Raw genomic sequence first — 52,078 nt, 5'->3', positions numbered from 1 at the left:
CCGGATCTGCACCATAGCGCCGCCGGTGGGGCGGGGGCGTCCACATCATCAAGCTTGGGATGTGGACCCGAGCGAGCCGTGGCCGGATGGCTGGATTTGAGAAACGCGCGAAGCGCTAACGCCACAGCCGGCACTGCCGGCTCTTGACGTGGACCTGCGGGAACCAGCCCGTCCACATGATCTGCGCTAGGGCGCGGGCGCCTCGATAGGTGCACAGGTGTGAAAAATTTAACTTAATTTATTTTGACCTGATATAATTCGATTTGATGCGATATGATGTTATATGTGAGAGCATGCCTATGGGCGTGGTTTGTTGCAATCGGCGGGGATGAAGGCAGGGGAATGGCGAAGCGGTCGGTGATCAGTGATGTGAATCTGCTGCAAGGAGCAGAAGCGATCGCGGCCGATATGCAGGGACCGGACGGGCAGCGCCTGAAGCTGGCGAGGGTCATCGACGTCCATCTCGGCTGGTTCGAGCAGGCTCGTCGCCGCGGCCTGGAATGGAACGACATCGTCGCGCTGCTGTTCCGTGCGGGTGCGACCCGAAGCGATGGACGCCCGCTGTCGCGGGGACATCTGCAATCGCTGGTCTGGCGCAAGCAACCTGCTGAGCGGCAGGCGGCGGGCCAGACGGCGGAGCACCAATATTTAGTGCCTGCATCCCCGAAACAGCCAGCCCGGCTGGAGCCATCGCGCAGGAACTCCGAGCCCGCCCTCGGTCGAGGCAAACGGCAACCCGCGAAGCCAACGAACGCCAGTCCCGCCACTTTGCGCGAGCAGCCGGAACGCGTGACCGACGTCGCCGAAAAGAGCGACGCGCAGCCGGAGGGGGATGCGCTGCTCGCCTATATGAAACGTGCCGCCCGGCTCCGGCGGGACGAATAACTGCCGGAGCGGCAGCGCCGCCCGGCTCATTCCACTCTTGCGGCCTGAATGACGACGCCCCGCCGGAAGCGTCCGGCGGGGCGTCGTCGGTGGTCTCATTCGCCGTTGCGGCGGCTGGGGCGGGACCAGATCAGGCTGTAGCTCTCGCCGTCCTCGTCGTCGAAGAGGTTGGCGAAGATCGGGGCGGTGAAGCTGGGATCGTCGAGCTTGAGCCCGAGATAATCGCGGCCTTCGCTGGAGCGCTTGGACCAGGCGGCACCGATTTCGGCGCGGCCGACGAAGACGCGGTGGCTGGGAGCGTTCTCCCCGGTGACGCGGGTCTCCGGGACGATGCGGACACCTTTGGCCTGGACGCTGAGGGTGACAATGTCGCCGGCGAACTCGTTGGTGGCGGTCTGTTTGAAGGTGCCGATGGTGGCCATGGTGGTTCTCCTTGATGTCTGCTTCGAGCCCGCACCGTTGCGGCCTCGATGGCGATCGGCAGGCCGAAGGCGAGCGCCGGCGCACCCCCGACAGGGGGCCTGACAGCAGAGGAGGAAGTTTCTTGTTTCGCGAGGAATGAGGGGTTCGGGGTCCCCGCGCGACCTGTCGCGTGGGGTGGCCCCTCAGGGGAAGAAAGTTTCGACGGAGCTGTTGCGCCTGAGGCGGTCGAGGCGCCAGCCGTCCTTCGGCCAGATCAGCCCATTGGAGAGGCCGTTTCGGAGCGCGCGACTGGCGGGTCAAGGAGAAGCTGGCCGGGCCCGGCGGGTTCGGGTGACCGGCACCGGGGCTCGCCGGCTGCCGGTTCGCCCTTATCACGTCGGGGCTGTGAAGCGCGATCATCGTGAGGCGTTCCGACGGGAATGCTCCCGCTTCGCCTGCCTCAGTCCGACCGGGGTGATGATGACGCCCGGCGCCAAACGCTCTGCGCGGCCTGGGTGAGCGGCAGTCGTCGATCCGGTTTTCCGGCCGACCTGCCCGTCTTCGACGATGAGGTGACGGGATCGGCTGTTCCGCGTTCGCCTGACGGAGCCAAGGCGGGCAGCACGCCTGCCCAACCGAACATCTCCGGCGGGGAATCGCCATTGTCGGCTGAACAGGACGACGCCGGCCGCGGCGGTGCGACCGGCCGCAAGACAGGAGGGAGCTTACGCTTCCTCCTCCTTCTGGAGTCGCGCGACCTCTGCAAGCAAGGCTTCGAGGCGTTGCAGGGTCGCAGCGCGCTCCCGGCGGGTGAGGATGCACTCGGCGAGTTCCGCGCGCAGCTCGGCGATGTCGGCGTGGATGTCGAAGAAATTGGTCATGGTGAACCTCCGTTGTCTCGATGACGCAGGTCGCCGACCAGGTGTTGGAGGATCGGGTCAGGGATCGCGCAGCGACCGGCCTGCCGGCGGGCGGGGGAGCCGATTTTGGTCCGGCTTCGCCGGATCGCAAAATTGGGGGGACCGCTCGTCCTTGACGCGAGCCGCCTGCCGGTAAGATCGCGGTAACAGAGAGAAGGACGGCCTAGCTCGGCGCTGGGGCCGGGCTCCATACGCTCGTCTCAGTCGCCGCCAAATCTCCAGACGGGGATACCGAGCTTCTTCGCCTTGTCGGCGAGATTGTCCTGGATGCCGGTGCCGGGGAAGATCAGGACGCCCACGGGCAGGATGTCCAGCATGGCGTCGTTGCGCCGGAAAGGCGCTGCCCGGCCATGCCGCGTCCAGTCGGGCGCGAAGCCGATCTGCGGCACCTTGCGATGGTCGGCCCAGCAGGCGGCGATCCGCTCCGCGCCCTTGGCCGATTTGCCGTGCAGCAGCACCATGTCGGGATATTTGGCATGGACGCGATCGAGCGCATCCCAGATCAGGTGGTGATCGTTGCAATCGAGCCCGCCCGTGAAGGCGATTTTTGGCCCGGCGGGCAGGAGCACTTCCCGTTCGGCACGCTTTCGCGCCATCAGGAAGTCGCGGCTGTCGATCATCGCCGCGGTCAGGGTCTTGTGGTTGACCATCGAACCGGTACGCGGGCGCCAGGGCGTGCCGATATGGCGCTCGTAGTGAGCAGCGGCCTCGTTCCGCATGGTCTCGAAGGCGTCGCGACGCTCGATCAAGTTCTGCGCGTCGACGAGCAGGCGTTCGAGGATGACGGATTGCACTTCGCTGCCGTCCTGTTCTGCCTGGGTGCGACGCTGCGTCTGCTCGTTGCGGTCGAGCTCGCGCTCGATCCGACCGGTGGCCCTGTGGAAGAGCTGGACCGCCGACCAGAGCAGATCGTCGAGTTCCGGTTCGAGGCGGCTGTCGCCGAGTGTGCCGGCGAGCGCATCGAAGATCTCGGTGACGGCACCAGTGAGGTCGGCCTCGTCCGGCAGCGGGCGCGGATCGGGCTCGTCGGGACGCGGATGGTAGCCGTAGAGTTGCAGGCCGGTCAGGACCTGTGCGGTCGGGGATGAGGCGTGCGGTTCGTGGTGATGGTCCGGATCGCGGGGCATCGGCGTGGTCTCCTTCGTCGGGCTGGCCGCGCCCTTGCGGCCTTCGCGGCGACGGATAAGCCCACGGGACGGGCGGGCCGGCAGCCCTCGCCTTGCGAGGGCCTCGATGGCCAAGGCCGGCGATTTTGCTTCGCGATGGAACGCGCGGGCCTGCCCGCGCGCCGGAAAATCGTCGGCCGCGGCCATTGCCTGGCCGACCGACTTGTGGGCCGATCGCCCTCCCGAAGGCCGGGCGCGGCCTCATCGACGTGAGACAACGTGGGGCGTGACGGCCACACCGCCGCCCGTCTTCCTCCCTTTCCGGATTAGCCTGCCGGGATCAGGAACCGGCTGACATCCTAAGGCGCGAGTTGAAGGCGCAGCCATGCCCTGAGCGCGGCCTGGCCGAACTGCAGCAAATCCTCGTTGAAATCCCGCTGCCGCGGCGAGAGCACCACGGTCTCGAGGCCGGCGCTCGTCGCCCGCCCGCTCAGTCGGTCGCAGGCTGCGCTGCCGGCCGGATCGCGATCGCGCAGGATATAAAGACGGCGCAGTCCCTGCGGAAACAGGATGGCGGCGAGATGCGCGGCCGAGCCGGCGGCCAGCATCGGCATGCGCGGCAGAACGGAGCGCGCCGAGAGCACCGTCTCGATACCTTCACCGGCTGCGAGCACGTCGCTGGCAACGCCGAAACGGACGGCATGGGCGAGCAGATCACCCATGGCCCGTCGCGGCGTGCCGACCGACGCCTTGCCGAAACCGTCGCGTGCCAGCCACGTGCGATGCAGGCCGGTGATCCGGCCGTCCAGATCGATGACGGCGGCGATCAGCGCCGGCCAGGTCTCGGTCGGCGCGCTCGCATCGGGGCGATAGTAGCAGCGCGGATGGAAGCGCAGGCTCGGCAGATCGGTCTGATCGGCGATCCCGCGCCGATGCAGATAGGTTTGTGCCAACGTGCCGGCGATCGGTTGCGACATGGCGAAGAGCCGCCGGGCCGCCGCGGGCGAGCCAGGCTGGGCGGCGCGATCGGCATGCCGCTCCGGTTCCGGATGGGGCAGGCTGAGGAAACGTCGCGCCTCCTCGGCAACGTCGCGGAAGTCGATGAGCCCGTGCGCCTCGCGGATCAGGTCGAGCAGGTCACCATGTTCGCCAGTGGCGGCATCGCTCCAGCGGCCTGCGGCACCGCGACCGGTTTCGGAACCGACGAGACGGACGAAGAGCGAGCGACCCGGCGTATTGCGGATATCGCCGACGAGCCAGTAGCGACCGCAGCATCGGCCGCTGGAGAGATAATGGCGGCAGACCGCCTCGGCGCGCTGGCCGAGGCGGCGCGCCAGATCCTGCGGGGATTGCGCCATGACGACACCTCGACGAGGAAAAGGCCCGCCGTTGCCGGCGGGCCGATCGGATGTTCGGGACGGTCATTCGGCGGCGATGAGCGTTGTCGAAACCCGGTCGTCATCGGAAACGCGCGTGTCGCATGCTCCGGTTTCGTCCGCGCCGTCAGCAGAATCCGGTGTGCGCAACGGCTCCGGCAACCAGCCGGTTTCGGCCAGCAGAGTCTCGGCCTCGGCGGCCATGTCGCCCTTCTTCAGATGCGCTATACGGTCGGCCGCGCGCTGGCCCTTCGCCTCGCCCACCGCCTGCAGGATGCGAGCTTTGGTGACGCGGCCGAGGAAGTTCTCCACGGTCGGTCGCCAGCCCGCTGTCGCCATGTCGAGAGCGACGGCGCCGGCCAGACTGTCGGCATGAGCGAGCGCCCGCGGCCGGCGGTTCCACGGCTCGTGCACGGCGTTGACCGAGAGGCTGACGATATGGGCGAAAAGGCCGGCCTGACTATCACCATCCCACGACTGCAAGGCGTCCCAAAGGTCGCTTGCGTCCTTCGGAAGCGCATTGGCCCAGTTGTCGTGCCGCACGCGGATCGCTTCCGCCGAGGCGCTGTCGTTCAGGCCCGGCGCCTGGGAGCTGAAGGCGACGCTCTTCAGGTCGAGCTCCAGGCAACTCTCCGAGGCGTAACGGTAGAACACCTTGAGCGTCAGAGCGTGCAACGCCGCGATGAAGGCGACGTCCGGGCGATCGCCGAGCGCCTGGCGCAAGGCGAGCGTGCGATGCGAGGTCAGTTCTGTCAGGAGCCGATCCCAGATCGGTGAAAGGCCCTCGTCTTCTTCCGGGTCCGTTTCCTCGACCTCGACGGCGACAGTGGCGTCGCCGCCGCGCTGAGCGGCGGCAGCCCGAACGGCGTTCGCCTCGGTGTCGTCGGCGTCAGGCTCGATCGGCACCTCATCCTCAGGACGAACATAGCCGCGCTCGACCTGCAGCCGCCCGTCATGGGCGATGCTGATGAAGGCGCCGGCGCGGGCGATCTCGACCGGATCGAAGACGAGCGGCCGGCTCTCGAACGCTTCGAGCGCCGTTTCCAGTTCGCTCAGACGCTCGTCGACTTCGCCGGGCAACTCGTCTGCGCTCGAATACGCGCCCGAGAGGCTGCCATATTCGGTCTGGAGGGCGTTGCGGGTCGCTTCCTCCTCGGCCGTGAGCGCAACGGTCTCGCCGCGCAGCCGGCGCAGGCCGAAATTATGGCCGTAGGCGAATTCCGGCGCGACCTCGATCCATCTCCAGCCCTCGGCGGCGATCGTCCCGGTCTCGGCCTTCAGCTTCTCGGCGACCATGCGATCGACCAGCGCGACATCCTGCAGCCAGCCGCCATCATCGCCCTGGAACAGGTCGCGCAGCACGGTGCCACCCGCGGCCTCGTAAGCCTCCACGCCGATGAACTGCGCTCGCTTGTCCGAAGCGCGGACCGCGCCTTCCGTCAACATCCTGCGGATGACATAGGGCTGCCTGCCATGGCCATGCTGGAGCCGCTCGAACACCTGCTCCTGACGCTCAGGATCGCCGGAGACGGTGAAAGCCATGAGCTGGTCGAGCGTCATGCCGTCTTCGGCATAGATATCGAGCAGCACCGGCGAGACCGAGGCCAACTTCAGGCGCTGCTTCACCACGTTGACCGAGACGAAAAAGGCGGCAGCGATCTCCTCCTCGGACTGGCCTTTCTCGCGCAGCGTCAGGAAGGCCCGGAACTGGTCGAGCGGATGGAGCGGCGCGCGCTGGACGTTCTCCGCCAGCGAATCCTCCTCGGCGATGCCGCCCTCGCGGACGATGCAGGGGATGGGTGCGGTCTTGGCGAGGCGCTTCTGCTTCACCAGAAGTTCCAGCGCCCGGTAACGCCGGCCGCCGGCCGGGATCTCGAACAGTCCGGTCTCGATGCCGGCCGCGTCGAGGACGGGCCGGACGCTGAGACCCTGAAGCAGGCCGCGCCGGGCGATATCTTCGGCCAGTTCCTCGATCGAGACGCCGGCCTTGATGCGCCGGACATTCGCCTGGCTCAGCACCAGCCTGTCGAAGGGGATGTCGCGCGAGGGTGAGAGCGTAATCTTCTTCACAGCAGCCATCGAGTTTACTCCGCGACGGGCGGCCTGGTGTCTCTCTCCCGACCTGCGGACCCGTCACGAAGCGAAACGCCGCCCTCTCACTGGAGGGCAGCGCCGCAAACCGACGATCAAGAGAAGCGCGAGCGCGGGAATCCAGGCACAATGCCCAGGGGTCAGCGCGCCTGATCCAGCAGCTTCTTGGCCCGCCCCTCCAGGTTGAGCCGGGCATCCTGATGGGTCTTGTCGCGTGCGACCGCGGTGATCCCTTGCACGAAATCGAACACGCTCTCCGGCGGGCGCCCCTCATCGGCCAGGACCGTTTCGATGATTTTCCCCGTCTCGGCCTTGGAGAAGCCGCGCTTGCGCAGGAAATCGCTGCGATCCTCATCGGTCTTCGCCACGATCTTCTCCCGCGCCGCCTTGATGCCGTTGACGAAGGGAACGGCAGAGGAGTTGGCGAAACGGGTCAGTGCCGGCGCCGCCTCATGGGCAAACCGATTGGCGGCGTATTTGGAGTGGCGGATTGTGATCTCCTGAAAATCCTCGACGCCCCAGAGATTGCGGTTCTGGCAGACGGCGCGCAGATAGAAGCTCGCCATGCCCAGCGTCTTGGCGCCGACCTCCGAGTTCCAGCAATAGAAGCCGCGGAAATAGAGGTCCGGAGAACCGTCGGGCAGCCGGCCGGCCTCAATCGGGTTCATGTCGTCGACCAGGAAGACGAAGACGTCCCGATCGGAGGCGTAGAGCGTCGTGGTGTCCTTGGAGATATCGACACTGGGATGGTAGATGCCGGTCGACCAGTCGAGCACGCCCGGCACCTTCCAGCGCGTGTCGCCGGTGCCGTTACCGGCGATGCGCTGCACGGCCGCGACCAGCTCATGGTCGAAGATTCGGCCGTAATCGGGGCCGGTGGCGGCGCGCAGCTCGACGCGGCCGTCCGCGATCTCCAGCGTCTTGACCTGCTCGGCGCGGTGCGAGGTCAGGCCGTATTGCAGATTGATGGCCGCGAGTGGCGCCGGGAGCTGGCGCAGATAGGACGCCGGCGCGCCGACCAGGCTCGCAAGCTGGCCAAAGCTCCAATGTGTCGGCGCCACCGGCGCATTGGCACCCGGCAGCATCAGCGTCAGCCGCTCCGGATCGTTGCGGCTCGCTTCGACCCGGATCGCGGCGCTCTCGACCGTCCGAGTACGGCTGCGTTCGGTACGCTCGCGCACCGAGGCATGGAGCTCCGTGAGCGACAGATAGCGCTGGTCCGCCGGCCTCGAAAACCACTCTGACGACACCCGGCCGATCCGCTCGCCGCGGCTGGCATCCACCCTGTAGCCGCCGCTCGCGTCGCGGCGGGCGTCGAGCACCTGCATGGTCATGGCACAAACCTCTGACGGGCGCCGGGAGCCTCTCTCCCTGTCTGAAACCCGTCATGGAACGTCCGTCCGACCTCTCACTTTGTCCGGCTCATGCTGCGCGGCACATCGCGGATGAAAGACGCCATCGGCAATGCCGGCCCTGCCATCCTGCTGAAGCCGGTTGACCATGTCCGAGGTCACGCAGGAGGCAAAAAGGTATTCCATTGGCGATAGGCGCGCAACAGATCGCAGATGATCGGACGGATCGATTTGCGCGTTCTGGTTGACCTGTTGTTATCCATTCGGAAAACAGGGCATCCGAGACGCTTGACGTCGTCGATGCCTCGGATCATCTTGGCGAGGTCTGACCGTGCTTTAGGCACCACCAGCGCGAATGACGGCGTCACCCGACGCCGGCTTCGCGGCGGCGCCGGGAGCCGCATTGCAACCCCGGACCAACGGCCAACGATGGCCGTCGCGGGCCAGACCAGCGACCGATAACCAACCGGTCGTGACTGCACTGTGAGTCGGATGTCGTCGACATCCGTTTGAGCCCGGCGGGGCTCCATGGCGGCAGCGGAAACCTCCTCGCGGAGGCCGCTATGCCGCGCGCCCGTCAATCTTCCGTATCGATCGTCTCGTCGCCTGCGCCCATCCGGCCGCCGGCTTCGTACGCGGCCGGCCTTGCGCTCGTCGAGCCGGTCGGTTGCGAGCGCCGGCTGTTCGCAGCCAGCGGCGTCCCGCCATAGCTCGCAAAACCGCGCTTCTGGTGCGCGCGCGACCTCCGCGCCAGCCCCCAAACATCGTCGTGATGCCGATTTTCATCAGGCCAGCGACATGCCTCCAAATAAATCCAGAAGGTGAAACATGAATAACAGGAATAATCTGTTCTCCACCACCAAGATCCCGCTCCCCGAGTCGGTCTCCCAGTCGTTCGAACAGCACACGATCGGGGCTTTCGCTGTTCCCGAGTTGCCTGATGCCCTGCGTGACAGCTTCTCCGCCTGCGAAATGCAGGTGACGGTCGCCGGCGCGATGGGGCGCGATCTCGCCGAGAACCATCTCGGCGATATTCTCGCCCCCCAGCTCCTCGACCAAGGGTCCGTCCTGCGCCGGGTGATGCGCTTCACGGAGCTGACGGTCGATGCCGATGTCTTGCGCGACAAGCTGAACGCTCTTTCTCCGGAAGCTCTTGCTATTCTGCAGAGCAGGATCGGAGCCATGTTCAAAGAATACAGCCCGGTCGAACTCTTCGCCAGCGGCTACCTTCCCGCGATCGACATGCTGCGCGTCGCGGGTCTGGTCGCACCGGTGGGCAAGGCCGCGTGGGGCCTGTGCATTGTCGTGATCGAGGGCGAAAATCCGCTCATCTACGAGATTGATCTGAGCGATCCGCGAGGCTTGCCGGAACCGCCCGAGACGGCCGGTCGGATCGCTGAAGCGCTGGCTTTCGCCGTGCGACGGTGGATGGAACGGGCCAATGCCGGTACGGCTCGCATCATCCTCGATCTGGCTCATTGCCTGGCGCGGTCGACGGGCGAGCGTTACCTGCGCGTTCATCAGAACGATAGCGCCACTCTACTCGTGGATATCCCCATTCAGGCTCTCTGGGGAGATGCCGCTCTCGGCGAATTTGACGGATTGGCGCTCGAAGGCGTCAACGCGCCAATCGCGCCATTTCCGCCGCGCAGGCCCTGAGCGACCGCGACGACGGGTGCGGATGGGGTGGTCGCCGCCGATGGGAGCGCTGGATATTCCACATCCCATCCATGGCAGCGGGGTTAAAGGACCCCGCTGCTCGCGCATTCGGCCGCGACGCCCGTGCGCGTTGCGGCGATGGCCGGACCGAGCGCCCCCACCGGGCAAATCGAGTTAATCCCAAAGTTTTCCCCGCCGACCGCACCATGATTTCGGCATGGCAATCACCCCAGACGATATCGGCACCAACATCGTGCCCACCGATCAACCGGCGCGACCCGGCAATGGCGACCGGATGATGATCTCGGAACTTACGTCGTACGATGCAAAGTCCGGATCCGCCTCGCGCCATGATCCTACGGTTTTGGCTTATGGGCATCTGGTCGCGGCGTATGGATTTTTCAACGAGCATCTCTTTGCCGGTTCGCTACCGGGCTGCCTGATCACGATGCAGCGCAAGAAAGGTGCCCGCGGCTTTTTTCACGGCAGCCGCTTCGGCTCGCGCGATCAGACCGAAATCACGGACGAGATCGCGCTCAATCCAGCAACATTCGCGATGCGGGACGACAAAGGCATCCTGTCGACGCTCGTCCACGAGATGGCCCACCTCTGGCAGCACCATTTCGGAAAACCGCCGAGCACCAGCTATCACAATCGCGAATGGGCAGCGAAGATGGTCGAACTCGGCCTAACCCCCTCGCATACCGGCAAGTCCGGCGGTCGACAGACCGGGCGGCGAGTGACGCACTTCATCCAGCCCGGGGGGCCTTTTGACCGCGTTTGCGAAGCATTGCTGCGCTCCGGCATCCTCGTCGCCTATGTCCAGCGGGGCGACGACGAGAGGGGCGAGACGGTCCGCGCCAAAAAGACCGCCAGCAAGACCCGTTACACCTGCACCGGCTGCGGACTGAACATCTGGGGCAAGCCCGCGATCCGCGTGATTTGCGAAAGCTGCCGCCGGCCGCTGCTTCCTTCGTCATCGCACGTCTGAGGTCCATCATGCCCGATCACAATAAGCCCAAAGACGCCCCAGATCACATCGAAGTCCTGCTACGGATTCAGCTCTGGCTCCTCGGGTCTCGCGGAGAGCCCTTCGCGATCTTCGATCCAGCACTGATCGATGAAGCGGGCGAAAGCGAGGTGCGCGATCTTATCCGGCTGATGCCGACTGAAGAATTCGTCTTACTGGCGGTATCGACGAAGTCGCTGCCGGCGCTATTGCCGTTCCTGGCTCCGGACCACCGCGCGATGTTTCAGGCCGGGCGCCCGCTGGTGATCGCGCCGGTCGCGGTGGAGGACCGCGAGGCGAACGCCGCGCACCGTCCTCCCGATACCGAGCCCGTCAAGGCCGCCAAGGCCGCACTCGAGACGCAAGCCTTCCGGCTTGTTACGGCTCAGAAGGCCGCCGAACTCGCCCGAAACAACCAGGCCCGCCTGCTGACCGCCGCAGAAGCAAACGAACGGGCGAAAGAGGCGATCGGCGAAGCTGTCTGGCGTGAAGGTTCCGACCCGAACGGCAGCCGCAAGATCGGTCGCGTGGAGGGATTGATCGACCGTGGGCGGCGTTTGGCGGCAGAGTTCTTCGGCGTCGACAATGCCCGCGATGTCGGCAAGGCCGAGACCGTTCGTGTTGCCAACCGGTTGGGGGAGAGCCTGCCGGGCTCCGCAGAGCGCAGGGAGATTGTTGCGACGCTCGAACGCGATCATCGCGAGCAGGCTGGCGGGCTGGCCGATCACGAACTCCGTGCAAGGGCGCATGAGGGGGCGATGGGGCGCTGGTCGGGCTCAGTGCGCGAAGGTGCGCCGATCGAATTCGCGGACGGCCTCGACGTGGCGAACGGTATCGCGACGCGGCAGTCGGCTCCCACGCTGATGCGCGTCGCGATCGACGGCGATCTCAATCCGGGCGAGGTGCACCGGAATCTCGAAACGATGAGCGAATCCTTCGAGGTCGGCCGGCTGATCGGGCGCTTGAGCCGCGGGCGCTCGATCGAACTGAAGCCGGAACAGGCCAAAATCCTGGTGCAGTCGCTGGATGTTTTCGCCAGTCAGGTTCATGGCTCGGGCGAGCCGGAGACGGAAGCCGATGGATGCGCCTGGTATCTCGCCGATGCGGCGCTGCGCTGCCACGATCTCGGGTTCTGGAACAGGACGATCGCGCGCATCCTCGAGACCGGCGCCGCCGAGACGATCGAGCCCTCCGCTCAAAGGTGAGACCATCCAGCTGAAACCGTTCGCAACTGTGCGACGCAGTTGCCCCGGGGCACGTAAGCTTTTGGGAGCGCCATAAGGGACATCACGGCGGCCGGTTGAAATCGGGCGATTGCGTCATTTGATCTTGAGCACAATCAATGGCCTCAGCGCCTTGCGATGTCGATCGGCGCCGAGGCGCGCGCAGAGAGTGCCCGGCGCGCCTTCAGCATGTTGATCTTCTTGAACTCGGGGCGGTCCGTGATTTCTTCGCCTGCCCATTCCGGAATTGCGAAGACTTGTTCGCCGTGATCGAGCTCAACCTCGGCGATAATCACGCCCGCAAGCAAACCCTCGTAGACATCGACTTCCCAATCAAAGCCTCCAAACGGTACGTGATGGCGGGTTTTTTCGATTGTATCGGCGCCGCAGTGGAGCGCGAGCATTTCCAGGGCATGCTCAATGGGGATCTCGTACTCGAACTCGGCGCGGCGCCCGCGCTCCTGCCGGGATTTCACCGTCAGGGTGGCGCGGTCCTCATAAAGCCGAACCCGGACTTTTCGCCCGTCGCTGGCGGCCACAATCCCATCACGCAGGCGCGCACTTCTAACGACGGCGCGACGCCAGGCGTCGTTCCTGGTCAGAAATCTGCGCTCGATCTCTACAGGCACCCGCACCTCCATTTCGATCGCTCAGCTGAGAAGATACATTCTGGCTCTTCGAGAAGCAGCACCGAAACGGACCGACATGACCTCCCAGTTCCGGAAGGGGTAGGAGTTTATAGCAGTTCGAAACGTTGAGGCGCCCCAGATGTCCTCGTCGATGACGAGGCGTGTGAAATTCGACACCGCGCGCGTTCTCCCGCGAGTTAATCCCAAAGCCGGGAATTCTGCGGCTGCGATGATCCTCCCTGTCGACGTCATCCCGACCCGACAGGAAGGATCAATATGGCTCGCTCGAAACAGGAACTCATCAGCGGCATGGCGATGCCGCATCTCATCATCGTCGCGAACGAGAAGGGCGGCCAGGGCAAGAGCCTGGCCGCGCTCGCGGTTGCCGATCATGCCTACCTGCACGAAGCCCCACTCGGGGTCGCGCAGGTGGATGCGCAGCACCGGCTCGCCCATGCGCTCGGGCGCAACGTCTTGACGATCGCGCCGGTTGCGAAGGACGCGCGGCGCGATCCCGCCGCCGAGGCGCGATCGTTCACCCCGCTCTATACCATGATCGAAAAGGCCGCTGGACGCGGCGCCAGCGTGCTGATCGACACCGGAGCCAACCAGGCGACGCGGTTGGCGCACTGGAGCGGCCTGGTCGATCTCGCAGAAGATCTGGCGCAATGGAAAGTCAAGACCACGCTGATCGTGCCCTATGTCGCCGAAGCGGAGGGCATGCGGCAGGCGGCCCAGACGGCCACCCTTCTGCTGGACCGGATCCCGCAGGCCCGGCTCGTGCTGGTTGAGAACGAACGGGACGGATTGTTCACCAACCTCCATCCGGCATCGGATGCCGCCGGTGTGCATCGTACGATGATCGCGCCCCTGAAAGCGCAGGCGACGACCTTGCGGATGCCGGCGATCGAGGCCGGCTCCTGGAGGCCCTTCGAAGCGGCGCGTTGCCGGTTCGTTCAGGTTGCTCAGATGCCCGTCGAGAAGGTGATGACCGTGACCGGCTTGCCCCGCCCGGAAGCGAAGATCGTGCGCGGCGACGTTGCCGGCTGGACCGCGACCGTCTTCGAAGAGCTCGATCGCGTGCTGCCCTGGAGCAAGCGCGGAGGCGGGCATGGTTGAGCGGCGCGGAGCCTTCGAGCGGGCAGCGAAACTCGCCTCGACCGAGAGACGCGAGGGGGAGCAGGACCTGGTGCAGCGTCTCGCCGACGATTTCCGGCAGGACCCGGGCGCGTTCGATCCGCGCCGGCTGTCCTATCTCAGCACGCTGGGCTGGGTCGACCTCCTGAAGACGCTGGAGATTTCTCCGGCCGGGGGCAAGAGGCCCTTCCTGGGCGGCTTGGCCGATAACCCGCAGTCGGATCAGTGGCCGGCTTCCGGATGGGCGAGCCTGCGCCGGCCGGAACGGTCGGCCTGGCTCGCCGGTGTCGCGTCCGGCACCGGGTTCGGAATTGTCGTCCTCTTCTTCGCCTTCCTCGTGAGCCTCGCGTTCGGCTGACAGCCGTCCCGCCACAACGGAGACAGCAATGTCTACTGGCAACCCTTTCGTCGAAGTCCGCTCGTATGCTCCGGCCGTTCTCGGCGCGGTCTCGACGGCCGCGATCGTCCTCGCTATTGGATTGCTTCTGCTGTTCGAAATCCGCCCGCCGCAGGTTGTCGGAGCGCGCGGGACCGTCGATCTCGATCTGGCCAGCCTCGCCTGGATCGGCGCCGTGATGCTCACCAGCGATGGCTGCCTGCCTGTCGTGCCGCATTGGATCGGGCTCGAGTGCCAGCCTGGCGTGAGTTCCCGCCTGATCGGCGTGATCATGCAGTCGCATTCGGCGAAGTTTCAGCTGAGCATGCTCGCGGCAGCTGTTCTCTCGGCCGCTGCGATCGCCTTCGTGAGCATCGTTTCGGCCACGCCGAAGCGGGAGCAAACAAAGACCCTGAAGGGTAAGCGACCGGTTTTCGATGGCGACGCCCGCGCATCGTTGCGCAGCGCCATCGCCAAAACAGGCCGCGTGCTGAAGCGCGGCCTCTGGCTGGTGCCGCATGTGCAGCTGACGCCGACCGTTGAAGGTTACAACATCCTGGCGTTGGGCACGCAGGGCTCGGGCAAATCGTCGACGCTGCGCGCAGTGATCGAACAGCTCGTCCTCCGCGGCGACAAGACGCTCATTCACGACTTCAAGGGCGACATGACCGCCGGCCTTCCGTCCGACGATTTCATCCTGGTGGCCCCGCACGATGCCCGCTCCTGGGTCTACGACATCGCCGCAGACATCCGGAACCCTCAACACGCACGCGAGTTCGCAGCCCACGCGGTCCCGACATCGGCCGGCGAAACCATGTGGGGTGACGGCTCGCGAGCGGTCTGGGCCGATCTCGTGATCGCATTGGCGGCCAACACACAAGGCCGCTGGGGCTGGGTCGATCTCAGGGACGCGCTGCTCTCGCCCGGTGCCACCATCAAGGCTGTGCTCGAGCGTCGCGGCGCAGCGAGCGCGAGCCGGCTGATTTTCGGCAGCGACGACCCGGAGGAGAATCGCACGACCATGTCGGTTCTCATCACCTTGTGGATCGCGGCGCTGACCGTCGTCCATCCCCTCGCGGAAGCCTGGGCCGAAACGCCCGCGGATCGACGGTTCAGTCTGCGCCGCTGGCTCGATGGCGATGGTCATCTGCCGCGTGTGCTCGTTTTGCAGAAATCCAGCGAGTATCCGGAGCTGACACAACAGCTCAATGCGTTCCTGGTCGACCGCCTGGTCGGGCTCGCGCTGCGGCCGGGACGGGAACGGAATCCGGCGGCGAAACTGGCTCTTTGCCTCGACGAGCTTCCCGAATGCGGCCGGCTGCATCGGCTGCCGAACCTGCTGAATATCGGTCGCGAATTCGGCATCGTGACCGTGGCGGCGGTCCAGGACATCGCGCATCTCATCGAACTCTATGGCGAGAATCTGAGCCGAATTCTCGTCGCCCGGTTTCGGATCAAGTTGGTGCATCAGATCGACCCGGGCGATACCGCCGACCGCGTTACAGGCTGGCTGGGGGAACGGACGATCGAGTTCGACGGACCTGAGAGGTATGATCCGGCGGCGAAGCGGACCATTCGCGACACGGTTCGCGAAACCGCTCCTGTCCTCGCCGAAGATCGCTTCGACACCGAACTCGGCGTGCGAAAGGAGTACGGGCAGCCCATTGTTCGGGCGATGATCCTGGGCTTGGGCAATCCCGCGATTGTCGATATTCCGGCGACGGGTTGGCCCGATCGCCGCCCCGGCCATGAGCCGGCGCCCTGGCTCAACCCGTAGCCTCACCTCTTCGCAAATCGAGTTCGCGAGACGGACGATTTCGGATCGCCTCCTGTCGGATAGCGATCCGATACCATCAGAGCAGGTGGACGGCGCTACGCGAGTTAATCCCAAACTTTGAAGGCGCCCTGCCGGCTAATTCGAAGGCCTCCTGTCATTGGAGGCCGTCTTGGTCGCTACCTGGAATCCTGCTGCTGCCAGCTCCTATTACCTCCGCGGTGCAGAGTACTATCTCGGCACCGTCGAGCCGGCTGGCCGTTGGTATGCTCCCGCCGGCGATTTCGGGCTCGTGGACGGCGCCGAGGTCGAGCGCGCCGCATTCGAGCGTCTCTATGCTGGCCTCGGTGTCGATGGCAAAGCCCTGCTCAGGCAGGGCGGCAGGACAGACCGCGTTCCGGCTTTCGACATCACGTTCAGCGCACCGCGCTCCGTCGCCCTAGTCTGGGCCTTCGCCGGGCCGGAACTCAAGACCGCCATCGAAGCCGCGCAGGAACGCGCAGCCCGCTCTGCTCTTCGCGTCGTCGAACGCGAGGCAATTTGGGCCCGGCGCGGAAAGGGCGGCCTGACGCTCGAGCCGGTCGCGCTCTCAGCGGGGCTTTTCCAGCATGGCGAAAGCCGCCCGGCTGAACATAAAGACGGACGCATTTTCGGCGATCCGAACCTGCACACTCACGCGGTCGTCCTCAACCTCGCCACTCGCGCGGATGGCTCCGTTGGAGCCATCCATTCCAAGATCCTGCGCGACTGGAAGATGGCCGCCGGCGCGCAGTATCACGCTGCGCTCGCGCATGAGGTCGAAGCCCTCGGCTTCGTGCTCGATCGTCTCGATTACAATGGCGTTTTCGAGATCGCCGGTGTCGAAGACGCGCTGATCCGGTATTTCAGCGCACGGCGAAGGGAGATCGAAGACGAGCTCGCCGAGCACCAGACGACCAGCCGCTCGGCTGCGGCGCTCGCCTCCGCGATCACCCGGGCGACGCGCGAGGCGAAGAGCGAAACCGGCCCCCGCTCACGCGAAGATATCTGGGCCGAGGCCGCTGCCGCGCAAGGCGTCGTCGTCGAGACCTTCGCGGAGAACCTTCGCCGGCAGGGCCGCCAGCCCGAATTGGAGCGCGGCGAGCGACTGCTGGCCGAGCGGCTGGTCGCTCTGCCACGCGAACTCACCGAAACCCGCAGCGTCTTCGAACGGCGCGACCTGTTCCGGGCGGTCTCAGCCGCACTTGTCGGCACCGGTCTTCCGGCTGAACGCGCAAGCGGTGAAGTCGAGCGCCTGTTGCAGGATGGAGCGGTCGTCGAGATCGGCCGCGATTCGATCGGGCTTCCCCGCCACTCGACTGCCGAAATGGTCGCGATCGAGCGTCAGGTCGTCGAGATCGCGCGCGACCTCGCCTCGGATACGCGCAAGGGCGTCGACCAGACCGCGTTGATCGTACGATGCAAGGAGGCCGGTCTCAGTCTCGAGCAGCAGGATGCTGCCTTAGCCGCGGCCGGCTCCCAGGCCGTCGCGATCATCGAGGGCGCGCCGGGTAGCGGCAAGACCACGACCCTCGCTCCGATCGTCAGCGCCTATCGGGGAGCAGGCTATCGGGTTCTCGGCGCGGCCTCGGCTTGGCGCATCGCCCGGATGCTGCAGAACGATCTCGGCATCGAGGCGCGCGCGACCGCGAGCTGGATCGAAAAGGTCAAGCGAGGACACAAGATCCTCGATCAGAACACCGTCCTCATCGTCGACGAGGCGGGCCTGCTCTCGTCGCGCGACATGCATGCGATCCTGTCCGAGGTGCAGCAGGCGCAGGCCAAGCTGATCCTCGTCGGCGACCGCGGCCAGCTCCAGGCGATCGGAGCCGGACCGGGTCTAGACCTCGTCAGCCGCTCCGTCGCGGCCGCACGCGTCGAGACGATCGTGCGTCAGCATGACGCCTGGGCCCGAGACGCCGTGCGCGATTTCGGCGCCGGCGAGGCCGGTCGCGCGCTCGACGCCTTCGCCGAGCGGGGATTGCTCGTCGAGGTGCGGGGCGCCCGGGCAGCGATCACGGCGATCGTCGATCGCTGGGAAGCAGGCCAGGATGCAGATCCGACCGCCTCCACCTTGCTTCTGGCCAGGACCAACGCGCAGGTCGGGGCGATCTCGCGCGAGGTTGGCAGCCGGCTCAAGGACAGGGGACTGATCCGCGGCCTCGAGATCGAGATCGCGGGGGTCACCCCGTCCGGCCATGCGAGCCAGATCATGCTGGCGGCGGGTGATCACATCCGCTTCCTCGTTCGCAACGACGAACTCGGCGTCGTCAACGGTTCGACCGGGACCGTCACCAAGGTGATGGAGCAACCCGAACGGGATGCGCCGGATGGGCGCAGGGTTCGGATCGAAGCTGTCACGGGTGGGCGTCTCGTCACGTTCGACCCCGCCGCGTTCGCCGACGAGACGGGCCGCGTCCGTCTCGGCTGGGGCTATGCGAGCTCGATCTACGGCAGTCAGGGCTTGACCGTCGACCGCACCCTGGTTCTCGCCGATCCCGCGCTCGATCGCCACGACATCTATGTAGCCGCGAGCCGGGCGCGCATCGAGACGATGCTCGTCGTCGATACCGCGGCGATCGATCGTCATCTGCTCGCCGACCGCCCTCTCGACCGGCAGACATCGGATGCAGGGCCAACGGCGCTGGAACGCCGCGCGTGGCTCGCCGGGCGCCTGTCGCGGTCAAACGTCAAGCTTTCGACCGTCGCGGTGATCGAAACTGATCGCGAACAGACGAAAAGCCGGACCCCGACCGCCTCACGACGCCGCGAGCTCGACCATGAGCTCTGAGCGTGAGAGAGGGCCAGCCGCCTGCGTCGGCTCGCCAGAACGCGGCGGTAACCCGACCGTCGTCGGTGACTGGCCCGAACCGGTCCCGGTCACGCCGGCCGAGCTCGACGTGATCGAGACCTGGCTCGGTCGCCTTCTCGACGAAATCCTGACCCCGCCGGGCAAGCAGGACCGTGGAGAGCCTCCCCCGAAACCAGCCCGGCCCGTGCCGCCGACCCGATCAGAAGGAACTCGACATGAATGAACAGCAGCATCTGCAGGAGCTCGTGGACATGGCCAACGCGAACCAGGGCCTTATCCTTCGGAGCGAGAACCAAACGAGCGCCTTGGCCGAGATCATTTGCGCGAGCGATATCGTCTGGGGAATCTGGCAGGATGAGAGCTGCCCGCACGGCGTCGACAGCATGATCATCAAGGGCCGGGGTCGGCTGATGCTGATCCAGCAGGCCCCGCGTGCCGTGACCGTCAAGATGACGGCCGTGCTCTGCAGGGAACTGGCCGAGGCCGAGGCCATGCGTCAGATCTTCGGCGACGGACGCGCCGTACCTGGATAGCCCGCGCCTGCGGCGACACCTGCGCTAGCCATCGTCTACAGGCTCGATAACCTCGGCCGCCAACATGATGCGGGGCTGAGAGATAGCGAGCGCCGGTTTGCCCCAGTTGTCGCTGGCGCGAGATCAATCCGAGCGAGAATATCGTTCGCCGCATCGCTCTAAATATTTGATCTATCGAAAGAATTATGCTTTAATACAGAAATAGATCTGCGCGGGAAAGCAAAGATGAACAAGTATCTCCACAAGTCGAATTTTGAGCCGACGATATCGGACGGCTCCGTTCGAGCGTGTGGATACTTTCGTGTGTCGACCGGACGGCAGGCCGAGTCTGATCTGTCGATCCCCGACCAACGCAAACAGATTCTCGCCTTCTGTGCTGGCAAGGGCTGGAATCTCGTCGCCGAATATGTCGAGCCCGGCGCCTCGGCGACCGACGATGCCCGGCCGGAATTCCAGAAGATGATCGAGCGTGCCACCGATGACGATCGGCCGTTTGACATCGTCCTGGTGCATTCGTTCAGCCGCTTCTTCCGCGATGCGTTCGGCCTGGAGATGTATATCCGCAAGCTCGCAAAGGCGGGCGTGCGGCTCGTCTCCATCACACAGGAACTGGGCGACGACCCCGCCCAGGTGATGATGCGCCAGGTGATCGCGCTGTTCGACGAATATCAGAGCCGGGAGAACGCTAAGCACGTTTTACGTGCAATGAAGGAGAATGCACGTCAGGGTTTCTATAACGGCTCGCCGGTGCCGCTCGGCTACACCACCGCCGAAGTCGAGAAGCGTGGTAACCGGGCCAAGAAGAAGCTCGTCGAAGATCCGGTCGAAGCGGAGACCGTGCGGCTGATCTTCAAGCTCTACCGGTCGGGTGACGGGACGAGCGGACCGCTCGGCGTCAAGCAGTTGACCTGCTGGCTGAACGAGCGCGGTTATCGCACCCGCAAAGGGGCCCGCTTCGGCGTCGCGACCGTGCATGGCATCCTGACCAACACCGTCTATATCGGCCAGTGGGTTTTCAACAAGCGCGATTCCAAAACCCTGGCCGAGAAGCCGGCGAGCGAGCACATCGTCGTCGAGGTGCCGGCCATTATTCCGCGCGACGAATTCGACGCGGTGCAGGCGCGGATGAAGGTCAACGCCCCGATGACCACGCCGCCGCGCGTGGTCACCGGCCCGATCCTGTTGACCGGCCTTGCGACCTGCGCGACCTGCTCGGGCGCGATGACCCTACGGACCGGCACCTCGAAATCAGGGCAGGTCCACCGCTACTACTCATGCTCGGTCCACGGCCGGATGGGCAAGACGGCCTGCAAGGGACGAGCGATCCGGATGGACAGGCTCGACACGCTCGTCACCGATCATCTTGTTGACCACCTGTTCCAGCCGGACCGGCTCACGGTCATGCTCGCCGGCCTGGCGGCGGGGCGTGCCGAGCGCGCGCTGGAGGTCGACACCCGGATCACGACCCTCCAGACCGAGGCGGCCCAGGCCGAGGACAGGTTGAAGCGCCTCTACAAGATGGTCGAGGATGGCGTGACCGATCTCGACGACCTCCTGAAGGAGCGGATCGCCACCCTCAAGCTGGAGCGTGACCGCGCCATGGCCGCGCTGGAACGAATCAGGGCGCAAGCCGCCCCGCCGACCACCCTGGAGCCGGAAGCCATCGAGCGGTTCGGACGCCTCATGCGCGAAAGCGTCACCTCCGGCGACGTTCCGTTCCGCAAGGCCTACATCCAGTCGGTCGTCGATCGCGTCGAAGTCGATGACGATCTCGTCCGCATCATCGGGGATAAAACCACCTTGGAACAGGCTATCGCGGGCAATGCCGCTCGCAATCTGGGTGTTCGCAGTTTTGAACGGAAGTGGCGCGCCCGAAAGGAGGGACTGCCAGAAACACACCGCGTTTGATTTCAACGGCTTACGCCGATCTGAGTGGTGATGTTATACGGCCCGTTATGCAGTCACAATAGGTATCCTTAGAGCTCTACAAGTGGCAAGGAACGGTTCGCAATGGTGGCCACAATATCGGATATCAAGCTTACTATTGTCAGGCGAACGTCAGCCGCCTTGTTGTGGCCGGCTGCGCAAATCCTTCCCGCTTCGCCGGCCAAGCTCTTTCCGAGGGCGCGCGCGACGTAGTCGATCGCGGATGCGATGGAGTGTCTGCACGTATTGCCGCGCCTCGTTCTTGAGCGCCACGAAGCGCAGGGTCGGGCGGCCGAAGCTTCGACGATCGCCTCGGCGTCGCGATCGTTGTTTTTCTGTGCCTTTACGTAGGGGCGAACGTACTCGGGTGACATCAGCCAAACGTCATGACCGTGCGCCACCAGCCCGCGGTTCACGTAACGGGGCCGGGTCGGGGCCCTATCGACACCACGCATGCCGGCAGCTTCGATGCAAATGCGATAACCGTCAGATGCAGGCAGTGAGGCCGGCCCGTAAGCCCGTACAGATGAATTTTTTCGAGCCGACAGACCAAGTTTCATCGCTTGTCGGAATAGAGATTCCAGCTTAAAGTTTATTGATCCATAGAAAATCAAAGGATATGCCCTCTCATATCCTGAAATTTAGTAGAATTGTCTATTTTTCACCTGCGCATATGGCGCGACGAACAGGGCGGTGGGTCAACATCATGCCGGAATCAGTCATCGATCGACTTTCCGATATACTTGCGAAGGGCTTCGACGATATGCCGGGCGAAGCAATTGTTCTGGCGAAGGAGCATATTTTCGACACGCTGGCCGTGGGCGTGGCAGGCGCGGCCACCGAGGCGGGCCGCATCATGATCGACTACGTGCAGGACTGCGCGGGTTCTTCCATCGTGATCGGTGCCGGGCGAGCCGCGCCGCAATCGGCGGCACTCGCAAATGGCACGATCTGCCACGTGCATGATTACGACGACGACAGCTTGAACACTGTGACCCATCCAAGCCCTGTGGTAGTTCCGGCGGTGCTCGCGCTTGCGGAGCAGGCGGGCTCGAGCGGCCGCGCCGTCATCGCGGCCTATGTCGCCGGCGTGCAGGCGATCGGAGTCGTTAGCGATATTGTTAATCTGGGCCATTACTCAAGAGGTTGGCATGCCACAGGCACCCTCGGTGTTTTCGGTGCGGCTGCCGGAGCCGCTTCCATTCTCGGTCTTGACAGGAGCCGGACGCGAAACGCGCTCGCAATCGCCGCATCCTGTGCGAGCGGCCTTCAGAGCAATTTCGGCACCATGACGAAGCCCCTGCACGCCGGTCACGCCGCGCAATCCGGCGTGATGGCCGCGCAGCTCGCCGCAAGAGGGTTCACGGGTAATCGGGATGCGTTCGACGACGCACGTGGCAACGGCTTCATGGGGTTATATTGCGGCGACGTCAATGCGACCGAGGCCGCGCTCGATGCTGGCAGGCCGCTCGAGATACTGACGCCGGGGGTGAACTTCAAGTATTATCCGAACTGCTCGGGCCTGCACTCGATTCTCGATTGCGCTCTGGCGGCCGTCACGCTCAACGACGTGCGTCCGGACCAGGTGGCCCGCGTAGAGGCGATCATGCCTCGCCAGCACCTCGGCCTGCTGCACTACGAGGCTCCGGTGAACCTGCTCCAAGCCCGCTTCTCCGTCGAATTCTCGCTGGCTTCCGCAATCGCCTTCAGGTCATGCGGTCTCGACGACATCACTGAAAGCCGTCTCGTCAGCGACGAGATCCGGTCCTTGAGCGCGAAGGTCGAGCGAGTTCCTTATGACGTCAGTGATAAGCAATGGCCGATCGAGTCGAGTATCAGAATTCACCTGAACGACGGTCGGGTGATTGAGAATTCGAGTAAAGGATATCGAGGCCACGTCGACTATCATCCGTTCTCGCGCAATCATCATATCGAGAAGCTGCGCGAGTGCATCCGATATGCGGGTCGACCTATCGACGAGGCGGGGATGATCTCGCTGTTCCTCGATCGGCTTGAGGACCTTCCCGACATTCGCGAGGCAACGACGCTGCTGGCTGCGCGGACCACCGCCAAATCATAGGTCGCCAACCGGCGCGCCGCAGTTCGCATCGCGCGCTTGAGTCACCATGCCCGCCACCAGCGGGCGTCATCCGCTATGCAGAACTGGGCCACCGCTGTGATCGAACAAGCCGTGGGCGGAGGGAAAAACGTCCCGCCGCTGTTGTTCTCCCCTATCACCCTTCGTGGGGTGACCGCGCGCAACCGCGTCATGATCTCGCCGATGTGCCAGTACCGATCGGTCGATGGGGGGCCGAACGACTGGCACCTCGTTCATCTCGGCAAATTCGCCATGGGCGGCGCCGGTATCATCTTTGGCGAGGAAACGGCCATAGAAGCGGGCGGCCGAAAAACCCACGCATGCGCGGGAATCTATCATTCCGATCACATCAGACGGTATCGCCGCATCAACAAATTCCTCAAGACTCTCGGCGCGGTGTCGGGAATCCAGCTGGGCCATTCCGGCCGCAAGGCGTCATGTCACGACGCGTCGCGGAATTGGCAGCCGCTCACAAAGGCTGACACGGCGGCCGGCCTGCCCCCTTGGACGGCGATCGCGCCGAGTCCGGTATCGGAGGCGCCAGGCGGGCCGCTGCCGCACGAGATGGATCTCGGCGACATTGGCAGGAACATCGAGCACTGGGTCCGGGCGACGCGGATGGCTGCGGATGCCGACTTCGACATCTGCGAAATTCACGGTGCCCACGGCTATCTCATCCATCAGTTCCTGTCCCCTATCGCGAACCGGCGCCGTGACGCGTACGGCGGCGATCGACAGGGACGCATGCGCTTCCCTCTCAAGGTCGCGGAGGCGGTGCGCGGCGCTTGGCCCGCGGACCGGCCACTTTTCTTTCGCTGCTCCGTCGTCGATGGGAAAGGTGGTGAGTGGTATCTTGAGGATACGCTGGCGTTCGTTAGGGAGCTGAAGGAGCGCGGTGTCGATGTCGTCGATTGCAGTTCGGGTGGGATGCGCGGCTCCACGCCGTTTCCGCTAATCCCTCGGGTTCCCGGCTATCATGTCACCTACAGCGCGCGGATAAGGCGCGAAGCCGGGGTCAGAACGATCGCCGTCGGGCTGATCACCGATCCGTGCCACGCCGAAGCGATACTTCAGGCCGGAGATGCCGATCTCGTTGCGATTGCGCGAGCGGCTCTCTACGATAGCGCTTGGCCCCTCCGCGCGGCCGCGGCTCTCGGCTTGGCCGATCAATACGGCCTGTTGCCTTCAGACTATGCGTTTCGGCTACGGGGGCGAGATAGATCCCGGTCGGGATACCCCGAGGGCGCGGACGTACGGATCCCCCATTCCCCCGACGATCTGGTCCCATACGTTTGGCGGCGGGAGTTGCAGGCGCAGGCCTGCGGCGGGAACCTTCCAACTTAACGAAGAGAGCAGGCTCGCTGAATCGCCATGCCGCCAAGCTCTCACTAATCGCCACGAGCACAGTTTCTTCCACGACAAGCGAGCGCGAGCAATGGGCCCTCTTACCGGAACTCTGGTCATATCAGTCGAGCAGGCACTGGCGGTTCCGCTATGTACCGCACGACTTGCCGAGGCTGGAGCCCGCGTCATCAAGATTGAGCGACAGGAAGGCGACTTCGCGCGCGGCTACGACAAAGCGGCGAAGGGGGCGAGCTCCTATGTCACTTGGGTGAATCAGGGCAAGGAGTCGCTGGTGCTCGACTTTCGAACCCCGGAAGATGCTGAACTGCTGGAGCGGCTGGTCGCCAAAGCCGATGTCTTCATCCAGAATCTGGCACCCGGCGCAATGGCCCGCGCGGGCTTTGGCTCGGAGAGGCTTCGGAAGGCATACCCGACCTTGGTCACACTGGATGTGACCGGGTACGGAGACGGGGCGGCAACGAAGGCGCTGAAAGCTTATGACTTTCTCATTCAGGCAGAGAGCGGCCTGATCAGCGTGAGCGGCGGCGAGAATGAGTTGGGCCGCATAGGCGTCTCAATCTGTGATATCGGGGCGGGCATGACTGCGCACGCAGCTGTGCTTGAGGCACTTCTACTCCGTGATCGGACCGGCAACGGGGCGGCCTTATCGGTGTCGCTATTCGACGTTGCCGCGGATTGGATGACCGTGCCGCTGGTCCATCAAGAGTATGGGCGAGCAGCCCCGAAAAGAACCGGGCTGAAACATCCCAGCATGGCACCCTACGGTGCTTTCAGGACATCCGAGGGGGCGCTGACGCTGATATCCATCCAGAACGAACGAGAGTGGCAGCGCTTCTGCGAATCGGTGCTGGGCTGGGAGCCTGGCGAAAGCGATTCCCGCTTCGCGTCGAATAACGACAGGGTAGCTCACCGGGACGATCTAGAGGCAATCATCGGATCGGTGACATCTCAACTGACGCAAGACGAATTCATGGCGAGACTGACCGCGGCCAACGTGGCCTTTGGCCGCGTCAACGACGTGGTTGCCTTGGGCAAGCACCCGGCATTGCGGCGGCGCCCCGTAACGACCGAGTACGGCGATAAGATCACGATCCCATCCTGCCCGATCCGGTGGCTAGAGCGAGAGAGCCAATCGACGCTCTCCGCCACGCCCACCGTCGGGCAGCACTCGCAGATGATACGCGAAGAATTTTCCGCGCTGCGCAATCGATGATCGGAGGAGCAGATATGCCGAGCGAACTCAGCCACTGGATCGGGCGTAGCGAGAGCCAGACCGACGTTCTCCGTGCACAGCCGGCGCAATTCATGCAAGCTACGCTCGGACGTGAGCCGGACCTGAAGACGGGAGACGCTCTTCCGCCACTGTGGCACTGGCTATACTTCCTCAGCGCCGAACCGGCTGGCGGGCTCGGCCGAGACGGCCATCCCCGGAAAGGGGGCTTTTTACCGCCTGTCCCCCTGCCGCGTAGAATGTGGGCCGGTGGGCGCTTCACCTTCGGCGTTCCACTGCGGCTGGGGGAGCACGTCCGAAAGACGTCGACCATCAAGCAGGTCGTCGAAAAGCAAGGGCGCAGCGGCAAGCTTTGTTTCGTTACGGTGCTGCACGAAATTCGCCAAGGAGAAGAACTGGCCCTCAGCGAGGAGCATGATATCGTCTATCGTGACGACCCCAATCCGAACGCCCCGGCGCCGACCGCGGCGATGGCTCCGGCCAACGCTGCGTTCTCGACCGAGATCGTTCCCGATCCGGTCCTGCTGTTCCGTTACTCAGCCCTGACGTTCAATGGTCATCGGATCCACTACGATGCCGTTTACGCGACGAACGTGGAGGGCTACGAAGGCTTGGTCTTCCACGGACCACTGACAGCGACACTGTTGATCGATCACGCCAGCCGAATGCGTGGAATGCCGCCCAGATCCTTTTCGTTCCGAGGCACCTCGCCCATTGCAGGGACCCTCCCCTTCCGGATCGAAGGCCGCAACGACGCGGACACAACGCTGCTCTGGGCTCGGAGGCATGACGGCGTTCAGGGGATGGAAGCGAAGGCAACGTTTTGAACCAACTCGTCCGTAAAATGACGTATGCTGTTGGCCTGAAACCGGACGAGTCTCGTTTTGAAACTGCCACCTTTGAACGCCCTCCGATGCTTTGAAGTTGTCGCCCGCCGCCTGAGTTTTAAAGCCGCGGGCATGGAGCTCCATATCACACCCTCCGCTGTCAGCCATCAAATCGAGAAGCTAGAATACTTCGTAGGCGTACGCTTGTTTCACAGGTCCCATCGGAAAATAACGTTAACCGACGCTGGCGCCATTTATTATTCCCATCTGAGTAGGACGTTCCAATACATCTCGGATTTGACCGAGATTATTCTCCAGGAAAAACCTGTCACCAAGTTCACACTGTCCATACCGCCAAGCCTGCTGGCAAACTATCTGATCTTCCACATCAAGGATCTCATTGCGCTGTATCCGATGGTGGAGTTTCGGTTCATCGACACGTTGCGCTTCATCGACTTCGAGCGTGAATCCGTGGATGCGGGCATCTGGTACGGTTACGGAGATTGGAGCGGGCTGTTCATCGAGCACATCGTCGACGAGGATCTGGTGGCCGTCTGCAGCCCTCGATTGATAGAGCCCAGAGCGAAGCTCAGTTCTCTGGAAGAGATGTTCAGGCAGCCTCTAATCCATACCGAGCGGCGCCTGATCACTTGGACCAGCGTCCTCCACTCCTTGTCGGGCAAGAAAGCGGGAATCGGCAAGGGCCTTCGCTTTCTGCATTCTCTCCAGGCGATAGAAGCGGCCAGGAACGGCCTTGGAGTGGCTCTCGCCCATCGACCGAGCGTTCAACGGCTCTTGTTGAGTGGAGAGCTGGTCGTGCCTTATGACGTGCCGCTCTTATCGTCGCGCAGGCCGGGATACTATTTCGTTTGCCCTTTTGAGAACAAGGCCGACGAACGCGTCCTGGCGGTTCGCGACTGGCTCTTCAGTACCATGAACCTTGCTTAACCTAGGCTTGCTTCAGCAAAATCGCCCGGCGTCGCGTGCCGGCCCATCGATGCGCGTTCGCCCCGCCATTCGCTCTGGCGCAGACCAAAAGCGGTCGCCGCGAGGTTCGGGTGATTTTTTTCGACCTTTCTAGAACAATAATGTCGCTTGTCGGCGGAGGGGTGCGCTGATTACACCATTTTACGTATAACGATATGGCGGTCCAGGCGCCAAATAGAAAATCGAGCGCTAGCGCTAACGGGAGGAAGTCATGAAACAGTTGTTCCGCGCGGCATTTATCGCTGCCCTTGGTATTGTTAACACCCAGGTATTCGCGAAAGAGTTGGTCGTGGGCGGAAAGGGCTATACCGAGCAGCTCCTCGTCGCCGAAATGACGACACAGCTCCTGAATTACAATGCGATACCTGCCAGAAAAGTTGACGGCATGGGGACCTCGGTATTGCGCAAGGCGCTGGAGAACGGCGAGGTCGATCTCTACTGGGAGCAGACCGGAACGGCCTTGATTACCCATCACAAGATCGAGCAGCCGAAGGGGGCCGTGGAGGATTACGAGACCGTCAAAGCGTTGGATGCGAAGAGCGGGATTGTCTGGCTGGCGCTTTCGGGCGCAAACAACACTTATGCCCTGGCTGTGCGCAGCAAGGACGATCTCGGTCTCGACACTTTGTCCGACCTGGCCGCCGCGTTCAACCGCGGCGATAAGCTCAAAATGGGCGTCAACGCAGAATTCCCCCGCCGCCAGGACGGTCTGCTCGGCCTCCAAACTGCCTATTCGTTCCGGGTTCCGCGCGAAAACGTCGTTGCGATGCAAGGCGGCCTCGTCTACTCCGCGCTACGTGATGGGCAGATCAATGTCGGCCTCGTCTTCACGACGGACGGTCGGATCGACGCATACGGCTTCAAAGTTTTGAAGGACGACAAGAAGTTCTTTCCCGACTATATTATCGCGCCTAACGTTCGCAAACCCGTCCTGGACGACAATCCGAAGCTGGCCGGCATTCTGAACGACCTCTCCGGTCGGCTTGATGTCGCGACGATGAAGCGGCTGAACGGGATGGTAGATGTCGATCAGCAGCCCGTCGAGCGCGTCGCGCGGCAGTTTCTCATAGAACAGAAGCTGATGAAGTAAACAGCTTCGCACCGAACAGGGCTGAAAATGGACATTCTGCTCAAGACCGGCGTCTTCATGTACGAGAACAGCGGGTTCGTGCTGGGCTTGACTATCACCCATCTGGGCTTGGTCATAGGTGCGGTCGGCCTGGCGATCGTGAGCGGGATCGCCATCGGCATAGTGATCGCCAGGACACCCGCGGCGGCCAAGGTCGTGTTTGCCCTCGCCTCGGTCGTTCTGACCGTCCCGTCGATCGCATTGTTCGGGCTAATGATGCCGGTGCTTGCCCTGATCGGGCACGGCATCGGCGCCCTCCCCGCTATGATTGCCGTCTTTCTGTATTCTCAGCTTCCAATCATCGGGAATACATATGCTGCCATCAATGGCATCGATCCCGGGGTCCGAGAGGCGGCGCGTGGGATTGGCATGACCGGAATTCAGCGGTTGTTCCGCGTGGAGCTGCCGATCGCTTTGCCGATCATCGCGGCCGGCGTGAGGATCGCGGCCGTCCGGAACATAGGCGTAATGGCCGTCGCAGTGTATATCGGCGCCGGTGGGCTCGGGACATTGATCAGCAGGGGGATCGCCCAGTCTGATCCCCGCCAACTCATCGCGGGGGCCCTGTTGATCAGCATCATGGCGATCGCCGTCGACTATCTCTTCCATCTGATAGAACGCAAGTCTTCCACCAGCTGAATTAGACAGAATTGTCCAGCCTGAAAATGAATTTATCTCTTGAATAAATTCGGTTCGCCCGAATAGACCGCATGTGTCCACTGCTCGGATTCCGACGTGGGACGGCCCCCCTGATTTGGAAAAGAATTCGGAGCAGTCGCGTGATAACAGTTGAGAGGCTCGCTAAAAAATTTTCCATGCGCGGCAGCTCGTTGACAGCCGTAGACGACGTCAGTTTCGAAGTCGGCAACGGGGAAATTTGCGTCTTCATCGGCCCTTCCGGTTGCGGCAAGACCACAACCTTGAAGATGATCAACCGCTTGATCGCACCTACTTCCGGTCGTGTACTGATCGACGGGCAGGATACACGGCAACTCGACACAGTCTCGCTACGCAGGAGCATTGGTTACGTGATCCAGCAGGGCGGTCTGTTCCCGAACATGACGGTCGAGGAAAACATTTGCATCGTTCCCAAACTCCTCGGATGGGACAAGGCGAGGTATCGCAAGCGAGCGCATGATCTGATGGAAATGGTTTCGCTCGATCCGGGCCAGTTCCTCTCGCGTTACCCGCGAGAACTGTCAGGAGGGCAGCAGCAGCGCATCGGGGTGATCCGCGCGTTGGCGGGCGACCCGCCACTGATGCTCATGGACGAACCGTTCGGCGCCATCGACCCGATCATTCGGGCCTCGATCCAGGATGAGTTTTTGAAACTGCAAAAGGAAGTCAAGAAGACCATTCTCTTCGTCAGCCACGATCTCGACGAGGCCGTAAAGATGGGCGACAAGATCGCCATCTTCCAAGCCGGAAAGTTGATGCAGATCGACACGCCGGCTCGGATCCTTTCGTATCCCGCGAACGATTTCGTCCGCAAATTTGTCGGCAGAGACAGCGAATTCAGGCGACTGAGCTTGATCTCCGCTTCAGAGGTAGTCCGTCGCGATGTCCAGCCTGCCCGCGCGTCCAGCGACGTCGGCTCAATGTCGGGGTTCTTCGGCGGCAGCGCCCTGATCCCGGTCGTGGATGACGACAACCGTCTCGTTGGGTCGGTGAACACCAATACTATCGTTGAAAGGCGTGGCCGGATGATGGAGCATATTGCCGAGGATTTCCCTTTCGCGCTCGAGACGGACGATCTGAGATATGTCTCGACGATCATGATGAAGCTTAAGGTCGACGTGGTTCCCTGCGCCGCCAAGGATGGATCCTATCTCGGCGTCATCGACCGGCTGTCCATCAGTGCAAGACTGAACGAAGTGCCGGTCTGAGCCCACGGGATTAGGAAACACAGCCATGGCACAGACAAGCGCCGCGTCGGGCAAAGCCGGCATCCCGCCCATCGTCCTCTTACTCGCGCTTACGGTTACGGCTGCCGGTTCGATCTCCTGGCTGAGCGTCGTTTCATCGGATGCGGTGGGCAACATGCTCCAGTATTGGCCGGACATCGTCTATCTCGGCAGGCAGCATCTGGCGCTCGCGTTCATATCGAGCCTAGCCGCCGCGGCCATAGGCATCCCACTTGGGATTCTGCTCTCGCGTCCCGGAGTTGAGCGCATTGCCGAACTCGTCATGCAAGCGCTCAACATCGGAAACTCGATCCCGACCCTTGCTCTTCTGGCCTTGGCGATGGTTTTCCTAGGCATCGGCATTCCTTCTGTGGTTTTCGCGCTGACCCTGGCGACGCTGTTGCCGATCGTTCGCAACAGCTACGCCTCGCTGCGAGCCGTGCCCGAGGCGATGAAGGAAGCCGCCACGGGCATGGGCATGACACCCTCGCAAGTGCTTATCAGGGTCGAGTTGCCAAACGCGATCGACGTCATAATGGCTGGTGTCCGCACAGGCGTGGTCATCAACATGGGCGCAGTACCGCTTGCCTTTCTGATCGGCGGCGGCGGTTTGGGCGAACTCATCTTTATGGGGATCGATCTGAACAACATGGAGATGATGATGGCCGGCGCTATCCCAACGACCCTGTTGGCGCTCGCCGTCGACGGCAGCCTGGAGCTTCTCCGACGACTCTTGTCTTTCCGATCGAGATCGCAGCGTGAAGAGCCGGGTGCACTTTGAGGAGCAGGGCCGATCAGCCAGGTTTGCCGGGAGATCGCCGATGAACACAGCACTTGACTTCTGGGTTCCGCTCTTCGTTCCGGGCGACAGGCCAGAACGGTTCAACAGGGCGGCATCGAGCGATTGCGATGCGGTAATCGTGGACCTGGAGGATGCCATTTCCTCAGACCGCAAGGCAGCAGCACGTGCAGCATTGCAAGTCGGGTTCACGGATAAGCCGATCCTCGTGCGCGTCAACGGTATTGGCACGCCTTGGCATGACGCCGATATGCACGCCTTGGCCCAGAAGCGCGTCGCAGCGGTGATCCTCCCTAAAGCGGAATGCACCGCTGAGTTTGCGGCTTTCTGCGCAGCCTCGTCCCTGCCGATCGTGGCTTTGATCGAGAACGCGCGTGGATTGGCCGACGCGCGCCGGATCGCGGCGACGGAGAATGTCGCAAGGCTCGCCTTCGGCAGCATCGATTTCTGTGCCGATCTCCGCTGTGTCCATACTCGCGGGGCGCTCTCCGCAGCGCGGTGCGAACTAGTGCTGGCTTCGCGTCTCAGCGGCCTCGTCGCCCCCCTGGATGGCGTCACCACCGCGCTCGATGACACCTCCGTGATCGTGGGCGACGCTCGCCACGCGCTGGAACTAGGTATGGGCGGAAAGCTTTGCATCCACCCGCGACAGATCGAAGCGATCCGCGCAGGTTTCGCACCGAGCGACGCGGAGATCGCCTGGGCCAGGAAGGTGCTCGCGAGCGGCGACGGGGCTGTTGCGGTTGATGGCGCCATGGTGGATGCGCCCGTTCGTGTCCGGGCTCGCGCCCTGCTGAACCGTGCCGGCACGACCTGACGCCTGTTCAGGTGCCCTCCGAAGATTGATTGTCAGCGTTGGCGGCCCGGTATCCGTCGATTGGCCGTTCTACTTGCTTCTCCCTACCGTTTCGACACGGTCTTCAACGAAAATCAACAACGTCATACGGTTGATGACAAGTAATTCTCGCGCTCTTGAACTGGACGATATTGTGTCGAACGGAATTTCCAAGATCCTGGTTGCAAACCGCTCGGAAATCGCGATCCGGGTATTCCGCGCTGCTAACGAACTCGGCCTTAAGACGGTCGCGGTCTGGGCCGAGGAGGACAAGCTGGCGCTCCACCGCTTCAAGGCGGACGAGAGCTATCGGATCGGCCGCGGAGCGCATCTGCCGCGCGACCTCGGTCCCATCGAGAGCTATCTCGCGATTGACGAGATCATCCGCGTCGCAAAGATTTCGGGAGCCGATGCGATTCATCCGGGCTACGGACTGCTCTCCGAAAGCCCCGAATTTGCTGAAGCCTGCGCCAGGAGCGGCATCACCTTCATCGGGCCGACGCCGGAAACAATGCGTCAGCTCGGCAACAAGGTCGCGGCTCGCAATCTGGCGATCGCACTGGGCGTGCCTGTGGTTCCGGCGACGGAGCCCTTGCCTGACGACATGGCGGAAGTCGCGCGTATGGCCGAAACGATCGGCTATCCCGTCATGCTTAAGGCGTCCTGGGGCGGCGGCGGGCGCGGGATGCGGGCTATCAGCGCGCCGGCCGACCTCGCGCGCGAGGTGACGGAGGCCAAGCGCGAGGCCAAGGCTGCCTTCGGCAAGGGCGAGGTATATCTTGAGAAACTCGTCGAGCGTGCCCGGCATGTCGAGAGCCAGATTCTCGGCGACACCCATGGCAATGCGGTGCATCTCTTCGAGCGCGACTGCTCGATCCAGCGCCGCAACCAGAAGGTCGTGGAACGAGCGCCCGCGCCCTATCTGACCGAGAGCCAGCGTGCCGAGCTCGCGGAATATTCCCTGCGCATCGCCAACGCGACGAAATATGTCGGCGCCGGCACAGTCGAGTACCTGATGGATGCCGATAGCGGCAAATTCTATTTCATCGAGGTCAACCCCCGTATCCAAGTCGAACATACAGTGACCGAGCTCGTCACCGGCATCGACATCGTCAAGGCGCAGATCCACATCCTCGAAGGGCATGCCATCGGCACGGACGCATCCGGCGTGCCGCCTCAGGAGTCGATCAGGCTCAATGGACATGCGCTCCAGTGCCGGATCACCACCGAGGATCCCGAGCAAAGCTTCGCCCCCGACTACGGGCAGATCACCGGCTATCGCGCCGCTTCCGGCTTCGGCATCCGGCTCGACGGCGGCACGGCTTATCCCGGCGCGGTGATCACGCGCTACTACGACCCGCTGTTGGAGAAGGTCACCGCCTGGGCGCCGACGCCGCAGGAGGTGATCGCTCGGATGGACCGGGCGCTACGCGAATTCCGCATCCGCGGCGTCGCGACGAACTTGACCTTTCTCGAGGCGATCGTCAGTCACCCGGCCTTTGCCGACATGAGCTATACGACGCGCTTCATCGACACGACGCCGGAACTCTTCAATCAGGTGAAGCGCCAGGACCGCGCGACCAAGCTCCTGACCTATCTGGCCGACGTCACCGTGAACGGGCATCCGGACACCCGCGACCGAGCCCGACCGGCGGCAACGGCAGCAGAGCCGGTCGTGCCCTTCATCGATGCGCCTGTCTTGGCCGGCACGCGCCAGAAACTCGACGAGCTCGGCCCCCAGGGTTTCGCCCGCTGGATACGGGAGCAGAAGCGGGTGCTCGTCACCGACACAACCATGCGCGACGCGCATCAGTCGCTCTTGGCAACTCGCATGCGGACCTATGACATAGCGCGCGTGACACCGGTCTACGCGCGCGCCTTACCGACGCTGTTCTCCCTGGAATGCTGGGGCGGCGCGACCTTCGACGTCGCGATGCGCTTCCTGACCGAGGATCCCTGGGAGCGACTGACCAAGATACGGGAAGGCGCCCCCAACCTTCTGCTTCAGATGCTGCTGCGAGGCGCGAACGGCGTCGGCTATAAGAACTATCCGGACAATGTCGTGCGCACCTTCATCCGCGAGGCGGCGGAGGGCGGCATCGACGTCTTCCGCGTCTTCGATTGTTTGAACTGGATCGAGAACATGCGCGTCGCCATGGACGCGGTGATCGCGGAGGGCAAGCTCTGCGAGGCGGCGATCTGCTACACCGGTGATATCCTGGACCCCCACCGGTCAAAATACGACCTGAGATACTATGCAGGCCTGGCCGCCGAGCTTGAAGAAGCTGGCGCGCACTTGATCGCCGTCAAGGACATGGCGGGTCTTCTCAAGCCGGGCGCTGCGCGTGTCCTGTTCAAGGCGCTGCGCGAGGCGACCGATCTGCCGATCCACTTCCACACCCACGACACCTCAGGCATCGCGGCCGCGACGGTGCTGACGGCCGTCGAGGCCGGTGTCGACATCATTGATGCCGCAATGGACGCCGTTTCGGGCGGGACCTCCCAGCCATGCCTCGGCTCGATCGTGGAGGCGCTGGCCGGCTCCGAGCGCGACCCCGGGCTCGATCAGGCCTGGATCCGGCAGGTTTCCTTTTATTGGGAAGCAGTGCGCAACCAATATGCAGCTTTCGAAAGCGATCTAAAAGGGCCGGCTTCGGAAGTTTATCTCCATGAGATGCCAGGCGGTCAGTTCACCAACCTGAAGGAGCAGGCCCGCTCGCTCGGTCTGGAAACCCGTTGGCATCAGGTCGCGCAGGCCTATGCTGACGCGAATCGGATGTTCGGCGATATCGTCAAGGTCACCCCTTCCTCGAAAGTCGTTGGGGATATGGCACTGATGATGGTCAGCCAGGAATTGACGGACACCGATGTCGAAAATTCCGAGAAGGACATCGCCTTCCCGGATTCGGTGGTCTCGATGCTGAAGGGCGACCTTGGCCAACCGCCTGGCGGCTGGCCGGAGACGCTGCAGCGCAAGGCGCTGAAGGGCGAGCAGCCATATTCGGTCCGGCCGGGCTCGCTCCTGCAGGATGCCGACCTGGCGGCTGAACGCTGGATCGCCGAGGCGCAGCTCGGCCGGCAAATCAGCGATCAAGAGTTCGCCTCCTACCTAATGTATCCCAAGGTCTTCATCGATTTTGCGCTAGCGATCGAGACCTATGGGCCGGTGAGCGTGCTGCCGACGCCCGCCTATTTCTACGGACTTTCGGTTGGCGAGGAGGTCCTGCCTGAAATTGACACCGGCAAGACGCTAGTGATCCAGCACCAGGCGACGACCGAGCCTGACGAGCAGGCCATGGTCAAGGTGTTCTTCGAGCTCAACGGCCAGTCCCGCATGATCAAGGTGCCGGACCGCAATCGTGTCGCCAGCCGCCCCGTCCGCCGCAAAGCCGAAGGCGGACAGCCCAGCCAGGTCGGCGCGCCGATGCCCGGCGTTGTCTCGACCGTCGCCGTGGACGTCGGTCAGGCCATCAAGGCCGGCGATGTGCTGCTCTCAATCGAGGCCATGAAGATGGAGACCGCCCTATACGCCGAACGCGACGGAATCGTCGCCGAGCTCCTTGTCAAGGCCGGCGATCAGATCGATACGAAAGACCTGCTGGTCACCTTCGCTTGACCCACTAACCAAGCGAGCTTTCCCATTTGCCGATGTGAGGCGAAGCGGGAGTTCGCTCGTGCGGATCATACCTCAAAGGTGCATTCATTTTGGGAGAAGGAGCTCCTGTGTGGCCTGCCTCGATTGAGTGGTCCGGCTTCACTGTAATGCATGGTCGGCTTCACGGCCATGTTTGATGGTGGCACGATAGAGAGCTGGCTCGGGAAAACTGGACAGTGCGGATAAGTGGAGTTTCTGCCTGAAGGCGGCATGATTGCCGCAACAGGAGAGACCATGGCGAAACGACCGCGGCGTAACCACACGCCGGCCTTCAAGGCGAAGGTGGCCCTTGCAGCCGTGGGGGGCGAGAAGACGATCATCGAGCTGGCGCAGCAGTTTGACGTGCACCCGAACCAGATCACGCAATGGCGCAGTCAGCTTCTCGATGGGCTGCGGGCGTGTTCGACGGCTAGGCGAAGGCCGCAGCGCCTGCTCCGGCGGTCGACGTGAAGACGCTGCACGCGAAGATCGGGGAGCTGACGCTGGAGAATGAACCGAAGGTCCGCGCAGCGAATTTTTGTCCGGCGCGCTCGGGAAGGCCGGGCTTCTGAGCGCAAAGCGATGATCGACCGTCATCACGATCTGCTGCTCAGTCGGCAGGCGAAGGTTCTGGGGATCAGCCGGGGCAGCGTCTAATACCTGCACCGCGCGGCTCCGGCTGCCGATCTGGCTTTGATGCGCCGGATCGACGCGCTGCATCTGGAATACCTTTCGCCGGCAGCCGGATGTTGCAGGGGCTTCTCAATGCCGAGGGTCATGTCGCCGGGCGAACGTTCTGGCGAATGAGGCCGTTCGGTCCTCATCATTTCTAGAGCATTTCCGGTTTAATCCGGTTCATATCCTGCTGCCTTGAAGTAGTTTGCGCATTCGTTTGGTGAGAAGAGATCGGCGATCGTTCCGGCGGCGTCCCAGAGTGCCGGGATGGAGCGCTCTGCCTTGGCTCTGAGCATGGCCTTGAGCTTGGCGAAGGCGTTTTCGATCGGGTTCATGTCTGGACTGTAAGGCGGCAGGAAGGCGAGCGTGGCGCCTGCGCGTTCGATCGCCTCGCGGACGCCGGCCGGCTTGTGGGCTGGCAGGTTGTCCATGACGACGATGTCGCCCGGGTTCAGGGTCGGAACGAGGACCTGCTCGACATAGGCGAGAAAGACCGTGCCGTTCATGGCTCCGTCGTAGACAAAGGGGGCGGTCATGCCGCCGAGGCGCAGGGCTCCTGCGAAGGTCGTCGTTTTCCAATGGCCATGCGGAACGCCCGCCCGGCAGCGCTCGCCGCGCGGAGCTCGGCCGCGCAGGCGGGCCATCTTGGTCGAGAGGCCGGTCTCGTCGATGAAGACGAGGCGCTGCGGATCGAGCTCGGACTGGGCCTCGAACCAATCCCGCCGTCGCTTCAGGACGTCGGGTCGTTCCTGCTCCAGTGCATGGGCGGTCTTTTTTGAACGTCCAGCCATGCGACCGCAGCCAGGAACTGAGCGCGCTGTGGCCGATGACGACCGACCGCTCGCCCGATAGACGCGCCATCATCTCGTTCAGCGTGATGTCCCGGCGATCCTCGATCAGCCCCACGATGAAGGATTCATGCACATCCAGGCGCGATGCCCGCCGCCGGCCCCGCACCCGCGCCGTCGTTTCGCCGAGCCTCGCCCGAGCGATCCACCGGATCGCCGTCGAGACCCCGACCCCAAATCGGGCTGCGGCCTGGCGTGCCGAATGCCCATCGCTCGAAGCCTTCAAAACCCGCCCGCGAAGATCGTCGCTCAGTGCTCGTGCCATCGCCTGCCCTCATCAACGATCTCGTTGAATCAGGCGGCCGGCAAAGCGTCACTTCGCAATCGATTCAACAACGACCGGAAACGCTCTAGAGCGTTTCCGGCTAAATCCGGTGCATGTTCGGTGGCCGTGGAATAGTTGGCGCACTCGTCTGGAGAGAAAAGGCCTACGATGGCGCCGACGGTGTCCCAAAGAGCGCCGATGCTGCGCTCGGGCCTGGCCCGGAGGATGGCCTTGAGCGTGGGAAGCAGCACCTACCCACGCCTTCGCGGAGGTAGGCTCCGGCGAGGACGACCGTGCCGTTCATGGCTCCGTCGTAGACGAAAGGGGCGGTCATACCGCCGAGGCGCAGGGCTCCTGCGAAGGTGGTCGTCTTCCAAAGTCCGTGAGGAATGCCAGCCCCGCAGCGCTCTCCGCGCGGAGCCCGTCCACGCCACTACCGCTGCAATGCGGATGCACGGATGCGATTTCGCAGGTCAGCTTCGAAGGCTTCCTGCTCCACGATCTTTGCGACGAACGCCGACACATCCGTGCGCGGTACAATGATCAAGCCGTCGCGATCGCCGATAATCGCATCTCCCGCATTGCAGACGACATTGCCGCACGCAACCGGGACCCCCACCGTACCCGGCCCGGTCTTGGTAGGGCCGGCCGGGTTGATGCCGCGTGCGAAGACCGGCACTCCAAGGTTGTCGAGTTCCTCGACGTCCCGCACTGCACCGTCAATCACGACCCCGGTCACGCCGCGCGCCGAGCGTCTGCTCGGTGGATGAAGCAGTAGTGGAGCATCGGAAGGGTGGGTCGCTCTCAAGCGGTTGCAGAGCGCCGCTGTCCATCCAGGGCTTCATGTAATCATAGGGCAGAAAACTTATTCCTCGGCCATAGTCAGCCCGATAATGGCCATCAGGCTGTTACTGGCGACTATTCGCGGAATCGAAAGACCCTGGTCGGCTGCCCAATCGTCGAATGCCTGCGTCAAGCTAGATCCTTCGGTCATCGTAATAACCGGATGATGTGCGAGTTCATTCGCGCGCAACTGAAATCCCGGGTCGAAACGTCCGGCCGTTGCCCAGAGCGCGCCTGGCCTTCGCAGTGGGGTTCCTGGGAACAGGCTTGCGCGAACCAGGCGTCACGCATATTATTCAATAATTCCACAACTGTTTAAATGTCAGAATGAACCAACAACAAGCTCTCAATGGTTTTGGCGCCATCGCCCAGGAAACCCGGCTTCAAATCGTGCGCTTGCTGATCAAAGCCGGCGCAGAGGGAATGCCGGCCGGCGAGATCACGGCTGGGCTCGAGGGCGCCTCGGCGCCGCGGGTCTCATTCCATCTTCGGCATCTGGAGCAAGCGGGCCTGATCACGAGCAAGCGAGAGGGCCGCCTTATCATCTATAGCGCCGTGTTCTCGGCTCTGTCGGATCTCGTTGCCTTCCTGATGCGCGATTGCTGCCAAGGGCACTGTGAGGTTTGTGATCGCGCGATCGCGCTTTTCGCTCGATGCACCGGCCGGCCGCAGGCGCTTGAACTAACCCCGAAAATTAGCTGCGATTGATCGACCTGATATGCGTGACCTCCTCGAAACCCACCAAGTTGCGATCTATTTTGCTGTAATCTGCGCTGCCAGTGCGCTGACATTCGCGATACCAGGAACAGCTGGGCTCGATATCCTCATCACCCCAGCTCTCGCGCTCATGCTTTTCGTGACGTTCCTGCAGGTGCCGCTGCAGGAACTCGGCAAAGTCTTCGCCCGGGTGCCCTTCATGGTTTCGCTGCTGACCACGAACTTTGTGGCGATTCCCGTCTTGGCCGCATTTCTCCTGCCGCTTCTGCCAGGCGACCCCATGGTTCGGCTTGGCGTGCTGATGGTCCTGCTCACGCCATGCATTGACTACGTCGTGACATTCGCCCACCTGGGAAGAGCGGATGCAAGGCTATTGCTCGCCTCCACACCAATTCTTCTGATCGTTCAAATGCTGCTTTTGCCGGTCTATCTTGGCCTTTTGCTGGGAAATGAGGCTATGGAGCTGGTTCATATCGAGCCGTTCCTACACGCCTTTGTTTGGCTCATCGTAGTCCCCCTCTGGGCCGCGGCCGCGGTTCAGGTTTTTGCTGCAAAAAGTGAGGTGGGGCGTAAGCTTTCTACAGCACTTGGCTTCTTGCCGGTTCCATCGACGGCCCTGGTGCTCTTTATTGTCTTCGCAGCGGTCGTTCCGCAGCTTGGACAGGCGCTGAATGGCGCGCTCCGAGCTGTGCCAATCTATATCGCCTTTGCGATCCTGGCCCCTCTGATCGGCTGGTTTATCTCCGTGCTGCTTCTCGTCGATGCCAAGGGAGCGCGAGCCATCGCGTTCAGCGCCGGTACCAGGAACTCCCTGGTCGTTCTTCCGCTGGCTCTGTCCGTTCCGAATGCGATGCCGCTGCTCCCTGCGATCATCGTCGCGCAGACCCTTGTCGAGCTGCTCAGCCAGCTCGTCTATATCCGCTGGATTCCAAAACTCGACAAACCCTGACCCGGACGCTGTCTACAATGTTGACGGCCTTGTTTTTAATCGCTCTAGTTCGACCTTCCTTTAAGGGAGGCGACGAATGCGGCGAGTATTCATTGCGGCAGCCTGTGCATCATTTATGTCCTTGTCTGGCCAGGCCAAAACTTTAAGCGAGAAAGAGGCCGATTCATTACTAGATCTGCTCCTCAAGCAGCAAGGCTTCACAGGTCAGATTGAAGCAAGATTGCCGGAGCTTATGGGTCGTTCGCTTGATCCCAAGCTCGTCGACCTTGGGAAGCTGATTTTCTTCGATTCCGGTTTAGGGCTTCACAAAACGAACTCGTGCGCTGGCTGCCATTCACCAACCCGAGCATTTGGAGATACACAGCCAATCGCCATCGGCGTCTTGAGGAACCATGACCCAAACGTGCCGGCGATCGTGGGCCCGGGGAGAAAGGTTCCTGATGCGGAACGCAATCAGAGGCGGTCTCCAGCCCTGGTCAATGTCGGCTTTTATCCAAGCCTCATGTGGAATGGCCGCTTCTCGAGCAATTCCGGAAACCCCTTCGACAACAAGAGCGGGTTCTCGTTTCCGCTGCCCGAGGGCACAGGCGCATTTCCGCCGGGGGACAGCCGGTTCCCCCATCTCCTGGTCGCGCAGTCCCATATTCCCTTTACCGAGCTTCCCGAGATGGCTGGCTTCGGCGGACTGCGAGATACGCCTGCAGGGGAAGCCATCGTCTTTTCGATGTTCAATTCTCGGCGCTTCTCCGGCTCGCAGCCCGTCACCAAGCGGATTATGGACGTCATGGCAAGCGCTACGGCAGCGCTGCGCGAGCCGATCATCGGCGACGACGATTTCAAGCAGTTTGATGACTTGCCGCGCCCGATTTCGAAGGATGATGAGCTACGAAAGGTTTCCGATCGCTTCCCATTCGTCGACTCGCGCAACGGCCCCATTCGTCAGGAGGTCAGCAAGCGTATCAATTCCCGTGAAGAATATCGGCTCCGCTTCTCGCAGATATATCCGGGGGTTTCAGACGGGAATGCCATTGAATTCTATATGACTGGCCAGGCTCTCTCCGAATTTCAGCTGTCGTTGTCGTTCGCGAACGCTCCAATCGACCAATTCGCACGCGGCGATCGCTCGGCCATGGGAGCGCGCGAGAAACAGGGCGCCATCCTCTTTTTCGGGCGCGCCAACTGCGTTTCCTGCCACGCAACATCCGGGCGCTCGAACGAGATGTTCAGTGATTTTCTCTCTCACAACGCCGGCATACCGGCCATTGCGCCGATCTTTGGAGCAGGAAAGGGCAATGTGCCATTCCGCGATAGCGACGGCGTTCAAACCGCAACCGGCCGTTACGACATGGGCCTGTTCGACATGACCCTGGCCGCGGGCGATCGGTTCAAGTTCCGCACGTCGCCCCTGCGCAATGTCGGCCTGCAGCCGCACTTCTTCCATAACGGCACATTCAACGATCTGGAGAAGGCGATCGCCTATCACGTCGACCCTCAGTCACAGCATGCCAAGTACGATCCTGCACAGAATGGCGTGCCCGCTGATCTGCAAAATCGGCCTGCGAACGGCGGGGGGGCGGTGCTCAACGGCCTGGCTCCCCAGCTCGATAGCAAACGCGGTGCGGCGACACTCACGCCCGGAGAAATCAAACTCCTCGCCGAGTTTCTCGATAAGAGTCTCACGGATGAGCGAGCAAGGCCGGCCAGACTGATCGGCCAGATCCCGGCGCGGCCGGATTCCAAATCTCCGATGGGGCTGCCTCTCCACACGTTCCAATAGGGTTAGCTCAGAGCGAGGGCCGGCGGATCTGCTGTCAGCCGGCCCTTCCCCCTACCGTCATGTTGCACCGCTCAGATTGAGGAGCAGCATTGTCTCGTTGGGCAGAATCCGAGGCCAGATCCCGGAAGATCGTGCATTGCGGCCCGGGGCGAGAACTTGGGGACCGTAGCGCTGACTATGCTGGCATTCGGCATTGGCACGTCGGTTCCCCTGCTTGTTCTCGCCATGACGTCGCGCGAAGCTCTGCTGCGTTGGCGGTGCAGGTTGATCGATACCGGGTCCACCGTGAAAGCCGGCCTGGGCGCCCTTCTTGTCGTGGCAGGTGTGCTGACACTGACTGGCTTGGACCGGTCGATTCAGACAGCTCTGGAAGGCCTGCTTCCCGGATGGATCCTGTCGTTATCGTCGGCGCTCTAAACCGCGGAGGGCGGGGCCATGGGCTCCGTCCTCCTCGATACTCAGGAAACAGCCATGAGGCGTTCAGCCGAGCGTTTCGGCGAGCCATTGCTTGACGCTACGCGGCGTGAGCCCCAGCAGCTTTTGGGCGCTCGTATCCTCAGCAATGACGTTGGCCGGCGCCTGCGACAACGCCTGATAGAGACCAGCGACGCCGGCGGCCGCCGGACCGAACATAGGGTTGATCAATTCGCCGAACTGTTCCGGTGTCAGCGCTTCGAAGTCTATCGGGCGGCCGAACTTGGCCGAAAAGCCGGCGGCGAGATCTGTCCCTTTGAGGCCCGGCAATTGGCCGACACCGACAATGCCGGTGACGCTGGCATCCGTCAGGAGACGCTCGGCTACCTCGGCCACATCCAGATGCGAGCTCCACGACACCGGAAAGTCGGCGCGGATGGGATAGCGCAGCATCCCCTCGGCCTGGACGGGCCCGAACACCATCGGCAAAAGCAGATTTTCCAGATAGAGCCGGGTCGCAACGATGGCATGGGACACACCGCTGTCGCGCACACCGTTCACGAGAAACATGACGGCGCTGTCGTCCGAAGCCTGCGACGGCGTGCCGGGCTCATCGATGATCGTGCCGCTGGTGGAGATGACAACGCGCTTGGGCTTGGCGGTGCGGATCGCCTCGACGAGGTTCCTGGCATATTGCACCCGAACCGGCTCCGGGGCCTGCGGCAGGTGAATGAAGACCCCGTCGGCGCCGCGATAGGCGGCAACGAGCGAAGCGACGGAGGCATTGTCAACTGCGATGGAAGGCTTGCCGTCGAGCTTCTCAGCCTTGCGAACGGCAGCAACAGCATGCTTCCCGGCGGCTATGAGTCGAGCATATAGCGGGCCGCCCTGTGCTCCGGTGGCGCCGTGAATGATAAATGACATCGGATGATTCTTTTGTTGGTCATAGGTGATGCCACATTAGTGCATCGTCTGCATCTGGCACGTCAAATGCACCATTGGACGAAAATCCATTCAGCGTCAGGAAAAACTTCGACGGCCCCTGCCCCCCTGTGACAGCTTCAGAGGCTCCTCCTCATCAGGGCAAAGAGGCTGACGCCTAACTTCGCTTGCTCCACGGAGATGTGGGGTCCGCCATGGCACGCATGCTGCCGACACGGATCTAATTTTGTCCAACAGTGTAGGAGACAGATGAATATCAGTGTATAATCTGCACTTGAAGCCGCATAAGAACCGATGAGACCCACTCCGATGACCGAGACCGTGCTGCCGCGCTGTGGGGTGGAACGCTTCCTGCTGCTGCTGGACGGCCCCTGGGCCACGCTGATCATCCGCGAGCTGCTTCATGGCCCGCGCCGTTTCACAGAGCTGCGTCATGCCCTGAGCGGCATCAGCGCCCATACGCTGACCCATCGCCTGCGCCGCTTCGAGGAGCATGGTTTGGTGACGCGGACGGCCTTCGCCGAAACCCCTCCCCGCGTCGTCTATGAGCTGACACCGCTCGGCGCCTCGCTCAAGGACGTGCTTTACGCGATGAAAGACTGGGGCGATTCCATCACCGATGAGACCCTGTCAGGGAGCGGCGACACGGCTGCTCCAAAACGCGACCAGGCTGGTACGGCAGCAGCGTCATCGCCATAAGCGCCGGTCGACCTGTTGCCCGAGGTCAAGCGGTGACGGCAAATCGCTGTCGATATTCACCCGGCGTAAGGCCGACGAAGCGTGCGAAAATCTTCCGGAATGCGCCGGGATCGGTATAGCCCGTCTCCCAGGCGATCTGCTCGACGCTCTTGCCGCCGAACTGCAAGAGCCCGCAGGCTTTGCTGACGCGCAGCCGCTGGCCATATTCGGAACTGGTCATCCCGGTGGCCTTGCGAAACCGCCGCAGGAAGGTGCGCCGCTCCAGTCCGGCCTTTGCGGCCAGTGTTACGAGCGAGATGTCTTTCGCCTCCGTTTCCTGCAACCAGCGTTGCACCTCGAGCACCGCACGATCGCCATGCGTCATGCGGGGTGAGAAGACGCTGTAGAAGCGCTGTTCGCGCCCCGGCGGATCGACCAGCAGAAAGCGCGCCGTTTGTGTCATGACCTCGGCGCCGCGCAGGCGCTCGACCAGCCGCAGGCAAAGGTCTGTCCAGGCCATCAGGCCACCGGCGGTCAGGATCATGCCATCGTCGATCAGCAGTCGATCCGCATCGACCAACACATTGGGAAAACGTGCGCGGAACTGGTCCTGGAGGATCCAGTGCGTCGTGGCAGTTCTTCCGTCAAGCAGCCCGGTCTCGCCCAGCAGAAACGCGCCCGCGCAGACAGAGCCCAAAATGGATCCTCCCGCATGCCGCTCACAGAGCCATTCGACATAGGGTGCCGCGACCTCAGCCGCTATGGGATCGGCCAGACTTGGCGGCAGGATAAGCACGTCAGGCCCGGCATCTGTGGATGTGCCGGTGTTGAGGACGCGCACCGGGGGGCCGTCTGCCTCATCGATGCGCCAATGGCTCACGACGATTGTGCGCAGACCGTGGCTGTCCCCCGGCGCCTGAAACCGGTTCGAGACGATGAACAGATCCGTCATGGCCAGGGCCGCAGAGGTCTGCACGCCCGGATAGAGGAGGATGCCGACCTCCACCTGCTGTCGTTGAGCCATTTGTCCCTATTGGCCTTCATTATGTCGATATCGCCAATAGGCATAGGCCAGGCGGAACCCTATTGTCCAGTCACCGACTTACAATAACAGCAACAGAAAGATGTATTCATGAGCAAGCGCGCAGTCGTCGTGATCGACATCCAGAACGATTACTTCCCGAACGGTAAGTATGAACTGGTCGGAATCGAACAGGTGGCAGCCAACGCGGCCAAGGTGATCGAGGCCGCCCGCGCCAAGGGCGATCGTGTCATCCATGTTCAGCACATCTTCCCCAGCCAGGATGCGCCCTTCTTCACGCCGGATTCTGCCGGCATCGAGATCAACTCGGCCGTGGCGCCGCGTGAGGGCGAGACCGTCGTCGTCAAGAACCATCCCAACCCCTTCCTGAAGACGGAGCTGAAGGAGATTCTCGACGCGGGCGGCATTGAGGAAGTCGTGATTGTCGGCGCCATGAGCCATATGTGTATCGATGCGACGACCCGCGCCGCCAGCGACTACGGCTACAAGACCACGGTGGTGCAGGATGCCTGCGCGACCCGCGACCTCGAGTTCGGCGGTACGATCGTCCCGGCGGCTCAGGTGCATGCGGCGATGATGTCGGCGCTGGGTTTCGCCTACGCCACCATCACCGATACCGCCAGCTGCACCGGCGCCTGACACCGCCGCGCTATTGCCAGCCGGAACGTGAACGCTCCGGCTGGTATCCGAGACGCGGGGGTGAACCTGCTTATGGAGACGGCCGAGAGCTCAGCTTCTGGTCCTCGCCGAGGCAGCGTTCGAGCGCCTCGCCGATGTCAGCCTCCCATGGACGGGATCGATGGTCGGTCATGCTGATATGAACGAGCTTCTGGCTTGATGTGAAGCGCAGTTCATCCCCGCAACGCGCGTTGATGGCGAGTTGAAGGCTCGATGTCCCGACCTCCTGGACGGCCACGGAGATGCTCAGCTCGTCGCCCAAACGACTTGGAGCGCAGAATTCCATGGAAAAGGTCACCACCGGCACCGAAGCCTGTCTCGGACCATGGAGCTCGACAAAAGAAACGCCGATTTCCTCGGCGAACCAGTCCTCAACCGCGGCATGGATCATTTCTGCATAGCGCGGGTAGAACACCATTCCTGCCGGATCGCAGTCCCGGAATCTGACCAATAGCCGCTTCACAAACACAACGCGCCTCTTCGGTCTCGGGGCTGTGCTTGACTCATGGCATGTCGGCCGGCTTGCCGGCTACGCGCAAAATGCGTCTCGTGAAGTGGGCACGAAATCGTGCCTCGCGCGAGGTCGCTCATCGAAGGGCTGGCGGAACTGTCCCCGGACAAGCCTCAAAAATCGAGGCGCGAGCTGTTGCGGGGCTCTATGGCTTCAAATGGGTCTCGACAAGGCTAACCCACATGGTAGCGGCATCGATCAGAATCCCGTCGTTGAAATCGTAGCCAGGGTTATGAAGCGGCTTGCTGTCTCCATTTCCGACAACAACGTAGCAACCGGGGCAATTCTGGCTGAAAACCGAGAAGTCATCGCTGTAGGACATCAGGGGTACGTTCCGTACAATCCTTTGATCCCCGAATAAGCTCCGTACGACCTGCTCGACCTTGCGAGTGGTCTCCGCGTCATTGATGACCGGCGGAGTGCCGTTCCGATGCAGCACCGAGGCGTCTACGCCGAATGCCTTTGCCTGCAGATCGGCAATTTCGGCAATGCGCTGTCGCAGAAACTCACGCGTCTCTTCGGTGAAAGACCTGGCAGAGATCCTCAATTGCGCCCGCTGTGCGATGACGTTCGACGCCGTTCCAGCCTGGAAGACACCGACGGTCACGACGGCTGGTTCCACTGGATCGACGTTGCGGGACACGATGCTTTGAAGCGCCATGACAATTGTGGAGGCCGCTACGATGGGGTCTTTGGACCGATGCGGCTGTGAAGCGTGGGCCCCAAAACCCTCGACGTCGATTTCGTAGGTATCCGACGCAGCCCAGAAAGACCCTTCGCGGAAGCCGAATGCTCCAGCGGCCATCCCCGGTATATTGTGCAGGCCATACACGTGGTCTGCAGGGAATTCCCTGAAGAGACCTTCCTCAATCATCTTTTTGGCGCCTGAACCGATTTCTTCCGCCGGTTGAAAGGCAACGTGCACCGTCCCGGAAAAATTCTTGGTGTCAGAGAGTTGGCGAGCGGCCGCCAGGAGGATCGCAGTGTGGCCGTCATGCCCGCAGGCGTGCATGCGGCCAGGGATACGACTTGCCCATGCCGGCCCAGCCTCCTCCTGGATCGGCAACGCGTCGATATCTGCGCGGATCATGATGCTTTTGGAGCCACTGCCAGCTGACAGCGTACCGATAACTCCTGTCACTCCGGGTCCGGCTTTAATTTTCCATCCCCATTCCGACAGACGCCTCGCGATCAGGTCGGTCGTCCGTTGCTCTTCGAAAGCCGTTTCAGGATGGCTGTGAAGGTCGCGGCGGATCGCGATCATCTCATCGGCGTGCTGGCGCAAGTAATCGACCACGTTTATGCCCTTTTCGATACATTCTGTAGCGATGCACTCGTCATCGCTGATGCTTGGCCATGAGTTCTGAGATTCTCGATTTTTGAGAGCGCAGGTATTCGACGAATATGGCAGCGTCGGATGTAAGACCGGATGCCGCCGGAATGACAAAGCGCGTTTGCAAGGTCAATGTCGGCTCGAAGGGTCGCGCAACGACACCTTTGGGAAGCTCCAGTAGCACTGGCAGGGGGTTGAGGACTGAGACCCCCATCCCTTCGCTGATAAATCCGAGGGCCGACAAGGCTGCATCCGCTTCGATCACCGTTCGCGGTCGCACGCCGGCGCTGAAAAAAATCTGCTCCAACGCTCCTTGAATGGATATCCGGCGCGTGATGCTGACGTAATCAACCTGGTCAAGATCGGCAGCGGTGACGACACTGGCCGAAGCCAACGGGTGGCCCTCCGGCATCACGCAAACAGCTTTGGTCTCCAGGAATGGCTCGAAGCGGACGCCCGCGTGACTGACATTGGCGTCGGTTATTCCGACGGCACCAGGCTGCTCCGCCACAGCGCTCGCAAGATTATCGAGCGTCATGGTTTCGAAGGAGATGAGGATCTCGGGGTTCGCTTTGGCGAAGGTCGCGACCTCCCGCTGAAGGAGCAGGTGGCCGATCGACGGCGGCGCTATGACCGTAAGCTCTCGTCGTCCAGGCGCGCTACTGAGCGCGTCCAGTTCCCGCAGCGACTTGAAGATCTCGGTGCTCCGCTCGTAAATCGAAAGCGCCTCGGCCGTCGGGGCCAGGCGCCCACCTTCGCGTGTAAACAGCGGGCGACCCCAACGCTGCTCGATTTTAGCGATGCCCCGGCTCACTGCAGGTTGCGAAATGCCCAGGCGCTGAGCAACTCCAGTCGTCTTGCGCTCAGCGACAATCGCGCAGATCAGCTCCATCTCACGCAAGACGGACCACTGACCTGCCCAGCGCGACGATCGAATGTCAGAAAAATCAGACACCATCGTACCTTAGAATGCTCTGAACTCTCAAAATAATTACATACTGCAGCGCCTTATCAAGCTAAACATATGGCGATCTAAATCAAGAAGGCGATTATACGTGAACGTATACTGCAATTCATTATTGCATAGTACGGCCCGAGTCAGCCGCGGCGTGGCTGCGCAATTGGCTCGGCTGCAGCCGGTCGTCTGCGTATATCCATGGTGTGGTAGTCGGCTCGGATGGCAGGCATCTAGGGCGAGAATGCAGCTTGAACTCGCCGCAAGAGACGTTGCGGCGACATGCGACCAGGAGAGAACGCTATGACCGAGATGGAACGCGCCTTTGAAGACCGCTTTGGGCTTGCGAGTGAAAATCCTGCCCTGGGATCTCTCCCCGCCGGGCTGTCGCAAGTCCTTTCTCGGCGTACTCATCGACATTATGAAGAGAAGAAGGTCGACCTCAATGACCTTTACGCGCTGATAGCGATCGCGCTGGCGGCATCGTCGAAATCTGATTTTCAGCAAGCCTCGGTCATCATTGTCGACAATGCGGATCATCGGGCCGCGATCGGTGCGAAATTTCCAGCGATGCCGTGGATCGGTAGTTCGCCTGCATTCCTCTTGTTCTGCGGCGACACTCTGAGACTCGAAGAAATCGGCGATATGCGCGGGCATAAGGTTAAAAATCGCGCGATCGAAGGGTTTTTAAATGCGGCGGTTGATGCCGCGCTCGTCATGCAGACACTGATTTTGGCCGCGGAGCGGATGGGGTTGGGCTGCTGTCCGATTAGTGTCATCCGCAACCAGGCATCGGCAGTCGCCCAAATCCTGGGCCTTCCCGCTGGAGTTTTCCCGGTCGCCGGCCTTTGCATCGGATACCCCGCCCGGGAGGGTCATATATCGATGCGGTTGCCGATGTCAGTGACCGTCCACAAGGATCGCTATGACAACTCTAAAGCCGCAGCAGAGGTTCGAGCTTACGACGTTCGCCGAGAAGCTCGGCACCCGACGCCGGCTTCGGCCCAACGGGATGTCGCTCAATTCGGGACTGCTGGCGAATATGGCTGGTCAGAGGACAAAGCCCGCCAAGCGGCAGATCCTGAAGGGGAGCCCTTTGCACGCTATCTGCTGGAATCTGGGTTCAAGTTTTGATTTTAGTTTTGGGGGCCTTCGGGATGGGACCGCTTGGCCCCGCTGCCGATCCGGCGCCATCCAGGCCAGAGGCTCTCAGGCCCCTCCACCACGGCCGAGGCCCCAGAAGCCGCGTTGAACGCGTTTCACCCGATCAGGGTAGGGACTACCAGAAAGCCGCCTAGTGTCTCAGAGTGCGCCGGTAAGGCGCGCCGGGGGAAAAGGGATGGGCCTCGCGTGCCTGGTCCTGTCGGGAGCCTGGTGGTTCGCGTTCTTCCAGAATGTCGGCCTCGCCACCAGAGTCAAGGTCGAGGGCCTGGCCCGGGATGTATGGCCCTGCCTGTTCTACACCACGGAGCCCGGCAGTTGCGGCAGCTTGTCGACCCCGGCAGCCGGGGTGAAGCTGGGTGTATTGTCAGCGCGGGTATCCTGCTTATCCGTCTGGAAATAGATCGTCTCAGCGGTGCCCGTCGAGCCAGCGGAACGTGTAAACGAGCCCCGGAATCCGCGGTCATGGCTAGCGTTCGCCCCCTCAACATCCTGCCTGTTCAACGAGATCGAGGTGATGCCAGCCTCGGCCAAGGTTTGTAGTTCGCCGGCGTCAGTGACTCCATCGCTATCGAGATCGCGCCAGATCTTCAGATCAGCGAATATCGCGTCCTTGTTGTCGATAACTGTCAGACCCAACTTTGCATGCTGAATCAACAGCCAGAGCCAGATCAAGCGTGGCGGTGACATCGTCCGCCCGCATCGTGGCGCAGAGCTTCCAGGCGACGATATAGCGCGAGAAGTCGTCGAGGACGGTCGACAGATAATACCAGCCCCAGCCGGTGATCTTCAGATAAGTAAAGTCGGTCTGCCAGAGCTGGTTGGGCGCCGTCGTCTTGTCCTTGAACTCGGACGCCGCCTTGATGACGATATAGGCCGGGCTGGTGATCACGTCCTGCGCCTTCAGCAGCCGGTAAACCGACGCCTCCGAGACAAAGTAGCTCTGCTCGTCGGTGAAGCGCACGACCAGTTCGCGCCGGCTCAGTTCGATCTCTCGCAGCGCCAGCTCAACAATCTCGGCCCGGATTGGGTCAGGAATTCGGTCCCAGACACGATCCGGCCGTGAGCGATAATCGGTAAGCGCCTCAACCCCGCCGGAGAGATAGCGATCATACCAGCGATAGAACGTGGCACGCGGGATGCCGAGCTTGTCCAGCGTGCGTCGCGCCGGCAGATGCGAGGTCTCGACCAGGCGGATGATCTCGGCGTTCTCGATGCGGGATATCTCATTTGTCGCCTTCCCCATCCGCCAGCCGCTTTTTTTGAGCAGCCGGTTTTCCAGGGTCAGACCGGCCACAGCCTCTTTCAGGTCCAGCCGTAATACATCGACGCGGCAATGCCCTCCCGCCGGCACAGCTCGGTGATACTCTCCTCGCCGCGCACGCCTTCCAGCACGATGCGGATCTTCTCTTCCGTCGAGAACTGCCGCCTCGTCGCGCGCCGGACATCCTTCACGACCTGCTCTGCCGGCGCTTTCTCCGGCCGAGATTTCTGTCTCATCTGCGCTCCAAAATGGCTGCGATGATCCAGAAGTCTTCCCTTCCCGAAAACCCCTAAATGGTCTCACGGGCGCTGACGGCAGACAGCTGCCTTCCAGACAGCCGGCGAGCGTTTCAGGCGTTTCAGCGCCACCCCATCTCGACAACGTGCCATTAAATTGGACCAGTCCACTTCAGAGCGGCTTCTTGATCCATTTGGCGATGACGCCGAGGATGCCTTCACGGAAGAGCAGCACGCAAAGCACGAAGATCACGCCCTGGATGACGGTGACCCAGGCGCCGAGCGTCGCCAGGAAGTTCTGCATGGAGACGATGACGAGGGCGCCGACGATCGGCCCGAAGATCGTCCCGAGCCCGCCGACCAGCGTCATCAGCACCACTTCGCCCGACATCGACCAGTGCACGTCGGTCAGCGAGGCCAGCTGGAAGACGATCGCCTTGGTCGAGCCGGCGAGCCCGGCCAGTGTCGCCGAGAGCACGAAGACGGCGAGCTTGTACTGGTTGGCGCGATAGCCCAGCGAGATGGCGCGCGGCTCATTGTCCCGGATCGCCTTGCAGACCTGGCCGAAGGGCGAGTGGATGATGCGGTAGAAGGCGAGCAGCCCGGCCATGAAGATCAGCGCCACGACCCAGTACAGGGTGCGGTCGTCGGCGAGGTTGATCATGCCGAAGAGCTTGCCGCGCGGCACCGCCTGGATGCCGTCCTCGCCGCCGGTGAAGCGCGGCGTCTGCAGCGAGAAGAAGAACACCATCT

General features: G+C 62.6%; 43 protein-coding genes and 4 pseudogenes. 28 read left to right on the top strand and 19 right to left on the bottom strand.

The features are described 5' to 3' along the window. Positions 1–342 precede the first annotated feature (342 nt). Positions 343–885, top strand: a complete 543-nt coding sequence (locus AX750_RS00915) for a hypothetical protein (protein ID WP_066721980.1) — start codon at positions 343–345, stop codon at positions 883–885. A 95-nt stretch (positions 886–980) separates the two neighbouring features. Here AX750_RS00915 and AX750_RS00910 read toward each other — a convergent pair whose 3' ends face one another. The 6 genes from AX750_RS00910 to AX750_RS00890 form a co-directional block, all read right to left on the bottom strand. Beyond that, a complete protein-coding gene (locus AX750_RS00910; protein WP_066721978.1) occupies positions 981–1,307 on the bottom strand; it encodes a DUF736 domain-containing protein in 327 nt (108 codons plus the stop codon). A 705-nt stretch (positions 1,308–2,012) separates the two neighbouring features. Further along, entirely contained in the window at positions 2,013–2,168 is a 156-nt protein-coding gene (locus AX750_RS25795; RefSeq protein WP_156446573.1) for a hypothetical protein, read from the bottom strand. Between the two features lie 239 nt (positions 2,169–2,407). Continuing rightward, positions 2,408–3,334: a DUF2493 domain-containing protein gene (locus tag AX750_RS00905; RefSeq protein WP_066721989.1), complete on the bottom strand. Its 927-nt coding sequence runs from the start codon at positions 3,332–3,334 to the stop codon at positions 2,408–2,410. Between the two features lie 338 nt (positions 3,335–3,672). Then, entirely contained in the window at positions 3,673–4,671 is a 999-nt protein-coding gene (locus tag AX750_RS00900) for a toprim domain-containing protein (protein ID WP_066721976.1), read from the bottom strand. Between the two features lie 63 nt (positions 4,672–4,734). Further along, positions 4,735–6,768 carry a ParB/RepB/Spo0J family partition protein gene (locus AX750_RS00895; RefSeq protein ID WP_066721974.1) on the bottom strand — a complete coding sequence of 678 codons (2,034 nt, stop codon included), beginning with the start codon at positions 6,766–6,768 and terminating at the stop codon, positions 4,735–4,737. A gap of 152 nt (positions 6,769–6,920) precedes the next feature. Beyond that, positions 6,921–8,114, bottom strand: a complete 1,194-nt coding sequence (locus AX750_RS00890) for a hypothetical protein (protein WP_066721972.1) — start codon at positions 8,112–8,114, stop codon at positions 6,921–6,923. Between the two features lie 846 nt (positions 8,115–8,960). Here AX750_RS00890 and AX750_RS00885 point away from each other — a divergent pair. The 3 genes from AX750_RS00885 (at position 8,961) to AX750_RS00875 (ending at position 12,005) form a co-directional block, all read left to right on the top strand. Beyond that, positions 8,961–9,791 carry a hypothetical protein gene (locus AX750_RS00885; RefSeq protein WP_066721970.1) on the top strand — a complete coding sequence of 277 codons (831 nt, stop codon included), beginning with the start codon at positions 8,961–8,963 and terminating at the stop codon, positions 9,789–9,791. A 217-nt stretch (positions 9,792–10,008) separates the two neighbouring features. Further along, positions 10,009–10,782, top strand: a complete 774-nt coding sequence (locus AX750_RS00880) for a SprT-like domain-containing protein (protein WP_245282271.1) — start codon at positions 10,009–10,011, stop codon at positions 10,780–10,782. Next, positions 10,734–12,005 (top strand): hypothetical protein, encoded by a 1,272-nt coding sequence (locus tag AX750_RS00875; RefSeq protein ID WP_156450064.1) that lies wholly within the window; start codon positions 10,734–10,736, stop codon positions 12,003–12,005. Before AX750_RS00880 ends, AX750_RS00875 begins: the two co-directional genes overlap by 49 nt. Positions 12,006–12,148: 143 nt before the next feature. Here the strand turns inward: AX750_RS00875 and AX750_RS00870 are convergent, their stop codons facing one another. Then, entirely contained in the window at positions 12,149–12,664 is a 516-nt protein-coding gene (locus tag AX750_RS00870) for a CYTH domain-containing protein (RefSeq protein ID WP_066721966.1), read from the bottom strand. Between the two features lie 297 nt (positions 12,665–12,961). Between AX750_RS00870 and AX750_RS00865 the strand changes: the two genes are divergently transcribed. The 6 genes from AX750_RS00865 (at position 12,962) to AX750_RS00840 (ending at position 21,210) form a co-directional block, all read left to right on the top strand. Continuing rightward, positions 12,962–13,771, top strand: coding sequence for a hypothetical protein (locus AX750_RS00865; RefSeq protein ID WP_156446572.1), 810 nt, complete (start codon positions 12,962–12,964; stop codon positions 13,769–13,771). Between the two features lie 70 nt (positions 13,772–13,841). Beyond that, positions 13,842–14,147, top strand: coding sequence for a hypothetical protein (locus tag AX750_RS00860; RefSeq protein ID WP_156446571.1), 306 nt, complete (start codon positions 13,842–13,844; stop codon positions 14,145–14,147). A gap of 28 nt (positions 14,148–14,175) precedes the next feature. Further along, positions 14,176–15,942 carry a type IV secretion system DNA-binding domain-containing protein gene (locus AX750_RS00855; RefSeq protein ID WP_066721959.1) on the top strand — a complete coding sequence of 589 codons (1,767 nt, stop codon included), beginning with the start codon at positions 14,176–14,178 and terminating at the stop codon, positions 15,940–15,942. A gap of 169 nt (positions 15,943–16,111) precedes the next feature. Next, positions 16,112–18,748 carry a MobF family relaxase gene (gene mobF, locus AX750_RS00850; RefSeq protein WP_082735201.1) on the top strand — a complete coding sequence of 879 codons (2,637 nt, stop codon included), beginning with the start codon at positions 16,112–16,114 and terminating at the stop codon, positions 18,746–18,748. A 236-nt stretch (positions 18,749–18,984) separates the two neighbouring features. After that, the gene (locus AX750_RS00845) at positions 18,985–19,302 is read left to right on the top strand and encodes a hypothetical protein (protein WP_066721957.1); all 318 of its coding nucleotides are present in this window, start codon (positions 18,985–18,987) and stop codon (positions 19,300–19,302) included. A gap of 225 nt (positions 19,303–19,527) precedes the next feature. Continuing rightward, positions 19,528–21,210 carry a recombinase family protein gene (locus AX750_RS00840; RefSeq protein WP_066721954.1) on the top strand — a complete coding sequence of 561 codons (1,683 nt, stop codon included), beginning with the start codon at positions 19,528–19,530 and terminating at the stop codon, positions 21,208–21,210. Between the two features lie 228 nt (positions 21,211–21,438). Here the strand turns inward: AX750_RS00840 and AX750_RS26770 are convergent. Next, positions 21,439–21,788: pseudogene (locus AX750_RS26770) on the bottom strand (IS110 family transposase); the annotation flags it as partial. Positions 21,789–21,847: 59 nt separating this feature from the next. Between AX750_RS26770 and AX750_RS00835 the strand changes: the two are divergent. The 12 genes and pseudogenes from AX750_RS00835 to AX750_RS25270 form a co-directional block, all read left to right on the top strand. Then, on the top strand, positions 21,848–23,308 hold the full coding sequence (locus AX750_RS00835; protein ID WP_082735199.1) for an MmgE/PrpD family protein: 1,461 nt from the start codon (positions 21,848–21,850) through the stop codon (positions 23,306–23,308). A gap of 75 nt (positions 23,309–23,383) precedes the next feature. Next, complete coding sequence (locus tag AX750_RS00830; protein ID WP_066721944.1) at positions 23,384–24,670, top strand: NADH:flavin oxidoreductase/NADH oxidase; 1,287 nt, start codon at positions 23,384–23,386, stop codon at positions 24,668–24,670. Positions 24,671–24,761: 91 nt separating this feature from the next. Further along, complete coding sequence (locus AX750_RS00825; protein WP_066721941.1) at positions 24,762–25,904, top strand: CaiB/BaiF CoA-transferase family protein; 1,143 nt, start codon at positions 24,762–24,764, stop codon at positions 25,902–25,904. A gap of 14 nt (positions 25,905–25,918) precedes the next feature. Then, positions 25,919–26,749 carry a MaoC family dehydratase N-terminal domain-containing protein gene (locus AX750_RS00820; protein WP_156446570.1) on the top strand — a complete coding sequence of 277 codons (831 nt, stop codon included), beginning with the start codon at positions 25,919–25,921 and terminating at the stop codon, positions 26,747–26,749. 57 nt (positions 26,750–26,806) lie between these two features. Next, positions 26,807–27,697 carry a LysR substrate-binding domain-containing protein gene (locus tag AX750_RS00815; protein ID WP_082735198.1) on the top strand — a complete coding sequence of 297 codons (891 nt, stop codon included), beginning with the start codon at positions 26,807–26,809 and terminating at the stop codon, positions 27,695–27,697. Positions 27,698–27,947: 250 nt separating this feature from the next. After that, on the top strand, positions 27,948–28,826 hold the full coding sequence (locus tag AX750_RS00810) for a glycine betaine ABC transporter substrate-binding protein (RefSeq protein WP_066721937.1): 879 nt from the start codon (positions 27,948–27,950) through the stop codon (positions 28,824–28,826). 27 nt (positions 28,827–28,853) lie between these two features. Then, a complete protein-coding gene (locus AX750_RS00805) occupies positions 28,854–29,504 on the top strand; it encodes an ABC transporter permease (protein WP_066721936.1) in 651 nt (216 codons plus the stop codon). 140 nt (positions 29,505–29,644) lie between these two features. Continuing rightward, complete coding sequence (locus AX750_RS00800) at positions 29,645–30,751, top strand: ABC transporter ATP-binding protein (RefSeq protein ID WP_066721934.1); 1,107 nt, start codon at positions 29,645–29,647, stop codon at positions 30,749–30,751. 25 nt (positions 30,752–30,776) lie between these two features. Next, the gene (locus tag AX750_RS00795; protein ID WP_066721932.1) at positions 30,777–31,550 is read left to right on the top strand and encodes an ABC transporter permease; all 774 of its coding nucleotides are present in this window, start codon (positions 30,777–30,779) and stop codon (positions 31,548–31,550) included. Positions 31,551–31,590: 40 nt separating this feature from the next. Further along, positions 31,591–32,385, top strand: coding sequence for a CoA ester lyase (locus tag AX750_RS00790; protein ID WP_066721930.1), 795 nt, complete (start codon positions 31,591–31,593; stop codon positions 32,383–32,385). Between the two features lie 172 nt (positions 32,386–32,557). Then, the gene (pyc, locus tag AX750_RS00785) at positions 32,558–36,019 is read left to right on the top strand and encodes a pyruvate carboxylase (protein ID WP_245282269.1); all 3,462 of its coding nucleotides are present in this window, start codon (positions 32,558–32,560) and stop codon (positions 36,017–36,019) included. Between the two features lie 273 nt (positions 36,020–36,292). Further along, positions 36,293–36,828 (top strand): annotated as a pseudogene (locus AX750_RS25270) (transposase); the annotation flags it as partial. 54 nt (positions 36,829–36,882) lie between these two features. Here the strand turns inward: AX750_RS25270 and AX750_RS25265 are convergent. The 3 genes and pseudogenes from AX750_RS25265 to AX750_RS00770 form a co-directional block, all read right to left on the bottom strand. Beyond that, positions 36,883–37,825, bottom strand: a protein-coding gene (locus tag AX750_RS25265) for an IS630 family transposase (RefSeq protein WP_197426649.1) whose coding sequence is annotated in 2 segments (ribosomal slippage) — positions 36,883–37,489 and positions 37,488–37,825 — 945 coding nt in all. Because the reading frame shifts where the segments join, the coding sequence is not laid out codon by codon here. A gap of 131 nt (positions 37,826–37,956) precedes the next feature. Continuing rightward, positions 37,957–38,255: pseudogene (locus AX750_RS25790) on the bottom strand (IS630 family transposase); the annotation flags it as partial. A gap of 3 nt (positions 38,256–38,258) precedes the next feature. Then, positions 38,259–38,564, bottom strand: coding sequence for a hypothetical protein (locus AX750_RS00770; RefSeq protein ID WP_066721926.1), 306 nt, complete (start codon positions 38,562–38,564; stop codon positions 38,259–38,261). Between the two features lie 431 nt (positions 38,565–38,995). Here AX750_RS00770 and AX750_RS00765 point away from each other — a divergent pair, with 431 nt between their 5' ends. From AX750_RS00765 to AX750_RS00755, 3 genes are all read left to right on the top strand, one after another. After that, positions 38,996–39,376 carry a metalloregulator ArsR/SmtB family transcription factor gene (locus tag AX750_RS00765; protein ID WP_066721924.1) on the top strand — a complete coding sequence of 127 codons (381 nt, stop codon included), beginning with the start codon at positions 38,996–38,998 and terminating at the stop codon, positions 39,374–39,376. A gap of 10 nt (positions 39,377–39,386) precedes the next feature. After that, positions 39,387–40,334 carry an arsenic resistance protein gene (locus tag AX750_RS00760; RefSeq protein ID WP_066721921.1) on the top strand — a complete coding sequence of 316 codons (948 nt, stop codon included), beginning with the start codon at positions 39,387–39,389 and terminating at the stop codon, positions 40,332–40,334. 76 nt (positions 40,335–40,410) lie between these two features. Beyond that, positions 40,411–42,111 (top strand): cytochrome c peroxidase, encoded by a 1,701-nt coding sequence (locus tag AX750_RS00755; RefSeq protein ID WP_082735195.1) that lies wholly within the window; start codon positions 40,411–40,413, stop codon positions 42,109–42,111. Between the two features lie 480 nt (positions 42,112–42,591). On the opposite strand, the gene AX750_RS00745 is transcribed toward AX750_RS00755, so the two are convergent. Continuing rightward, positions 42,592–43,449 carry an NmrA family NAD(P)-binding protein gene (locus AX750_RS00745; protein ID WP_066721915.1) on the bottom strand — a complete coding sequence of 286 codons (858 nt, stop codon included), beginning with the start codon at positions 43,447–43,449 and terminating at the stop codon, positions 42,592–42,594. Positions 43,450–43,776: 327 nt separating this feature from the next. Between AX750_RS00745 and AX750_RS00740 the strand changes: the two genes are divergently transcribed. After that, complete coding sequence (locus tag AX750_RS00740) at positions 43,777–44,166, top strand: helix-turn-helix domain-containing protein (protein ID WP_066721913.1); 390 nt, start codon at positions 43,777–43,779, stop codon at positions 44,164–44,166. Positions 44,167–44,191: 25 nt separating this feature from the next. On the opposite strand, the gene AX750_RS00735 is transcribed toward AX750_RS00740, so the two are convergent. After that, the gene (locus AX750_RS00735; RefSeq protein ID WP_066721911.1) at positions 44,192–45,169 is read right to left on the bottom strand and encodes a GlxA family transcriptional regulator; all 978 of its coding nucleotides are present in this window, start codon (positions 45,167–45,169) and stop codon (positions 44,192–44,194) included. 108 nt (positions 45,170–45,277) lie between these two features. Between AX750_RS00735 and AX750_RS00730 the strand changes: the two genes are divergently transcribed. Beyond that, complete coding sequence (locus AX750_RS00730) at positions 45,278–45,826, top strand: cysteine hydrolase family protein (protein ID WP_066721909.1); 549 nt, start codon at positions 45,278–45,280, stop codon at positions 45,824–45,826. A gap of 70 nt (positions 45,827–45,896) precedes the next feature. Here the strand turns inward: AX750_RS00730 and AX750_RS00725 are convergent, their stop codons facing one another. From AX750_RS00725 to AX750_RS00715, 3 genes are all read right to left on the bottom strand, one after another. Then, positions 45,897–46,328 (bottom strand): thioesterase family protein, encoded by a 432-nt coding sequence (locus tag AX750_RS00725; protein WP_348626262.1) that lies wholly within the window; start codon positions 46,326–46,328, stop codon positions 45,897–45,899. 193 nt (positions 46,329–46,521) lie between these two features. Then, positions 46,522–47,673 (bottom strand): M20 aminoacylase family protein, encoded by a 1,152-nt coding sequence (locus tag AX750_RS00720; RefSeq protein WP_245282268.1) that lies wholly within the window; start codon positions 47,671–47,673, stop codon positions 46,522–46,524. A 40-nt stretch (positions 47,674–47,713) separates the two neighbouring features. Then, positions 47,714–48,667 carry a LysR family transcriptional regulator gene (locus tag AX750_RS00715; RefSeq protein ID WP_067253441.1) on the bottom strand — a complete coding sequence of 318 codons (954 nt, stop codon included), beginning with the start codon at positions 48,665–48,667 and terminating at the stop codon, positions 47,714–47,716. Between the two features lie 300 nt (positions 48,668–48,967). On the opposite strand from AX750_RS00715, the gene AX750_RS00710 reads away from it, so the two are divergent. Continuing rightward, on the top strand, positions 48,968–49,798 hold the full coding sequence (locus AX750_RS00710) for a nitroreductase family protein (RefSeq protein ID WP_066733866.1): 831 nt from the start codon (positions 48,968–48,970) through the stop codon (positions 49,796–49,798). A gap of 324 nt (positions 49,799–50,122) precedes the next feature. Here AX750_RS00710 and AX750_RS25785 read toward each other — a convergent pair whose 3' ends face one another. From AX750_RS25785 to AX750_RS00690, 3 genes and pseudogenes are all read right to left on the bottom strand, one after another. Then, positions 50,123–50,464 (bottom strand): hypothetical protein, encoded by a 342-nt coding sequence (locus tag AX750_RS25785; RefSeq protein ID WP_156446551.1) that lies wholly within the window; start codon positions 50,462–50,464, stop codon positions 50,123–50,125. 19 nt (positions 50,465–50,483) lie between these two features. Then, positions 50,484–51,325, bottom strand: a pseudogene (locus AX750_RS00700) (DDE-type integrase/transposase/recombinase); the annotation flags it as partial. Positions 51,326–51,497: 172 nt separating this feature from the next. Further along, the coding region (locus AX750_RS00690; protein ID WP_197426630.1) for a branched-chain amino acid ABC transporter permease at positions 51,498–52,078 on the bottom strand (581 nt) is incomplete at its 5' end.

It is taken from the genome of Methylobacterium sp. CCH7-A2 (assembly GCF_001557075.1).
GTDB classification, from domain to species: domain Bacteria; phylum Pseudomonadota; class Alphaproteobacteria; order Rhizobiales; family Beijerinckiaceae; genus Allobosea; species Allobosea massiliensis.
This window is presented reverse-complemented; position numbering and strand designations above follow the sequence as displayed.

Excerpts from the sequence above, each read along its gene's own strand:
- AX750_RS00885 (WP_066721970.1), top strand. The coding sequence starts at position 8,961 with ATGAATAACAGGAATAATCTGTTCTCCACCACCAAGATCCCGCTCCCC.
- AX750_RS00710 (WP_066733866.1), top strand. The coding sequence starts at position 48,968 with ATGACCGAGATGGAACGCGCCTTTGAAGACCGCTTTGGGCTTGCGAGT.
- AX750_RS00840 (WP_066721954.1), top strand. The coding sequence starts at position 19,528 with ATGAACAAGTATCTCCACAAGTCGAATTTTGAGCCGACGATATCGGAC.
- AX750_RS00915 (WP_066721980.1), top strand. The coding sequence starts at position 343 with ATGGCGAAGCGGTCGGTGATCAGTGATGTGAATCTGCTGCAAGGAGCA.
- AX750_RS00795 (WP_066721932.1), top strand. The coding sequence starts at position 30,777 with ATGGCACAGACAAGCGCCGCGTCGGGCAAAGCCGGCATCCCGCCCATC.
- AX750_RS00895 (WP_066721974.1), bottom strand. The coding sequence starts at position 6,768 with ATGGCTGCTGTGAAGAAGATTACGCTCTCACCCTCGCGCGACATCCCC.
- AX750_RS00900 (WP_066721976.1), bottom strand. The coding sequence starts at position 4,671 with ATGGCGCAATCCCCGCAGGATCTGGCGCGCCGCCTCGGCCAGCGCGCC.
- AX750_RS00855 (WP_066721959.1), top strand. The coding sequence starts at position 14,176 with ATGTCTACTGGCAACCCTTTCGTCGAAGTCCGCTCGTATGCTCCGGCC.
- AX750_RS00820 (WP_156446570.1), top strand. The coding sequence starts at position 25,919 with ATGCCGAGCGAACTCAGCCACTGGATCGGGCGTAGCGAGAGCCAGACC.
- AX750_RS00905 (WP_066721989.1), bottom strand. The coding sequence starts at position 3,334 with ATGCCCCGCGATCCGGACCATCACCACGAACCGCACGCCTCATCCCCG.
- AX750_RS00745 (WP_066721915.1), bottom strand. The coding sequence starts at position 43,449 with ATGTCATTTATCATTCACGGCGCCACCGGAGCACAGGGCGGCCCGCTA.
- AX750_RS00765 (WP_066721924.1), top strand. The coding sequence starts at position 38,996 with ATGAACCAACAACAAGCTCTCAATGGTTTTGGCGCCATCGCCCAGGAA.
- AX750_RS00870 (WP_066721966.1), bottom strand. The coding sequence starts at position 12,664 with ATGGAGGTGCGGGTGCCTGTAGAGATCGAGCGCAGATTTCTGACCAGG.
- AX750_RS00740 (WP_066721913.1), top strand. The coding sequence starts at position 43,777 with ATGACCGAGACCGTGCTGCCGCGCTGTGGGGTGGAACGCTTCCTGCTG.
- AX750_RS00880 (WP_245282271.1), top strand. The coding sequence starts at position 10,009 with ATGGCAATCACCCCAGACGATATCGGCACCAACATCGTGCCCACCGAT.
- AX750_RS00910 (WP_066721978.1), bottom strand. The coding sequence starts at position 1,307 with ATGGCCACCATCGGCACCTTCAAACAGACCGCCACCAACGAGTTCGCC.
- AX750_RS00805 (WP_066721936.1), top strand. The coding sequence starts at position 28,854 with ATGGACATTCTGCTCAAGACCGGCGTCTTCATGTACGAGAACAGCGGG.
- AX750_RS00715 (WP_067253441.1), bottom strand. The coding sequence starts at position 48,667 with ATGGTGTCTGATTTTTCTGACATTCGATCGTCGCGCTGGGCAGGTCAG.
- AX750_RS00865 (WP_156446572.1), top strand. The coding sequence starts at position 12,962 with ATGGCGATGCCGCATCTCATCATCGTCGCGAACGAGAAGGGCGGCCAG.
- AX750_RS00760 (WP_066721921.1), top strand. The coding sequence starts at position 39,387 with ATGCGTGACCTCCTCGAAACCCACCAAGTTGCGATCTATTTTGCTGTA.
- AX750_RS00845 (WP_066721957.1), top strand. The coding sequence starts at position 18,985 with ATGAATGAACAGCAGCATCTGCAGGAGCTCGTGGACATGGCCAACGCG.
- AX750_RS00735 (WP_066721911.1), bottom strand. The coding sequence starts at position 45,169 with ATGGCTCAACGACAGCAGGTGGAGGTCGGCATCCTCCTCTATCCGGGC.
- AX750_RS00790 (WP_066721930.1), top strand. The coding sequence starts at position 31,591 with ATGAACACAGCACTTGACTTCTGGGTTCCGCTCTTCGTTCCGGGCGAC.
- AX750_RS00755 (WP_082735195.1), top strand. The coding sequence starts at position 40,411 with ATGCGGCGAGTATTCATTGCGGCAGCCTGTGCATCATTTATGTCCTTG.
- AX750_RS00835 (WP_082735199.1), top strand. The coding sequence starts at position 21,848 with ATGCCCTCTCATATCCTGAAATTTAGTAGAATTGTCTATTTTTCACCT.
- AX750_RS00825 (WP_066721941.1), top strand. The coding sequence starts at position 24,762 with ATGGGCCCTCTTACCGGAACTCTGGTCATATCAGTCGAGCAGGCACTG.
- AX750_RS25795 (WP_156446573.1), bottom strand. The coding sequence starts at position 2,168 with ATGACCAATTTCTTCGACATCCACGCCGACATCGCCGAGCTGCGCGCG.
- AX750_RS00810 (WP_066721937.1), top strand. The coding sequence starts at position 27,948 with ATGAAACAGTTGTTCCGCGCGGCATTTATCGCTGCCCTTGGTATTGTT.
- AX750_RS00830 (WP_066721944.1), top strand. The coding sequence starts at position 23,384 with ATGCAGAACTGGGCCACCGCTGTGATCGAACAAGCCGTGGGCGGAGGG.
- AX750_RS00890 (WP_066721972.1), bottom strand. The coding sequence starts at position 8,114 with ATGACCATGCAGGTGCTCGACGCCCGCCGCGACGCGAGCGGCGGCTAC.
- AX750_RS00730 (WP_066721909.1), top strand. The coding sequence starts at position 45,278 with ATGAGCAAGCGCGCAGTCGTCGTGATCGACATCCAGAACGATTACTTC.